The following is a 55,188-nucleotide window of genomic DNA, read 5'->3' as shown; positions in this document are numbered from 1 at the left end:
ACCGACCGAAGAATCCTGCCAATGCCAGAAACAAAAATGTTTTGATTATCGGAGGTTCAGGTTCAGGAAAAACAAGGTTCTGGCTGAAACCGAATCTTCTCCAGATGCACTCCAGCTATGTTGTCACAGACCCGAAAGGCAGCATTGTCATCGAGTGCGGCAATGCTTTGTTGAAGCATGGCTATAACATCAAGATTTTCAACACCATCAACTTTAGAAAGTCGATGCACTACAATCCATTCGCCTATATCCATTCAGAAAAAGACATTCTGAAGCTGGTGACGACATTGATTGCCAATACCAAAGGCGACGGGAAAGCCGGTGACGAGTTCTGGACGAAAGCAGAGACCCTTCTGTACTGCGCCCTGATTGGGTATATCCACTATGAAGCGCCGGTTGAGGAACAGAACTTCTCCACTCTGATTGAGTTCTTAAACGCAATGGAGGTGCGTGAGGACGATGAGGAGTTCCAGAATCCGGTTGATCTGATGTTTGAAGCTCTGGAAAAGAAAAAGCCAAATCATTTTGCAGTTCGCCAATATAAGAAGTACAAGCTGGCTGCCGGCAAGACAGCTAAGAGTATCTTGATTAGCTGTGGTGCAAGACTTGCTCCCTTCGATATTCAGGAAGTCAGGGACATTACAGCCTATGACGAATTGCAGTTAGATACCCTCGGAGACAAGAAAACAGCACTGTTCCTGATTATGTCGGACACGGATGCGACTTTTAATTTCCTGATCTCCATGATTTATACCCAGCTGTTCAACCTGCTCTGCGAAAAAGCAGATGATGTGTATGGCGGCAGACTGCCGGTTCATGTGCGCTGTCTGATTGATGAAGCGGCAAATATCGGTCAGATTCCCAATCTGGAAAAGCTGGTTGCGACCATCCGGAGCCGTGAAATCTCTGCCTGTCTCGTCCTTCAGGCACAGTCTCAGCTGAAAGCCATTTATAAGGACAACTCGGATACTATCATCGGCAACATGGATTCCCGTATTTTCCTTGGCGGTTCTGAGCCGACCACGTTGAAAGAACTGAATCAGGCACTTGGGAAAGAGACCATCGACACCTACAACACCTCAAATACCAGAGGTAACAGCCCGTCCTACGGCATGAATTATCAGAAGCTGGGGAAAGACCTTGCTACTGTGGATGAGCTGGCAGTTCTGGATGGTGGTAAGTGCATCTTGCAGCTGCGTGGTGTGAGACCGTTTCTGTCTGACAAGTACGATCTGACACAGCATCCGAACTATAAGTACACATCAGACTTCGACAAAAAGAATGAGTTCAACATCGAACAGTTTCTGAGTCGTAGATTGAAATTAAAGGCAGGTGATGAATTTGTAGTCGTCGATGCCGATTAACGAAGGAGGCTTGCATTTGGAAAATCTGAAAACGGTATCTGCTCTGGTTAAAAACATTTTGGAGCATGATACCAAGGCAAGAAATACAGACAATCATCTGTATCTGAAAGTGCTGGAACACTATTCCGGTCTGCGAGGAATCGACATTCGCTCTATGCCGGTTCCCGTGTTTTTGAAGGAACTGGACAATCACAGGTTTCCGGGATTTGAAACCGTTCGCAGAAGCAGACAGAAGGTGCAGGCGACCTACCCTGAACTTGCCCCTACGGAAAGTGTGGGCAGAAAACGCAGTAAAAATGAAATGGTCTACAAGAATTTTGCTCTGAGTGAAGTGTAACTTCGGTCAGGGCTTTTCTTTTTGCCAAGAAAGGTGGTGGTGATAGATATGATTGCAGTTGAATAGTCTCGTTGTCTCTGCCCTCCGACCGGTTCTCCGGTATTGTGGAGGGCTTTTTTCATTTCAAAATCCATTTCAAATATCAGGAGGAAACGTATATGGCATTTTTCAACAGCGCAGTAACCGTTCTTCAGACTCTCGTTATCGCTCTCGGCGCAGGTCTCGGCATCTGGGGTGCAATCAACCTGCTTGAAGGCTACGGCAACGACAACCCCGGCGCAAAGTCCCAGGGCATGAAGCAGCTCATGGCTGGTGGCGGTGTCGCTCTCATCGGTACTACCCTTGTACCTCTGCTCTCCGGTCTCTTCGGCTAATCAGCCGCTGGAAGCTCAAGAACCAATCAATCACGGGTTGGGATAGAAGCTCCCAACCCTATTTTCTATCAAGGAGGAAAAATATATGGCATTTTTCAACAGCGCAGTAACTGTTCTTCAGACCCTCGTTATCGCCCTCGGCGCAGGTCTCGGCATCTGGGGAGCCATCAACCTGCTGGAAGGCTACGGCAACGACAACCCCGGCGCAAAGTCTCAGGGCATGAAGCAGTTCATGGCTAATTAAAGGGAACAAAAAGAAAGGAAAAGCACAATCCAGACGGTATCAGCGGCAGGCTACAAGAATAAATTGTGATTTCACAAGATTGGTGTTATAATAAGAGAAAAGTTCCTGCCGGGGCAGTCGTCCCGGTGGTATGGATAGAAAGGCAGGAAAACAATATGCACATCAGCTATAAACCACTCTGGCACACACTGTTAGAGCGTGATATGAGGAAAGAGGATTTAAGGCTTGCCGCTGGTATGACAACGAATATGATTGCCAACATGAGCAAAGAGGGAAAGCACATCAGCATGGACACATTAGCCCGTATCTGTGAAACGCTGAATTGTGAGATTACCGATGTGATTGAGTTAGTACCAGACGAGCCTGCTTCCACAGGAGGTAAGAAACATGAGCGAATTGAAACCAAGAATAACGGAAAACGGAATTGATTATATCCTTGTCGGAGATTACTACATCCCGGACTTGAAACTGTCGGAAGAACGCCGCCCCATCGGAAAGTATGGACGGATGCACCGGGAATATTTAAGAGAAGTCCACCCAGCCAGATTGAACACATTGGTACTGACCGGAGAATTGTGGACATATCTTGCAGACCTGAACGAACAGGCACAGGAACGGTTAGACACTATCATGGAGCAAATGAAAGCTGCCGAGGGCGTGACCGAGGACTTGAAGCGTACCCGTCAAATGGAATGGGTGCAGCGGTGCAATAATATCCACAACCGGGCAGAAGAAATTGTTTTGCATGAGATGATTTATTCATAACGGTATGATAGAATGATTATGACAAATTGGAAGTTATGGAGGTGAAAAATGTATTTCACAGACGAAAAAGACTATATTATGCGAATGATAAAAGAAATGGTAAGAGTATTATTTTCTTTAATGTTTGGGAAAAAGTATGTTTCTGTTGAACTTGAAAAAGAAAATAAATATGAAGTATCAGGGAAAAATTTGAAAGATTTTCTTGATATGATTGATTCTGGGGAAATTAACGAAGCAGAGAATATACTTTTAGATAGCATTGATTATACAGACAGAAATGAGGTAATGGCAGCAGCTCTTTTCTACCAATACCTTAGTGAGAAGGATAGTGAGTTTTTGAAAAATAATAATTATACAAAAGAAGAAGTGATGTCTGGTTTTAAGCAATTACTTATGCAGTCAGGATATACTGATTTGCTATGTTTAGTCAAAGCTGAAGAGTAATGTAGAAAATTCCAGCTTGTCATTCTGAAAACTTAATTGAATAACCACAGCAAAAACCGCTGCTACATGGAAACCAACAAACCATGTAACAGCGGTTTTTCTTTACCGTTTTTTCCTTTGGCTGATAGGTGTGCCCATTTTCTTTGACTTTTTGAGAATCCGAATCAGCCAGCGAAATTCTTCGTCTGACAGATTTTTATAGTTGATACCGAGCTGTTTACAGTAAAGGACAACCAGCTTTTCATCCCGACTGCCCTTGAAATTTTCGACTGCTTCCAGATTTTCTTTCAGTTCATCAGCAACGGTGGTCTGGGGTGCACTCTCGCTGTCCTTTTTATGGGCTTCCCGAATATCCCGGATAATCAGGTTGAGGTCATCCCGTACCATCTGACTGAAATATTCATTATCGCTGATATGGGCGGCTTGCAGCACTTTCAAATGGGGGTCATCTTCGCCGGGGCGATACCGTTCAATGATTTCATGCCGGACGGTATCGACAAGGGCGTTGAGGTTCTGAATCTGCATGGTGGCAATCCCATCCACATAAATCTCAATGTCCGCAAGAAACTTGATAAAGTCCTTATGGGTGGCAAGTTCGCACAGCAGACGGTTGTTAATCCGACCGCTTTTCAGAAGTGCTACCATCTCATCACTCAAATGCAGCTCCCTTAATGGCGTGTTGATCTCCGCCCGGTTCTCTGTCCGGCAAAAGAGATAATCGAGGGACACCCCATAAAAATCTGCCAGCAGGATAAGGTTGCCATGATTGATTTCCTTATAGTCGTCTTTTTCATAACTGCCAAGAGCCGATTTTGAAATACCCGTTTGCTCAGCCAGTTCTTCCAGTTTTAATCCTTTGTTTAATCGTAAATCTTTTAGCCGTTCCTGTATTGTAGTAGCTCCGTTCATTGAAGCAGTTCCCCCTTTCTAACGACATTTATAACCGTTGAATTGATTATACCATATCAATTCCGCAATCGTGGAAATTTCTGATTTTTACCCCTAATTCCTACTTTGTGGACATACGGCACAGGGTACAAAAATGTTCTATGATACAGGTAGTTCATCGATGGATTATTCCAATCGAATGACCAGCCTGTGTGGGATATGCTTCCCCGGTGATGTAGTGCCATGACTTTTGGCAGGGATATGGAGGACCCCTGACCGAAACGAGCGTACCAAAGGGAGCGATACGCCGCTGTGAGATTCAGGGGAGGAACGACACCGGGGAGAACTGGCGGACTGACACCGAAATGATACCGAAACACGACAATCTGATAGGGGGATAGTCTACCCTATCGCTGATACTTCGGGAGATTTTAAGCGGCTCTATGGCTGTAATTTTGCCGAAAATCGCCCCGAAACCATACACTAAAACGGGAGGAAGCGCAATATGCCGAGAATGAGCAAAAAGAGGAAGTATGAGCTTTCCTTTTACCTCAATGACCGGGGGCGTGTCACTTACAACGAATTATGCCGGAAATGCCAGCATGGGTGCAGGCAGAGCTTCCGGGCGGTTGTGATTGACTGCCCTCATTATTTATCCAAACGAGCCAAGAAAAAGGAGGAACACACCGAATGAATTTTGAATTTATGACGATAGACACACCGTTGCCGCCCTGTATGCCCTTTCCCAGAGCGTTGACAGGATTTCCAGTCAGCAGCACCGCAAAGGTTATGTACTGCCGGATGCTGGACGCTATGCTATCCAAAGGGCAGGAGGACGAGAACGGAATTCTGTTTGTGTACTTCCCCGTCACAGCCATTGCCGCAGTCCTGTCCCGCAGCCCCATGACAGTCAAGCGTTCTTTGAATGAACTGGAAACCGCCGGACTTATCATGCGGGTGCGTCAGGGCGTTGGAGAACCAAACAGGATTTATGTGCTGATACCAGGAAAGGAGGACGCTGCCCTTGCCTGATACCTCAAAGCTGGAAAAGCTCAACCGGGAGTTGGAAAAAAGCGAAAAGAAACTGCGGAAAGCCATCAATGATGAAAAGGCATTGCAGCACCAGTTGAAACAGCTTACCCGAAAGGAACGGACGCACCGGCTCTGTACCCGTGGCGGTATGCTGGAAAGTTTTCTGCAAGAGCCAGAACGCCTGACAAATGATGATGTCATGCTGTTGTTGAAACTCATTTTTCACAGACAGGACACGCAGGAACTATTGAAAAAACTGCTGGAACGGGAGAAGCCGGAAACCCCTTAGTTTACTAAGGGCGCAATTATACACCACCCAAAGGTTGGTGCATTGCGTTCTCCGAAGGCTCCTCGCCGGAGGGCTGTAATTTTCCGCAGCCACGGTCTGCTCCAAATCAAACAGGGGACGCTACACTTCCCCTGCGCTGGCTTTCGCCAGCTACCCTTTTGTGGACTTGCCATCTGGGGACACCTTGCGTTGCAAGCTGTTCCCAGCCGACAAGTTTTACAGAATCAGTTTTCTGTCTTTTGAGAAGAAATGAAAAATGTTATACTAAAAAATGAAAATGCCTATTGACTCTCACGGAACGTCATAGATTAAAGTTACCTTATCAGGAACAGGAGGTCAGCAGCTATGAGGACAGTAAAAGAAATATCAGATTTAACAGGTATCAGCGTTCGCACGCTTCACTATTATGATGAAATCGGGTTGTTAAAGCCAACAGAAAAAAGTGATGCGGGATACCGGCTTTATGACGATAAGGCACTGGAAACATTACAACAGATTTTATTTTTCCGTGAGTTTGATATCTCCTTGAAAGAAATCAAAGCTGTTTTGGACAATCCGGCTCTTGAAAGAAATCAGATTCTACAAGTACAGCGAAAAATGTTGGTAACAAAGAAAGAACGAATGGAACGTCTGATTGCCAGCATTGATGACATTCTGAAAGGAGAGAACAAAATGGATTTTACAATTTTTACCAAAACAGAAGTAGAAGAAATGTTCCAAACCATGCTTGAGCATATGCCGGAGAATATGAGAAACATTGCAATTAAAGAATTTGGTAGCATTGAACAATGGAAAAAGCATTATATGGAAGTCGTATCTTCGGAAGAAATGCAGAAAGGCTATGCAAAGGTAGTTGAATGGTATGGTGGAAAGGACAAGTTTCTGTCTGTTGCCCGAACTCCCGTCAGCAAAGAAGTTGCAGAAAGCTATAACAAACGGATAGAAGCGATTTTGCAAAAACTGATTGCAAAACAGAATTGTGACATAGATTCTTTTGAAGTAAAAGAGCTTGTTGGAGAATATGGCTTTGTTATGAAACAGCTTGCCCAGATAAAAGAAGAAAAAGGCTTTATGATGGCACAGGCGCAGTATTACCGCAATGAACAAATCAAACCAATGATAGACGAAAAATACGGTGAAGGGGCTTCTGATTTCTTTGCACAGGCAATAGAAAACTATTATAAAGTTAAGTAATCTTGAATTTTAACTAAATACCCGCCGCCCCCAGCGGCACACCAAGCAGGAAATCTGAAAAAGGTCTCCTGCTTTTTTTATACCTAAAATCGGAAAGGAGGAACACTAAATGCCCTGTCCACACAATCAAATCTCCATCGTCCAGCGTAGCAACCGCCAGTCTGCTGTTGCCGCCGCTGCTTACCAAAGCGGCGAAAAGCTGTTCTGTGAATACGACCAGCAAGTGAAGCACTACCCAGAAAAGCGTGGTATCGTCCATAATGAAATCCTGCTCCCGGCAAATGCCCCGCCAGAGTATGCAGACCGCAATACCTTATGGAACGCCGCCGAAGCTGTTGAGAAGCAATGGAACTCCCAGCTTGCAAGGCGGTGGGTGCTTTCCATTCCCAGAGAGATACCGCCCGACCAGTACGCCGCCCTTGTCCGGGATTTCTGCAATCAGCAGTTTGTTTCCAAAGGAATGTGCGTGGATTTTGCCATCCATGACAAAGGGGACGGAAACCCTCACGCTCATGTCATGCTGACTATGCGGGCAATGGATGAACATGGGAAATGGCTTCCCAAGAGCCGCAAGGTTTATGACCTTGACGAGAACGGGGAACGGATAAAACTTCCGTCCGGCAGATGGAAAAGTCACAAGGAAGATACGGTTGACTGGAACGACCGCAAGTATTGTGAAATCTGGCGGCATGAATGGGAGATCATCCAGAACCGCTATCTGGAAGCCAACAACCGCCCGGAGCGGGTGGATCTCCGTTCTTATGAAAGACAGGGGCTTGATATTATCCCTACCGTCCATGAGGGTGCTGCTGTCCGGCAGATGGAAAAGCGAGGGATTCAGACCAACATCGGAAATCTGAACCGGGAAATCAAAGCCGCCAACAGCCTGATGAAGTCTATCCGGCAGCTTATTAAAAATCTCAAAGGCTGGATTATCGAGCTTAGTGAAAAACGAAAAGAACTGCTTGCGGAAAAAGCTGCGGAGGAAGCGGTATTTCTTCCCAATCTGTTGATGAAGTACATGGAGGTACGAAAGGCAGAACGGAGCGACTGGACACGGGCGGGACAAAACCGTGGAACTTCCAAAGACTTAAAGGCAGTCAGCGAAGCCCTGTCCTATCTTCAGAGAAAGGGACTTTCCACCGTGGAGGATTTGGAAAACTTTATAGAAACGTCCGGGAAATCTGCCGCCGACTACCGAAAGCAGATGAAGCCAAAGGAAACCCGCAGCAACGTGATTGACGCTATCCTTGCCGCCCGGACGGACTGTAAGGAATGTAAGCCCGTTTATGAGAAATACCAGAAGATATTTTTCAAGAAAACTAAGGAAAAATTCAAGCTGGAACACCCGGAGGTTGCCCGGTTTGAGAAAGCCAGTGCCTACCTTGCCAAGCACCCGGATGATAAGGACAGCACGAAAAAGGAGCTTTTGCAGGAACAGGCGAAGCTTGTGGGCGAAATCGCAGACTTGAAAGTACCGTTGACCGAGGTGCAGGAAGATTTGAAGAAGCTGCGGGACATCCGCTACTGGGTACGGAAAGCCACACCCGGCACAGAGGAAAGCAAAGAGCCGCCCAAGAAGCAGCCCCTCAAAGAAGTCTTGCAGGATAAGGCTGACGAGAAGAAAGCACAGAAAAACGCCCCGGCGCAGACGAAACACAAACAACAGGATATGGAACTTTAACAGGCACTTGCCATTTTCAGATTGAGAATGATAAGTGCCTTTTCTTTTTTACAAGGAGGAATTGATTTGAATGTATTTGAAGCTGTGAAGCAGTCCGTTACGACAAGACAGGCTGCGGAGCATTACGGAATCCGGGTAAACAGAAACGGGATGGCTTGCTGCCCGTTCCACAACGATAAGACCCCCAGCATGAAGCTGGACAAGCGTTTCCACTGCTTCGGATGTGGTGCAGATGGGGATGTGATTGATTTTGTAGCTGCCCTGTACGGGCTGGGGAAAAAGGAAACCGCCGCACAGTTGGCGAGTGACTTCGGGCTTGCCTATGAGGACTGGAAGCCACCGGGCAGGGCAAGGAAGCCCAAGCCCCGGCAGAAATCCCCGGAAGAACAGTTCCGGGAAGCAAAGGCACATTGCTTCCGTGTCCTTGCCGATTATCTACACCTCTTACGGGTATGGAAAACCGACTATGCCCCGCACTCCCCGGAGGAAGCGTTTCATCCCCGGTTCGTGGAAGCCTTGCAGAAGCAAGCCCATGTGGAATATCTGCTGGATGTGCTGCTGTTCGGGGAGACAGAGGAAAAAGCGGTTTTGATTATGGACTACGGAAAGGATGTGATACAGCTTGAACAGCGAATGGCAGAGCTTGCAGCCGCAGACGCAGCAAGAACTAAAAAACACCATGAACGCCATGCAGCCGCCCCAGAGCGTTGAGGAAGTAAAGGCAACTCTGGAAACCACCGAGAAAGGCGGCGTCCGCCAGAGCATACGGAACTGCCTGACCGTATTCCAGCGTGACCCTGTGCTTGCCGGGGCAATCGCCTACAACATCCTGACCGACCGCAAGGACATCATAAAGCCCATCGGTTTTCACAGAGAAAGCACAGCCCTGACCGATACGGACATGAAGTATCTGCTTCTCTATCTGGAGGAAACCTACGGGCTTACCAGTGAGAAAAAGATTGAAACCGCCATCGGGATTGTGGCGAATGAGAATAAGTACCACCCCATCCGGGATTTTCTGAACAGCCTTGCATGGGACGGGACTGAGCGCATCCGCTTCTGTCTGCGGCACTTTCTGGGAGCTGATGTGGACGATTACACCTATGAAGCCTTGAAGCTGTTCATGCTGGGGGCGATTACAAGGGCATTTAAGCCCGGAAGCAAGTTTGAAATCATGCTGTGTCTGGTAGGCGGTCAGGGGGCTGGCAAATCCACCTTCTTCCGGCTGCTGGCAGTCCGGGACGAGTGGTTTTCCGATGATTTGCGGAAGCTGGACGATGATAACGTGTACCGCAAGCTGCAAGGTCACTGGATAATTGAAATGTCTGATATTGTCAATATTGGTTGACACATTTATCTCAAAGATATCACTGCCTATGCAGCCAGTCCCAGAGATTCGTAGTATCTCTGGCGCTTGATCATCGGAGGAAGCCCACCGTTAGCAGAGCAGATCCTCCTGTTATTCCAGTAACTGATGAAATATCTCCAAATGAGAACCTTCAGTTCCTCTGTGGTCATAGTCTCCGTATTGTAGCGGTCATAGAGAAGCTCGCTTTTCATTCTGGCCCACATGCTTTCGCATCGGGCATTATCGTGGCACCTGCCACCAGCACTGTTCATGCTTTGAATAATACCGTATTTTGCCAGAGCCTTACGATAGGTTTCACTGGTATATTGTGTTCCTCTGTCAGAGTGTACAATAGCCCCTCGCAGATCAGGATATGCCAGATAGGCATTATCCAGGGTATGCTCGCACAAAGTTGCTTTCATGTTGCTTTCCATTGCCAGACCAAGGACACTGGAATCAAAGCAGTCAAAGATAGCTGAAACATATAATTTTCCATCTTTAGCCTTGATTTCGGTGATGTCAGTTACACATTTTTCAAGTGGCTTATCGGATTTGAAATCTCGCTTCAGAAGATCCTCTGACTTACGAGCTTCCCGATCCGCCTTGGTAATACCATTCGGCTTACGTTTTGGTCGATGACTAAGGCCTATTTCATCCATGACTCTGTAGACGGTTCGCTCACTAGGAATCTTGAGTCCTTCCGGTTTCTTAAGGAGAAGTGCCTGATACATGCGAATACGCCCATAGGTATCATTGTATTCATCCTCCGTATGGATTGCTCTTATAGCATCAGCGAGATCCTGATATTTCCAGGGCCGGTCTTTATGAGCAAGATATTTGTAGAACCCCTGGCGGCTGACACCAAGCATCCGGCAATAGAATGAGAGTTTTCCCTTAATTGCGCCGTCTTCCGTTTTTATGGCAATAAACATCATTCTTTGGTTCTTGCTGACTTCCGACGGCTGGCTGCGAAAAAAGCACTTGCTTCCTCGAGAAATTCATTTTCCTCTTTCAGACGACGGATTTCTTTATCCTGATCCTTAACGCGTTTGCGGAGCATAGCAAGTTCCTCAGCGAGGCTCATTGCACTATCTGGAGTATGTGCACCGTCGCCAATATCCAATGTGCCGGCTCTAACTGCTTTCAGCCATGTATGGATGGTTCCTTCTGGAATACCTAATTCTTTGGCTGCCTTAGCACCGCCGATTTCTCTGGCAAGTTTGACAGCCTGGACCTTATATTCGTGGTCGTATTTACGTTGGGTACGTGACATTGAGAGTTCCTCCTTATTCTCTTTATTATACATGAATTCTTTGAGAATAAGGTGTCAACTTTATTTATACAACATCAAACTCCGAAATCCATGAAATGGTTCACGCTGCGAACCTGACCCCTGACCAGCTTTCTGAGCTGCTCCGTATGTTTGCTGCGGATATGGCTCCGAAGCCTGAGACAATCAACGCTATGAACGAGGAGGAGATGCAGAATGAAGATTAAAAGACTGTGTGCCGCTTTTCTGGCGGCTGTGCTTTGCATGAGCGTGTTTTCGACAACCGCTCTCGCCTATACGGATGAGACAGCGGCTTCCAGTGCCGAAACCGTGGAAACTGCCCCTGCGGAAACCACGGAGCAGGAAACGGAAGAAGTACCGTACAGCGTATCTGTGGATGAAGATGGTACGGTGGTATTCTCCTTTAACGGCGAGGACTGGAAGTATGATACCGGGGAAACCGAGGACGATGGCATGGGTACCGGCAAGGTGGTCACGAACGGTTCCCGTCTGAATGTGCGTACCGGTGCAGGCATGGATTATGAGATCATCGATCAGCTTCGCCCCGGCGAAGAAGTAAAGGTGATCGGTGTTGATGGCGACTGGTATCAGATCACAGTTCCTGAAAAGAATGGCTATGTCCATAGCGACTATCTGGAGCTGATTGAGGAAGCCGAGCAGAACAGCGAAATGGATATGGCGCTGCTTATGATGTTCATGAGTATGTTCATGCAGAACATGGACACCGGCGCAGACATCAGTGAACCTGCCCTCACTCCCGATGGTAATCTGACACTGGTTGATGATGTCGGCTCTCCTGATAAAATCGGTAAACAGTTCATTACAGCGGTAACAAAGAACGGTAACTACTTTTATATCATCATCGACCGTGACGATGAAGGAAACGAGACGGTTCACTTCTTGAATCAGGTGGACGAAGCCGACCTTCTGATGCTGATGAGCGAGGAAGAAGCTGCCAAGTACACCGAGCCTGTGGTTGAGACCACTCCAGAACCGACCGAGACGGAACCGGAGCCTGAGGTCACAGAGACTGCGCCTGAGGAGAAGCCTAAGACCAATATGATTCCTGTGGTTCTGCTTGTTGTGGCTCTGATCGGCGGCGGTGGTTTCTTCGTCTTTAAGAAGATGCAGGGCAAGAAAAAGGAAAAAGAAGCTGCGAAGCCTGACCCTGATGCGGACTACGTTGACGATGACGAGGACTACGGCTATGTCGAGGAAGATGACGATGACGCTGACTTCATCGTAGATGATGAGGATAATGAACCTGTATAATAGCGAACAGGCATGATGCCTGGGGCAATCTTCGGATTGCCTTTACATAGCAAAGTCATAAATCTGTTACAACAAAGGATAAGATATATGATATAATCGTGTTAATATCATCAAGCGGTAATCCAAAACAAAGAAAATCAGCAATGTAAACTCTTGTTGCGGATATGTAAAGCCAATGTGGTGGTGGAATATCGTGATTTTAGATACAATGAAATCACCAAAGCAAAGGAGGATTTCATATGAAACTTTCAGATAAGATTATCGGGCTGAGAAAGTCCAATGGAATGTCTCAGGAAGATCTGGCTGAAAAGTTGGATGTTTCAAGACAGGCTATCTCTCGTTGGGAGTCGGGAACTGCAATGCCCGATGCCAATAATATTCTTCAACTTAGCAAGTCGTTTGGTGTTACAACCGACTACTTGTTGAACGATGATTATCAGAGTGACAATGATTTGCCTAAAGTGAAAGAGGTACAGAATGATAACCTTGGACAAATCATGGTTTATTTAGTGACACTTGAAGTGATGGTGTTGCTGATACAGTTTATGACGACTGTGATTCTTCAAAATGTGTTTTTTGGATTTTTGAGTTTCTTGCCTTTTGTCGCAGCAATCGGTGGCTTTGAATATGCGTATCAAAAGAAAGCATCCAGTGCCACGGAGAAAACAAAGAACTTCCGCAAAAAGTTCTATAAAATTTCTGCATGGTTGGGGCTTTATTTCCCGATTAGATTTATTGTAAGTGTTGCAGCAAGATTCTACCCTCGTCCGTATAATGTTTTAGTTTTAGAGGTTATTATTTTGGCGATATATATTGCGGCGGCAACTTGCGTTAATCTTTCAATCGACAAGAGTTATTTACCAAAAGAATAAAGGTTCAATACATAGCAGTCATGCACTACGGTGTGTGGCTGCTTATTTTTTTGAGAAAGGAGCAGATGCAAATGAAATTAGTATTGGCTGAGAAACCCTCAGTCGCTCAGAGCCTTGCAAAAGTACTGGGCGTAACCAACCGTCAGGACGGATACCTGGAGGGTAACGGTTACATCGTCAGCTGGTGTGTCGGTCATCTGGTAGAACTGGCACAGCCTGAAGCCTATGATGAACGATATGGAAAGTGGACGTATGGCGACCTGCCTATTCTTCCCGATGACTGGAAGTATGAAGTGTCCGCAGGAACCCGAAAGCAGTTCGGTATTCTAAAAAAGCTCATGGCCAGAGATGATGTTGTAAGCCTTGTGTGTGCAACGGATGCCGGTCGTGAGGGTGAATTGATCTTCCGTCTGGTCTATCATCAGTGCCACTGCAAGAAACCCTTTGAACGCCTGTGGATCTCCTCAATGGAGGATTCCGCAATCATGGAGGGCTTTGAAAATCTCAAGCCCGGAACTGAATACGATGCTTTGTATGAAGCAGCCCTGTGTCGAGAGCGAGCCGACTGGATTGTTGGTATTAACGCTACTCGACTTTTTTCGACCCTTTGTGGGCAGACCCTGAATGTTGGTCGAGTCATGACTCCCACCCTTGCAATGGCAGTCATGCGTGAAGCTGCCATTGCCGCTTTCAAACCGGAACCCTTTTACACGGTTCAGATTGATCTGGGTGGATTTACGGCAGTAAGTGAACGCTTCAAAAAGAAGTCGGATGCCGAAGCAGTCAGCAGAGATTGCTCTGCCGCTGTGGTCACAAAGGCCGAACGCAAGGAGAAAAGTGAAAAGCCGCCTGCGCTCTATGATCTGACCAGTTTGCAGAGAGATGCCAACCGTGTGCTGGGCTATACGGCACAGCAGACCTTGGATTACACCCAGAATCTCTATGAAAAGAAACTGGTCACTTATCCCCGAACCGACAGCAGATACCTGACAGACGATATGGCACACAATCTGCCAGATCTCGTAAATCTGGCTTTCCACACATTCCCCGTAGATGGTGTGGATAATGTACCCGTTTATGCAGAGCAGGTTGTGAATAACAAAAAGGTCACAGACCACCATGCCATTATCCCTACCAGAGAATTGCAAAAATGCAATCTGAATGAGCTTCCTAAGGGCGAGCTTGCAATTTTGCAGCTGATTTCCACCCGCCTTTTCGTGGCTGTGGGAGATCTACACCGATACGCAGAAACAGTCATTGAACTGGACTGCGGTGGCACAGCGTTCTCTGCCAAGGGAAAAATCATCCTGCATGACGGATGGAAAGCACTTGCCAGAAAAAGTGATTCGACAAAATCTGACGAGAAGGAACAGGCGCTTCCTTCCATTTCCGTTGGCGATGAAATAGCTGTTATCAGCACGGAGATTAAGGAGGGAAAAACCTCTCCTCCGAAGCACTACACCGAAGATACGCTCCTGCAGAGCATGGAAACTGCCGGGGCGGACGAGATGCCTGATGAGGTGGAACGCAAAGGTCTGGGAACCCCTGCAACCCGTGCCGGTATCATCGAAAAACTGGTTCGCATTGGTTTTCTGGAACGGAAAGGCGATAAGAAAACCAAGCATCTGATTCCGACCCACAAGGGAACAGCTCTGGTAACAGTCATGCCCGAACAGATTCAGTCCCCGTCTATGACAGCAGATTGGGAGGAAAAACTGTTGCTCATCGAGAAAGGCGAATACGCCAGCGAGGATTTTATGGATGAGATCAAAAATGTGATTGCCGGTTTGATTCAGAATTACGAGGTCATTCGGGACTCTGAAGTTCTGATGTCAAAGGAAAGCAATGCCGTGGGGAAATGCCCTGTCTGCGGCAGTTCGGTAGAAGAAAAGGCGAAAGCATTTTTCTGTTCCAACCGGAGCTGCAAGTTCGCCCTCTGGAAGAACAACCGCTACTTCGAGAGTATCGGCAAGAGCATGACCAGTGCCACGGCACAGAAACTGCTTGGCTCTGGGAAAATCAAGCTGAAAGGCTGTAAATCAGCTAAGACCGGAAACACCTTTGATGCCACGGTCTATATGGAGGTATTCGAGGACGGAAAGACCAGGTTTAACATGGAATTTGATAACGGAGGAAAACGCAAATGAGGAATGAGTATAACCCGGACGGCAAGGACATCCGATTTATTGACAGCCACTATAAGGACTTGTTTCGTATTCCTGACGGTGGCTGTGTCCAGATTCACTATCCCGATGAAACTGTCGTGAAACCCTGCAAATTCATCGACGAGTACCATACCCAGGTTGGCTACAATGTGTTCCACATCTGCCAGTTCGCAGAAATCATGGAGCGCAACGGTGCAACCTATATGGCAGAGCCTGAAATCATGGGTGATGAAGCAGCATGGAAAGTTGGGCGTGACAGAATCCTGGCGGTGCAGACCTGTGAGGATGGCTACGATTACACTCTGTTGGATGAGAACTACAACGAGATAGATGGCGGCCAGCTGGATAACCCGGATTTAACTATGATCGAAGCCAGAAAAGAAATTCTGGAATCCTTTGGTCTGGAACACAGGGAGCTTTGTGCCATGGTCTATGAAGATGTGATGGAACAGGCTTTTGAGGTTGGCAGGCAGGCGGTTGTGGTGAACGACCCTGTTGCAGAGCTTGCGTTCAAACTCGACCGTTTTGCCGAGAACTTCGACCCCTATGAATATATGGATCAGGTCGATGATGTGCAGGCGCATATCCAGAAAATCAAGACAGACCTTGCCGCCGGCAATACTGCACCATACCGTGAGTTTCTGGATACGGCCATTGCGGAGTCCCGTGAGGAAACTGCTGTAGAGATTGCCAAGGTGCTGAGAAGTCAGCTGGATAAGATTAGCCCGCCCAAGCGTGAGTCGGTCATGGAAAAGCTGGCACAGGCGGCAGAAAAGACTGCCCCTGCAACGCCCTCGCATAAGCACAAGGAACCGCAACGATAAGGAGGTCGCCTATGAAAATTGAAAAATGGGATGATATTCATGGAAATACCACTTCCGATGACAGAATGGTAGCGTTTCTGGAAAGTTCCACGGACTCTTACGCAATCCTTCAGCTGAAACACATTGACGAGACCGACGAGTTTCGCTTCATGCCGTATTGGCACATTCAGAAGCTGGAAAATCAGCCGACCATTGACCATTATGAGGTGGTTTACAATGGTCCGATTGAGCAGTCCGCCGGTGCTGCCGAGCAGCTGGAAGCTCTTTATACCAGGTTCAATATTGACCACCCGGAGGACTTCCGTGGTCACAGTATGTCGGTCAGCGACATCGTGGCGCTCAAGGTTGCCGGTGAAGTATCCTGTTATTACGTTGATGCCTTCGGTTTCGTGGAGCTTCAGAACTTTATGAAACCCGAAAACTATCTGAAAAATGCAGAGATGGCTATGGAGGACGATTATGGGATGTTGGATGGCATCATTAACAACGGGAAGGCTCCCGCTGCGGAAGAACGCCCTTCCGTGTTGGAACAGCTGAAAGAAATGTCGTTTTTCGATACACCCCACAAACCACCCAGAAGCCACCCGGAAAGGGATATGGAATGATGAATTTCACACAAGATGAACGGAACTTGATGATGCTATACAGCCCCGGCACAAAGTCGGGGCTGTGCGAAGCACTCATACAGATGAAGGAGCAGCTTTCCAAGGAGGAAGCCGAGCTTTGTGCCCTGGCTGATTCTGTTCTCAATAAGTTGTCCGGTATGGATGACGAGACTTTTGATAGGCTGAATCTTTATCCTGATCTTTAAGGATTGGAGGGAAATGATGAACGCAAAAGAGCGATTTTATTCCGGGTTGGCAAGAGAGACTATCGGAAAAATCACGTCGAACAAGGATAACTGGACTTCCTTTCTGGTAACGATGTCCCGAAACTATGAGTTCACTTATCCGGAACAGGTGATGATTTATGCCCAGCGCCCCAATGCCACCTTCTGCAAGCCTTATGACGAGTGGAACGACGAGAAGTACCGCAGATATGTCAGACGAGGTTCCACCGGCATCGCACTGTTTGTGACCAACAGGGATAAGCCCTATCTGCGGTATGTATTCGATGTGGCTGATACTGGTGTCCGCCGTTCATCCCCTGAACTGAAACCGTGGGAAGTCACAGAGGAAAACCGTGCGTATGTGATGGAAGCTATGGAGCGTTCCTTTGGTATTTTCGCAGATGGACTGTTGGAGGCGCAGCTGGAGGACATTGCACTGTCTCTTTCTGCGGAGTATTGGGAGGACTACAAGAAGCCGATCCTCGACATCGTTGCCAATAGCTTCCTTGAGGAGTATGATGAACTTAACATCGAAGTGGCTTTCAAGAGAGCGGTTGCAAACAGCGTATCCTATGCGATGTACTGCCGACTGGTTGAGAACCCTGACAACTACTTCGAGCATGAGGACTTCCTGAATGTCTTTGATTTTAACACCCGCCAAACGGTAAACACCCTCGGCACGGCAGTCAATGCAATCAGTTCACGGATGTTTCAGGAGATCGAGAAAGCGATTGGTGAATACGAGCAGAACAGAGCTGCTGAAAGGAGCGCAGATTATGAGCGAAATGATTTACAGACAGGCCGGGGATTACAGAATCCCGAACATCAGGCTGGAGAACGAGGAAACGAGACCTTTGGGCAAATATGGCAGGATGCGCAGAGCGTTTCTGGAGCAGAACAATCCGATGCTCCTGAACGACATGATTCTGACGGAGAGCCTGTTCCCGCACCTGTGGGAGATCGAGGAGACGGCGAAAGCCAGAGTGGAACTTTTGATGAACCAGTACCTGAAGAACAACCCGGCACCGGAGAAAGAGACGGATCAGCTGGGCTGGACAAGACACATGAGCAGCCTGAAAGCGCAGGCGGAGGAAATCGTGATGACGGAGCTTATCAACAGCTGAGTCTGAACCTGTTCCTCTCCGAACACGAACAAATCAGTTTTATCAACGAAGCAGAGAGCCGAAAGCCCTCTGCTTTTTCTTTTTCTCAGGAAGAAATCGACCACCTCCTCCTGCTTGGCAGCAATACCGATGATGCCCGGAAAATCGTTGCTCTGGAGTATATGAAGCAAAAACCTGTGGAAGAAATTGTCCCGGCTCTGAAGCGGGTTTATCACGGCGGTTTCGGTCTGAAGGAGGACAGCGGCAATATTTCCGCATGGTATGCCGGGGACGGGATTCATCTTGCCAAAGGTTCCTCTGCCATTGACAGCCCCAGGGCGCAGATCATTCCATGGGAGGATGCCGCAAAGCGGATTGGAGAGCTGCTGGAAAATGGGCAGTACGCTACCAATGTGGAATTGGTGGAAGCTCCCGGCTTTGAGCGTGAAAAGATGGCTCAGTCCATTTGGTATCTCTACCATGACCTCTCTGATGAAGCAAGGGAAATGGGCTTCTTCCCATCTTTGTCGGAAATCCGCAGCAATGGTTTTCCGGAAGAAACCGCATGGCTGGCAGAACAGCTCAATCAGCCTGAATTTGTAGCGGCAATGAAAGAGGAGTATCGTGGGTTTATGATTGCCCATGATGCCGATCATTCTCTGCTTCGTTTCCACTATCACAAGCTGGATGGCATTGAAAAGCGGTTGAATGAACTGGATGCTCCTCTCAGGGAATATCAGACTGATATGATGCAGATGCCCCTTGTCCGTCAGTTTATTACGGATGATGAGGTCAATGCAGACCTGACCCGTGGCAGCGGCTTCGCCGGTGGAAAGGGTCGTATCTATGAATACTGGCAGGAAAATCATTCTGTTAAGGACAAAGCCGAGTTTCTGAAGCATGAATATGGAACCGGCGGTCATTCCCATGCATGTTCCGGTGCAACCCACAGCGGTCAGGATCACGATGCCAAGGGCGTTCGCTACACCAAAAGCGGCTGCGATAAGGTGCAGATGTCCTGGACACAGGTGGCACAGAGAATCGACGCTCTGATGAAAAAAGGTCGCTTTCTTACCCCTGAGGAAGAAGCCGAGCGGCAGGCAATCGAAGATGCCAAAACAAATCCTCTGGAAGATGTCTATGAGCGTTTCGCTGTGGTTGATACCGAGGATGGCGAGTATGCCATCTGGGACGAACAGACCGGAACCTACTATTTAGACCATGAGGGCATTACGGAATACTTCGACGATGAGTGGCTTGCCAATGACTACCTGGAGGAAGTCCGTCAGTCTGTGGCGGCGATGGAAGCAGTACAGCCTGAAGAATCCGCAGAAAGTATTGCAGAGCCGGTTGAGGAAACACCGGTGTGGAATTATCAGGTTGGCGATACGGTCTATCTGGACGACACCGCTTTTCTTGTGGAGCAGATCACCGACCGGGAAGTGCAGCTGAGAGACCCCTCTCTACTTTATCCGATCTTCCGTGCAGAGAACCGTTCCAGATTCGAGGAAATGCTTTCTCAGGACGAGAGAAACCATGCGGTAAGGGGTGATGCCTATACCAAAGAAAACTCCGTTACAGAGGAAATTCAGGGCGAAAACAGTGCCGAAACAGCACAGCCTGAACGTCGTTATCTGGTTGCCGCTTATCATCACTTTGAAAACGGCTTTGATGATAAACTGGATTACTACACTCTGGAAGAAGCAGAAAAGGCTGCCCAGGGCTATGTAGACGGAACTATGGAGGATGACGGATTCAAGTATGACGGTGCTGCCGTTTACGATCAGCAGGAGCATAAGTGCATCCGTATCTATGGCGACTATCCTGATGAAAAGGCACACGCACAGGTCTATGGCATTGCCGAACCGGTACAGCAGGAACACTTCATTGACCACTTCTATGTAGCAGAGGACATCCAGAAGCGTGGTGCGCTGGACATTAAGGAATACAGTTCCTTTGAAGATGCCCTGAGAGCCTATCACGCCCTCCCTTCCACCCAGGCAAAGGCTCTGGGTGCAATGAATACCGGGCGACCGTTACCGGGCAGTCTTGACCTCATTCATTGCAAGGACGGTCAGGACACCATCGTTCGGGACTATACCAAGGTGGACGGCTGGCAGAATCCTGAGGTCATGGACATCATCGCTCAGATTGAGCAGTCCATTACGACCAGAGAAGTTCCACCTGTTCCTGCGGTGAACTTCCACATCACGGATGACCACATCGGTGAAGGTGGACCGAAGCAGAAGTTCGCAAGAAATATGGAAGCCATCAAGACACTGTTCCAGCTGGAGAGTGAGAACCGAAACGCTACTCCTGAAGAACAGGAAATCTTGTCGAATTATGTCGGCTGGGGCGGTCTGGCAGATGCCTTTGACCCTGATAAGGGAAATTGGGCGCAGGAGTACACCACTCTGAAAAATCTGCTGTCCGAGGACGAATATGCTGCGGCAAGAGCTTCGACGCTGAACGCCCACTATACCAGTCCCACGGTGATTCGCTCTATTTACGATGCGGTTGGACAGATGGGCTTTGAGACCGGCAACATTCTGGAACCCGCCATGGGTATCGGTAACTTCTTCGGTATGCTGCCCCCTGAGATGCAGAGTAGCCGCCTGTACGGGGTGGAGCTGGATTCCATCACCGGCAGGATTGCGCAGAGGCTCTATCCCAACGCAGAAATCAAAGTCGCCGGTTTTGAAACGACAGACCGCAGAGACTTCTACGATTTGGCTGTGGGCAATGTACCTTTCGGTAACTACAAGGTATCCGATAAGCCTTATGATAAGTTGGGATTCTCCATCCACAACTATTTCTTCGCCAAAGCTCTGGATCAGGTTCGTCCCGGCGGTGTGGTCGCTTTTGTGACAAGCCGTTATACCATGGATTCCAAGAACTCGGATGCAAGGCGGTATCTGGCACAGAGGGCGGAACTGCTTGGTGCTATTCGTCTGCCAAACGATGCCTTTAAGAAGAACGCAGGCACAGAAGTCGTGTCCGACATCATCTTCCTGCAAAAGCGTGACCATACGATCGACATCGTTCCTGATTGGGTGCATCTGAACCGCACTGAAGAAGGTCACACCATGAACAGCTACTTTGTCGATCACCCGGAAATGGTTCTGGGCGACACGGTTCTGGAAAGCACCCCTTACGGCAAGGATGATATTACCGTCCGTCCGATTCCGGGTGCGGAGCTGTCCGATCTTCTGAAAGAAGCGGTTTCCCATATCAAGGGAACCTATCAGGCAGTGGAGATTCCCGAAGCTGATAAGGGCAAAGAAGCCGAGACCATTCCTGCAACCCCGGATGTAAAGAACTTCTCCTATGCTGTGGTGGACGGTGAAGTGTACTTCCGTGAAAACTCCATCATGCGCCATGTGGAGCTGAACGAAAAAGCAAAAGACCGTGTGAAAGGCATGGTGGAATTCCGTGGTATCGTCAATGAGCTGATCGAATATCAGTTGGAGGATTACCCGGATGAGATGATTTCTCAGAAGCAGGCAGAGCTGAATGAAGCCTACGATGCCTTTACCGCAAAGAACGGTCTCATCAACAACCGTGCAAACGGGCAGGCTTTCTCTGATGATTCCTCCTATTACCTTCTGTGTTCTCTGGAAAATGTGGATGAGGACGGCAACTTAAAGAGCAAGGCGGATATGTTCACCAAGAGAACGATCAAGCCGGAACGCAGAGTTACCAGCGTGGATACCCCATCGGAAGCTCTGGCAATCTCTATTGGTGAGCGTGGTAAAGTTGATCTTCCTTTCATGGCACAGCTCCTGGGAACCCCTGAGGACTATGAAGCCATTCAAACAGAGCTGCGTGGGGTTATCTTCAAAGACCCGATGGCTCCTGATGATGTGGAAGCTGGTTGGCAGACTGCGGACGAATACCTTTCTGGTGATGTGAGAAGCAAGCTGCGTATCGCACAGATGGCGGCGAACCGTGATTCCGCTTTCAATATCAATGTGGAGGCACTGCAAAAGGCACAGCCGAAGGATTTGGATGCGTCTGAGATTGATGTCCGTCTGGGTGCCACATGGATTGATGCAGACTATATTCAGCAGTTCATGGAGGAAACCTTTGAGACCCCATACTACCTGCGCCGTTCCATTGAGGTGAAATTCTCCGAAATGACCGCAGAGTGGCGTATCAACGGAAAAAGCTCTCCCAGCTACAATGATGTGGCGGCGTATGTGACCTACGGTACAGACCGTGCCAATGCCTATCGGATTCTGGAAGAAACGCTGAACCTGAAAGATATTCGTATCTATGACACCATTGAAGATGCAGATGGCAAGCAGAAGCGTGTCCTGAATAAAAAGGAAACCACTCTGGCACAGCAGAAACAGCAGGCAATCAAGGATGCGTTTCAGGATTGGGTTTGGAAAGACCCCCGCCGCCGGGAAGCACTGGTTACGAAGTACAATGAGCTTTTTAACTCCACCAGACCCCGTGAGTATGATGGCAGCCATATCCGTTTTGGCGGTATGAACCCGGATATTACCCTCCGTGAACATCAGAGAAACGCTATCGCTCATGTGCTTTATGGTGGAAATACTCTGCTCGCACACGAAGTTGGTGCGGGCAAAACCTTTGAAATGGCAGCGTCAGCGATGGAAAGCAAACGACTTGGCCTGAGCCAGAAGTCCATGTTTGTGGTTCCGAACCACCTCACCTTGCAGTGGGCAAATGAGTTCCTCCACCTCTATCCGAGTGCCAAGCTCCTTGTTGCCACGAAGAAAGATTTTGAAACCGCAAACCGGAAGAAGTTCTGCGCCCGTATTGCCACCGGCGACTATGATGCCGTTATCATCGGTCACAGCCAGTTTGAGAAGATTCCGCTGTCTGCCGAGCGGCAGGAACGGCAGTTGCAGGAACAGATTGATGAGATCGAGGGCGCAATCGCAGAACTGAAATATCAGCGTGGCGAGAATTTTACCATCAAGCAGATGGAGAAAACCAGAAAATCTCTGGAAGCCAGACTGGATAAACTTCTTGCCGCCGACAGAAAGGATGATGTCATCACATTTGAGCAGTTAGGTGTTGATCGGCTGTTCGTGGACGAGAGCCATGCGTTCAAAAACCTGTTCCTCTACACCAAAATGAGGAATGTGGCAGGTCTCTCCACCTCCGAAGCCCAGAAATCTTCGGATATGTTTATGAAATGCCGCTATATGGACGAGATCACCGGCGGTCGTGGCGTTATCTTCGCTACCGGCACTCCGGTCAGTAACTCTATGACCGAGCTTTACACGGTCATGCGCTATCTCCAGTACGGTACGCTCCAGAAAAAGAACCTGACCCATTTCGATTCCTGGGCATCCACCTTTGGCGAGACTACGACGGCGATTGAGCTTGCACCGGAGGGAACCGGCTACCGTGCCAGAACCCGATTCGCCAAGTTCTTCAACCTTCCTGAACTAATGAATATGTTCAAGGAAGTAGCCGACATTAAGACCTCTGACCAGCTGCATCTTCCGGTTCCCGAAGCGAAATTTGAGACGGTTGTGGTGCAGCCCTCTGAGTATCAGAAGGATATGGTTGCATCCCTTTCCGAAAGAGCTGCGGATGTTCATGCCGGTATCATTGATCCGTCTGTGGATAATATGCTGAAGATTACCAGCGATGGGCGAAAGCTGGGGCTGGATCAGCGGCTGATGAACCCGCTGTTGCCGGATGACCCGAACAGCAAGCTCAATGCCTGTGTGGGAAATGTCCTCCGTATCTGGCAGGAAGGTCAGGCAGACAAGCTGACACAGTTATTGTTCTGCGACCTTTCGACACCAAAAAATGACGGCACATTCAATGTCTATGACGACATCAAAACCAAGTTGATCGCAAACGGTGTACCTGCCGAGGAAGTTGCCTTTATTCACGATGCGGATACCGAAGCAAAAAAGAAAGAACTTTTTGCAAAGGTTCGTACCGGGCAGGTGCGTGTGCTGCTTGGCAGTACGCAGAAAATGGGCGCAGGAACCAACGTACAGGACAAACTGGTGGCTGTGCATCATCTGGATGTAGGCTGGCGTCCCTCTGATATGACCCAGAGAAACGGTCGAATCATCCGTCAGGGCAACCAAAACAAAGAGGTTCAGGTCTATCAGTATGTGACCGAGGGAACCTTCGACGCATATCTGTATCAGACCCTGGAGAATAAGCAGAAATTTATCTCCCAGATCATGACCTCCAAATCTCCGGTTCGTTCCTGTGACGATGTGGATGAGCAGGCACTCTCCTATGCGGAGATCAAAGCATTATGTGCCGGTAATCCGCTCATCAAGGAAAAGATGGACTTGGATATTGATGTAGCAAGGCTGAAAGTGCTGAAAGCTGACCACCAGAGCCAGCAGTACCGCATGGAGGATAAGCTCCTGAAATACTTCCCGGCTGAGATTGAAAAGCAGACAGGCTATATTCATGGCTTTGAAGCGGACATCAAGACCGTGGACGCACATCCGCAGATCTCCGATGGATTCTGTGGTATGGAAATCATGGGCAAGTACTATGCGGAAAAAGCCGATGCCGGTGAAATCATTCTTGCCGCCTGCAAGGAGACAAAAAGTGCTGACCCAGTTCCGCTGGGCAGCTACCGGGGATTCCAGATGGAGCTTTCTTTCGACAGTTTCCGACACGAGTATGACATCGTTCTGAAAGGCTCTATGAGCCACCGTGTGCCCCTTGGCACCGATGCGAGGGGTAACATCACCCGTCTGGATAATGCCCTTGCAGGTATCCCTGAAAGGCTGGAAAGAGCCAATGAACAGCTGACCAATCTCTACAATCAGCAGGAAGCGACCAAGGGCGAACTTGGAAAACCGTTCCCTCAGGAAGCGGAACTGATGGCGAAAAGTCAGCGATTGGCAGAGCTGGATGCGGCACTCAATATGGAGGATACGGTGGAGAGCCGTGCCGAAAAGAAAAGCACAGAGCGTCCTTCTGTTCTGGCTGATCTGAAATCCAAAGCAGAGCATATCTCGTCTGCAAAACGCTCTGAAGCTCACGAGGAGGTGTTGTAATGGCAAGGCGAGACCAGGATGTTCATTTCCTTGCATCTAAAGAAGAAGTCGAGAGAATCCATCAGAAGATGAACGAACTTGGCATCCGAAGCATGGGTGCGTATCTTCGCAAGATGGCTCTGGACGGCTATTGCATCAATCTGGATTTGCAGGATGTGAAAGATCTGGTTTCGCTCCTGAGAATCTGCTCCAACAACCTGAACCAGTACGCAAAACGAGCCAATGAGACCGGCAGTATCTATGAAGCCGACATCAACGACCTGCAAGTACGTCTGGAAGAAATCTGGACGGATATGAAAGAAGTCCTTGTCCGGCTGTCCTCTATCCAGTAATCCGACAATTTGTCGGGAAGTCGCAGTTTCGGCTGCGGCTTTACATAGAGAAATACAACCGTGTTTATTTTCGTGTAATCCACAAATATAGTCTATCACAAATGCCGGAGGTTTTTTCTGTAATGACGTAAATCTTCTTCACTGACCTCTGAAATGATTCTGTCAAGTGTATTCAGTAATTGCTTTTTATCCTCTGGTAAACGCCCTCTGAGTTGAAAAGCATTAGAAGATCCCATTGCGGCAAAGTATGTTGAAATATTTAGATTTTCTACAAGAACTCGAAGCTCTCGATATTTTTCAATTTCTCCTTCTTCCTCCCAGTTTCCGCTTTGAATCTCCTGATAGAGTTCGGATTCGGGATAAATCGTCAGCATATTCGGACCAATCAGGAAGGGATGCAGTTGATTAAAAACATCTGCGGAGGCTTTAGCACCAACCTCACCTTTTCCTTTACCGGAAATGCTGGTCAGATAGAAGAATCCATATTCAATGCCAGCCTGTTCCAGTCTTTTGCATTGAGTTAAAATTTCCTGAGATGTATAACCTTTTCGCATAAATGCTAGTGCATTATCATCTCCTGTTTCCACACCGATGGTTAGCCTGTTGTAACCTGCATTTCGAAGTAGCATCAGATCATCGTCGGTTTTGTTTACAGAATCCGTAATGCGGGCAAAACAGCCGATGGAATTAACAGAAGGTAGATATTTTTTTATTAGGGCTGAGATTTCAAGCAGTTTCTCTGTTTTTAAAATAAATGGATTTGCTCCGGTTAAAAAAACACGTCGGATCGGCTCAGGGGTGTCCTTCCCTTGAAGGCGTGTTAACATCTTTGAATAGGGATTTGTTCGCAGGGTTTGTACTTCCAGTAAATCATTCTCGATGTCTTTCATGGGAGTCATCCTGAATTTGAAAGGCAGGTCACTGTACAGCGTACAGAATTTGCATTTATGGTGGGTGCAACCTGCAGTAACTTCTAAAAGTAGTGAGTCTGCTTCATATGGCGGACGCCAGATCGTTCCTGTGTAATGCATAATGATCACCTCATATTAAAAAATTTATGCGCAGGCAACGAGGCAAACCTGCACATATCTGTCTCGTTGCCATCATTATAGCAAAACACAATAAAAATAAAAGTACTGTACTTTTTTGAAGTACCTTCCATTTTGACGCAAAATAGAGTATGATGATTAGCAAGGGAGATGAAATGGATGAGAAAAACAGAATCTGCGATTAGCCGCTGTAAAACAATTTCTACTGTGCAGAAGCTATTGGGTGGAAAATATAAGATTGAGCTTCTCTGGTATATCGGAAAATGTGATGTCAGACGATTCGGACAGCTTCGTCGCCAAATCGGAGAAATTACGGAAAGCTCCCTGACTAAACAGCTCAGAGAACTGGAGAACGACGGATTCATCAATCGTCACGACTATTGTGAGGTTCCTCCAAGAGTAGAATACACTTTGACGGAACTTGGAGAGAGCTTTTTATCGGTCCTCGATTACATGAAAGCTTGGGGCGATAAGAACTTGACTGAATGAGAAAACAAAAATTGCTTGTTAATTGTTCTTGGACAAGAGAGTGGAAAATCGAATTTGTATGGATAGATATTCAGGAAAATAGCGCATTTGTGGGGATGATACGAATCGTATCACATATGTGAAAGAGCGATTCTTTCGTCATTTTACGCTTTCTGATAAGGTGAAACTGTCGAAAAGACAAACCAATATAGAAAGGACGTAAAATGATGAAAAAGAATGGAAAACAAGTTTTATTTTTTGGAGGTATATTTATTTTAGCGTTTGCAATATGGACAGCTTTGATCCAGATGGTAGACGTGCAACCACTGGGTCAGAATGGAACTAATATTGGATTTGCAACATTCAATTGCTGGTTTCATCGTTTGACAGATGTCAATATGACAATTTATACGATTACCGATTGGATGGGTCTGATTCCTTTAGTTGTATGCCTGATTTTTGCAGGTATTGGACTGGTTCAGTTAATAAAGAGAAGAAGTCTCTTCAAAGTGGATCCGGATATCATTGTTCTGGGAGTTTATTATGTTGTTGTGATACTGTCATACTTCATTTTTGAGATCATCCCAATCAATTACAGACCAATTTTAATCAATGGAATTATGGAGGCTTCTTATCCTTCTTCAACGACATTATTGGTATTGTGTGTGATGCCTACTTTGATCGAACAGATTCAACGAAGAATGTCATGTTCTACGTTGAAAACAATCATAACGATTCTGACAATCGCTTTTTCTGCATTCATGGTGATCGGCAGATTGATTTCAGGAGTACATTGGTTTACGGATATTATGGGTGGTGTATTGTTAAGTGCCGGATTATTTACTATTTATAAGGCAGTAGTTATGCTGACAATAAAAAAGTGAAATAAAAAAGGAGGTTCAGGGGATGGAATTCCATGAAAAGCTTCAGGAATTAAGAAAGAGCCGAGGTTTGACACAGGAAGAACTGGCAGAGGCATTATTTGTTTCAAGAACGGCAATTTCAAAATGGGAATCCGGAAGAGGATATCCAAGCATAGATTCATTAAAAGAAATATCCAGATATTTCTCTGTGTCCATTGATGAGTTGTTATCCGGAGAACAGTTGGTTTTGATTGCGGAAAAAGAAAACAAGTCAAATCTCAACGGTTTATGTGACTTGCTATTTGGATTTGCCGATTTGCTATCTTTAATGCTTATTTTTCTTCCGTTGTATACAAAACCGGTTGATGGATATATCTATTCAGTAAGTCTTATTGAGTATGTAGATAATGAATTTTGGATTCGTATGACATACTGGGGCCTTTTTATCGCATTGACGATTATTGGAATTGTGAATATTTTAATGGTCAATTTTAAATTTGAAAAGGGAAAAAAGGTGATTACTTTTTTGTCTGTAGGGCTTAGTATTATTACTGTTTTGTATTTGGCGATTGCGAAAGAACCATATGCAGTAACAGTGGCTTTTCTGTTGTTACTTATAAAAGGAGGGCTACTTTATAAACGAGCTACGGCAGGTCAATAGGAGTTGAGCCACACAACTTCCAGTTTGTCGAACTGAACACAAAATGAGTAGGACGCAATGGCTACGAATGGCCGGTGCGTCCTCTTTTTTTCTTGAACTACATAAGGTGGTGACATCATTGCAGTTTATCACTTCTCAATGTACAATATGGTCAAAAGAAAGGGGTTGTTCCTATGAAGATGATTTTGAAAATATTGGCACTCCCAGTGCTGTTCGTTGTAAAAGCTATTTGTATCCTCGGAAATCTGCTCACTAACATTTCCTCTTATGTAATTGGAATGTTGCTATTGGTCATTGCCGGGTGTGCGATTTACTGTATCGTACAGGCGATGTGGACATCTCTGGCTATCCTTGCCGGAATGGGACTAACGGCAATCCTTATAATCTTTCTGTTGGTATGGGCAGTTGTAAAACTTGAAACTTTGGGCAATCATATCAAAGAGTTTATTTCTTATTAAGATGGGAGAAGCTGATGGACAGAGGATTTATGGAGCATTACTTTGAGATAGCCTATAACGATGTAGCCGGAGAAATCGCCGGGGACGATGAGCAATATTTGGAACTGCAAAAAGCGGCAGATGAAGCCATTTGTGCCCTGACAAGTATCGTAGGAGAATCGAATACAGCTCTTTGCAAACAATGTGAACACGCAATTAACAGCCTGTATGCAGTTCAGCTGCATCTGGCAAAACTGGCATATCTGCGTGGTGCGGAAGATAGAGAAAAGATGCTGAGATAGCTTTATGGAAAGTCACCGAACGGTGGCTTTTCTTTTTGGAAAGGATGTGATGAGAATGGCAGCAACAAGACTGATTGCGCTCCATGTAAACAAAGGTAAAACAGTCGCTCAGTGTCTGGCTGACCGCACCGACTACTCTCAAAATGCTGCAAAAACCAATGACGGCGAATTTATCAGCTCCTATGAGTGTGATCCCAAGACTGCTGATGAAGAATTTCTTCTTTCCAAAAGGCAGTATCAGCACATCACCGGCAGACAGCAAAAGAATAACATCATTGCCTATCAGATACGCCAGTCTTTCAAGCCCGGAGAAGTAACCCCAGAAGAAGCGAATCAAGTGGGCTATGAAACGGCGATGCGCTGGACGAAAGGCAACCATGCTTTCATTGTTGCAACCCATATCGACAAAGCCCATATACACAATCACATCATTTATAATTCTACATCCATTGACTGCTCCCGGAAGTTCAACAACTTCTTCCTTTCCGGTCTGGCAATTCAAAAACTGAGTGATCGTGTTTGTGCGGAGCATGGGCTTTCTATCATCACACCGAAGCCCTATCGGGAGCGTCAGAAACGAACTATTTTTCCGAAGAAGCGTACCCAGCGTGACGAGCTTTGCGAAGCTATTGACTCGGTACTCAAAGAGAAGCCCAAGAGTTTTGAGAATTTCGTTCAGGCACTTGCCAACTTGGGATTCCAGTTTAAGGATGGAAAACAGCCTGCGTTTCGGGGAAAGGAACAGAAGCGATTTATCCGACTGCGTTCTCTGGGTGAAGGGTATAGTGAGGAAGAAATCCGTGCCGTTATCTCAGGGAAAAGCCTGCACAAGTCTAAGGGTGGTTTCCGGCATGCTCCTGAACAGAAGCAGTTCCACCTTCTCATTGATATTCAGTCGAAGATGGCGGAAGGAAAATCTGCTGGCTATGAGAAGTGGGCAAAGAAATACAACCGCAAAGAAGCTGCCAGGACAGTATGCCTTTTGAAAGAAAAAGGCGTGGACAGTTATGAGGATTTGGTCTCCCTCACGGATAAGCTGACCTCTCGCTTCTCTGAACTTTCCGATTCCATTAAGGCGGCTGAGAAACGGATGGTTGAGATTGGAGCATTGCAGACGCACATCAATAATTACTCCAAAACCAGAAAGACCTACGAAGCATACCGCAAGTCCGGTTACAGCAAAAAGTTCTTTGAAGAACATCGTGATGAGCTGATGCTCCACAAGGCGGCAAAGCAAGCCTTTGACCAGCTGGAGGGGAAAAAGATTCCTTCCCGTCAAGCTCTGCATGAGGAATTTAATCGGCTCCTGGTTGAGAAGAAACAAGCCTACGCAGAGTATCGTCAGGTGAAGAAAGAGATGCAGGAATACCTGATTGCGAAGCAGACGGTTGAGACGATCCTGAATATTGACAGGAAGAAAGAACAGAAAAAAGAAGAAAAGAAGCCCCTTCGCTAATCAAAAATGCCACGGTCTATGCTCCGGTATGGAGTGTAGATCGTGGCGGTTTTTTATTCTACAAGTTCAGCACTCTCTGCCATTTTGATAATCTCAGAATCATCAATTTTGCTTGGAGTGTATTCCAGAACATAAGTAACTTCTGGAGAATACGTCCAGCACAGAAATGCCGTGTCGTCCTTCTTATATAGAGCGCCGGACCAGTCCTGAATCATCATTTCCTCACAGCTGTCCATGCTGTCCACCGGAAAAAGAACTTTCAGAGCTTCGGTATGTAATCCGTGGATTTCTGCTGGGTCTCCTTCGTAAAAGGTGGTTTTAAGGATACGGTAGTAAATGTTATTATCAGGTTGTATTCCAGGCGAAAACGCTGGAGAGCGAAGCAGATGTAGACGAGTATGTGGAGAAGATTCGTGCCCAACTGAAAACATTGCTGAAAAATTGTGATGGTATCAAGCTGAATTAACCCGTAAGGAGACCCCGAACCATGATGGAACTTATATCTGCTTTGATTGGTGTTATTGGAGTAGTGATCGGATGGATTTTGAATGAACTGACAACCGTTATCCGAGAACGACCAAAGCTCTGCTTTCAGATGGTGGTTGCACCAGACAGTGAGCTGACAGAAAAAGAATACCGTGTCAAAACAAGCCCTTCGGAACACGGAATCGAAATCTTTAACATGGGAGAAAAGCCCTTTGTGTTGGAGAATTTTGAAATCTGTTACAAGAAAAAGTTATTAGTAGACTGCCATATGCCTGAAGAAAATCGGATTATTCTGCCCTACCACAATGCCATATATACACTATCGGAGCAGGAAGCGGATGCACTGCAATGGCATTGTCAAAAAGAAAAATTCGAGGAATGCAAAGTTATAGCGCACAGCGTTGACGGAAAAAAGGCAAAAGGAAAGCTGTCGGTTCCGTTGTTTGCAATACGTGCCAGCATAAGAACAGAGAATCATGGTTCTGTAGATTAGGAGACGATTATGGATAAAAATGCGATAAAAAAATATGCTGTCTGGGCACGGACAGAGCTAATCGCCCGTGTTTCCATGAAAGCGGAACAGTATGGCATTACCGAGGACAACATGGTAGATGCCTCTGCTGACAGTGTGAATGGCAAGGTTCTGTCCGCTGACGAGAAAAAACAGCGTCAGGCGCTTATTGCCCAGATTAAGGATAAAGGATACCGGCAGGTTATGGAGGAGGTTGCCTACACATGGTTCAACCGCTTTTCCGCCCTGCGTTTCATGGAGGTCAACGGCTACCTCCCCTCTCATGTTCGTGTGTTCACGGATGAAGAAAACCGGTTCAAGCCCCAGATTCTTGCCGAAGCGATCCATCTGGAGCTTGACGGACTGGATATGGAGAAGGTTTATGCCTTAAAGGAGGCTGAAAAGACAGACGAGCTGTACCGTTACCTTCTCATTGTTCAGTGCAATGCGTTGAATAAGATTCTGCCGGGAATATTCCAACGGATCGCAGACTATACTGAGCTGCTTCTGCCGGACAACCTGCTCCGTCAGGGCAGCGTCATTGAGCAGATGATTTCAACAATCCCGGAAGCGGACTGGAAAGATGCGGTTCAGATCATCGGCTGGCTGTACCAGTATTATAACAGCGAGAAAAAGGACGATGTGTTCGCTGCCCTGAAAAAGAATGTAAAGATCACCAAGGAGAATATCCCCGCAGCTACCCAGCTGTTCACGCCGGACTGGATCGTGCGCTATATGGTGGAAAACAGCCTTGGTCGTCTCTGGCTGGAAGGACATCCAGATACCAAAGGCCAGCTTCTTCCAACCGAGGAGGAGCAGGCAGCCTATACTGCCGGAAACCGTAACCCGGAGGATACCAAGTGGCACTACTATCTGGAGGAAGCCGAGCAGGAACCGGAAGTGCAGGACAAGCTCGCTGAAATTCGCAAAGAATATGCAGCTCTCACCCCGGAGCAGATCAAGGTCATTGATCCTTGCTGCGGTTCTGGTCACATCCTTGCCTATATGTTCGATGTGCTGATGCAGATCTATGAGAGCTACGGCTACACGACCCGTGAAGCAGTTGCCAGCATCGTAGAAAATAATTTGTATGGTCTGGACATTGATGACCGTGCGGCACAGCTGGCTTATTTTGCCGTGATGATGAAAGCACGCCAGTATGATCGTCGCTTTTTAGCCCGTAAGGATGAGAATGGCAATCCCGATGTACCTCAGCCCCATGTGTATGCTATTGTAGAAAGCAATCATCTGGATAAGTTCGCTATCGAGTATTTCTGTAATGGAGATGCCAAGCTGAAAGCAGCGATGGATACCATTATTCGAGAGCTGCACGATGCCAAGGAATACGGTTCTATTCTGACCGTAACTCCGCAGGATTGGTCTGCCCTCTTCCATCGTTTTGATGAGATCGAGGGAGATATTGATCTGTCCCGTGAAGTGGCTCTTCGAGAGCTGTTACCGTTGGTACAGGTGGCGGAAGCACTGGCGCAGAAGTATGATACTGTGGTGACAAATCCGCCGTATATGGGAATAAGTAATGGTGACGGAAAACTAAATTCTTACGTCAAAAAAAATTATCCAACAACTAAAGCCGATTTATTTGCTGTTTTTATAGAGCGATGTAATTCCATGATAGGAAAAAATAGGTTAGTTGCAATGATCACTCAGCATAGCTGGATGTTTATTTCGACATTTGAAGATATGCGCCAGAAGTGCTTGAGACATGATATTGTTAATATGGCTCATCTTGGCGCAAGAGCCTTTGAAGAAATCGGCGGAGAGGTTGTGCAGACAACATCTTTTGTACAACGAAACAGCAACTTATGGAATTATTGTGGCACATATAAAAGATTAGTTACTTTTATGTCTCAGCAAGAAAAAGAACTTTCATTCCTCGGTAGCCAGGGAAGATATATAGCAAAGCAGAATGGCTTTAATGAAATACCTGGTGTTCCTGTTGCATACTGGATTTCAAACAGAACACTTGAAGCTTTTGAAAGCAAACAATTATTAAAGGATTTCGTAACAGCCTCTGTTGGAATTCAGACGGGCGATAATGAAAGATTTCTTCACTTTTGGTGGGAAATCAAGAATTCTGACGTTATGTATAATGCGAGAAATGTTCAAGATTCATTCCAAGAAAAGAAATGGTTTCCTTATAACAAGGGTGGCGAATTTAGAAAATGGGCTGGCAATGATACGACAGTGATTGATTGGCGCAATGATGGAGAAAATATTAAGAAAAATAGTCAAATAAGTGGTCATCATTACCAGCAATATTCTGATGTACTGAAATTCAAGCCCTTAATTACATGGTCTCGAATAACAACTGGTACGCCTGCATTTAGATTAAAGGCATCAGGGTATCTATCTGACATGGCTGGATTTAGTTTATATGCAGATGAAAGTTGTCTTAAAGCCATTATAGCATTTTGCAATTCTGTAGTTGCAAAACACTATCTTGATTTTTTAGCTCCTACGCTGAATATTATGGTTGGCTCTGTTATTTCAATGCCTTTTAGTTTACCTGCTTTAAGAGTTGATTATATAAACAGAAATGTAGATTCGGCAATGCTTTGCTCGCAAGCCGAGTGGGACTCTTTTGAAAATTCTTGGAATTTCCAGAGACATCCACTTTTGCCCAAATTACCCCTTGGAAGTGAATGTGTTTTTCAGGATGCCAGCGGTAAAATGGGCAGTATCACCATGACCTCCATAGCTTTGTCTGAGGAGTTTGCCCGTTGGGAAAACGAGTGCAACGAGCGTTTCAACCAGCTGAAATCCAACGAGGAAGAACTCAACCGCATTTTCATCGACATTTACGGCTTGCAGGATGAGTTGACACCGGAGGTCGAGGACAAGGATGTAACCGTCCGCAGGGCTGATCTGGGACGGGATATTCGATCCTTCATTTCCTATGCTGTGGGCTGTATGTTCGGTCGGTATTCTCTCGATGAACCCGGTCTTGTTTATGCTGGCGGCGAGTGGTCTGCCGACAAGTACAAGACATTCCCGGCGGACAAAGACAATATCATTCCGATCTGCGATGATGAATACTTTGAGGACGATATTGTCGGGCGTTTTGTGAAATTCGTGGAAACCGTTTATGGTTCAGAAACGCTTGACGAAAACCTGAAATTTATTGCAGGTGCTTTGGGCGGCAAAGGTCAGCCGAAGGATGTCATTCGGAACTACTTCCTGAACGACTTCTACAATGACCATTGCAGGATTTATCAGAAGCGCCCGATTTATTGGCAGTTTGACAGCGGCAAAAAAAATGGCTTCAAGTGCCTGATTTATATGCACCGGTATCAACCGGATACCATTGCCCGCATCCGTACCGACTATGTGCATGAACAGCAGAGTCGTTACCGCACTGCCATTGAGGACTTAGAGCAGCGCATTGCTTCTGCGGCGACCAGCGAGCGTGTGAAGCTGAATAAGAAATTGAAAACAATTCAGGATCAGGCTTCCGAGCTACACACCTACGAAGAAAAAATTCACCATCTGGCTGACCAGATGATTCCGATTGATCTTGATGATGGCGTGAAGGTCAACTATGCCAAGTTTCAGGATGTGTTGGCAAAGATAAAATAACGAAGGAGGAGAAAACTTGTGAGTGATGAAATCCACATGACTATTTCAATTCCTACAGATGATGAAGGGTATGTCCTTTTGAAATGTGAGCACTGTGGAACATTCTTCAAGGGGACTCCTTCGGACTTGCAGGATGATGGGGTACTCCATATTTTCTGTCCCAGCTGCGGATTGACCAGTGACAGCTATATCACGGAAGATGTTCTGGAGCTTGCTATGAAGATGACAAAAAATAAAGTTAATGACATGATTTATGATATGTTCAAGGACTTGGAGCGCCATAGCAAGAATAGTATGGTTAAATTCAAAGCGGGGAAACGCCCTCGTCACGAGAGTGAAGACCCTATTCGTTCGGGAATTGAAGCATTGGAAATATGTACATTCCCGTGCTGCAAGCGTACAGCAAAAATCAAGCCATTATTAAAAATGACGGGCGCATATTGTCCGTTTTGCGGGGTGAAAAACTATGAAATTGAATAGAAATGAGCTACGAAAAATTCAGTATGATTTCAACAGCTGCTCTAATCGTCTGCTTCAAGCTGATTATGAGGATTATACGGGGGTACTTGGAAAGTTCCTGAAATACATAGAGGACACCCCGATCATCATTGATTATATCAACGGCTGTGGAAGTTGTGATTGGAACTTGGACGAAGAGGTGAAAGCGGTTCAGTCATCTTACGGACGCACAATTTTCTCAACAGGCGATACTGACGAAGAAGAAGTCCGTAATGTGTTTGCGGTTTTACGGTACTTAGTTGATAAAAACAATTCAATTTACCGTGGGATTGCGATGGGATATTCTTCTTCGTCGAGCTTTCAGGATAAGATAAAAGGGTTTAATGAGCGCTTTGTCATGGTGCTGATCCGCCATGTTGAGCGTTATCTGACAAAGATAGGTATTGATATGGGACTGGATGATAAAGTGATTTACAATGTGACGGTACAGAGTGGACAGGCAATTATCGCAACCGACAACGCCACCGTTACTGCAACAAACCAGGTAGGTGTTGACATCGGAGAACTGAAAAAATTGATTGCCGATGTACAATCAGCTGCAAATACCCTTACTTCCGAGGAGAAGGAAACCGTTTCAGAGTGCCTGGAAGTAATCGAAAGCGAAGTGGCGGCGGAGAAACCCAAAAAGGGAATGTTAAAGACAGCAATGGCTATGCCTCCAAGGTGCTTCTGATTGCACCACACAGCATTGATGGCTACTATTGGATGATTTACGCAATGTTTCAGTTGGATCATCCAGAGATGGCACGAGGAGAGCTGCGGATGGCACAGCGCAATCTCTTAGAGGAGGAATACGACGAGCTGATTGAAAGATTGAAAGTTGCCGGTTTTTCTCGGTGTTATGGCATAACACCGGCGTAACACCAATAAAAACCATCATAACACCCGATTTTTCCCATAACACCATCATAACACCGTCAAAACACCGATACGAACCGGCATAACACCGGTCATAACACCCTCGCCAGTTATGTTTTCAGGGCAAGAGCAAAATTGCCTAAGAAAATGTAACTGGCGGGGGTATTTTTTTGAATCAGAATCAGCGCAATGGCGCACCTGTTCTTGCAAGAAATTGTGAGATCGGGTGCGCTTCTTTTATTTCAGGGGATATTCCCCGCAACCGTTCTCCTCCCGGATTCTTGAGATTTTCATTTTCAAAATTTCAAGAAATCGGAGGAAACGATATGTATTACGACCAGAAAGAAAGTGGAAAAAGAATTGCCGCACTCAGAAAAGAAAAAGGGCTGACACAGGAACAGCTTGCAGAGAAATTAAACATCAGTACAAGTACCCTTGGGAAAATCGAAAGAGGTATTCAGGGATTCTCCATTGATCTGCTGATTGAAATTGGTATCTTCTTTGGTATTTCAACTGACTACATACTTATTGGCTGCGAGATTCGCAATTATGAAGCTGCAAAGGAATTGGATTCCGTTATAAATCAGTTGGTTGCTTTGAAGATGAAATTATAAAATCCGCCGTATGGCGGTGGGTATCCGCCGTGAGAGGTCATAAAAAACGAATCGTGAAAACAGTACAATTTAGACACAGCCAAAGAGAAAGGCTGCTTGTTCCTTGAAAACTGAATAGACAATCATCGAATACGTTCCTGCTGTCGGTGTGAAAGCATCAGCCACATCAGCGGTACGCCGTGACGTATCGGAAAGAGAAACAGAACGACTATTTTCTTATATTGACGCAGTAGTCTCTCATCCGGTGCCAGCGATCAATACCGGCTCGTAAATATTGGGTTGCTACCAATACGGCAATGAAAACAGTCAGGGTTAATGATACTTCTCTACGGAGCTGGCGGAGAACCCGGCAGAGGTTAGATTCCTATGGAGCTGATTCGCAATCAGCCGTTCGATGCTTCCCTGAGGGCAACCGTCCTCTTTCCCAGGGGTGCGTGGCAAATATGGGAAACATAGATTTTGGAATGACTGCCCGATTTATTTCGGGCAGTCGTTTGTTACATACCCAACGAAAGGAGGTCATGGCACATGATGAAAGAAAATTGGGTATATCGCCGTGGCGATATTTATTGCGCTGATCTGGACCCGGTAGTTGGGTCTGAACAAGGTGGTATCAGACCGGTGATTGTAATTCAGAACGATACCGGCAACAGGTATTCTCCCACGCTGATCGTGGCAACAGTCACAACGAAAATCCGTAAGAAGGAGAATATGCCGACCCATCTTTTGATTAGAAACAATCCTGCATTTAAAGAAGCATCTGTTGTGCAGCTGGAGCAAATCCGCACCATTGATAAGCGCAGAATTGATAACTACTTAGGTAAGGTTACGCCCCGTGAAATGGTAGCGATTGAGAAAGCCTTATCCGTCAGCCTTGCAATGGAACAGCTGAAAAAGCGTTCCACAAAACATAAACCGAAGAAAGAAAAGGAGTGAACATAGATGTTTGAAGAAAGAATTGCTGCTATGAATCAGCGTACCGAAGAATCCATTGTAGCCTCCACAGGCCAGTTCGATAAGAGAACATATACCGTTGATGAGATTCAGGACATCCTGGGGATCAGCAGAACAAGCGCATATAACCTCGTGAAAAAGAAAGCTTTTCATAGTGTGCGCATCGGCGGCAGCATCAGAATCTCGAAAAAGAGTTTTGATGAGTGGCTGGATCAGCAAATGTGAGATTTGTCAAGTGTGTCGTACAACCCGGCGACAAACTTCAAAATAAATCAAGAGTTCGATAAAATGTAGCCATGACAAGAAAACACATGGCTACATTTTTTACATAGGAGGTTGTGCGATGGCAGAAACAAGAAAACGAACGAGTATGTCTGTCCCTGAAATGGGCAGGATGCTTGGCCTTTGCAAAACTGAGTCTTACTGGCTCATTAAGAAAAATTACTTCAAGACCATTCTTGTCGGCAACACCATGAGGGTGATGATCGACAGTTTTGAGGAATGGTATGCTAACCAGTTCAAATACCAGAAGGTCGATGGAACCCCTCCCGGTGAGGAACTGAAGAAAACTACATATTCTGTAGAGGAGCTTGGTCAGCGCCTTGGGCTGAAAGAAGCAACTGCCTACGAACTGGTTGCCAAAGGGCATTTTGAAATTGTCGAAGCCCTGGGCAAGCGTAGAGTGACCAAGGCGAGCTTTGAAAGATGGTATGCATCCCAGAGCGATTATCGCACGGTAGAGGATCAAAAACTGGATGCAGACATTGTGGCATCCACCTACGGTCTGCCGGAAATGGCAAGAATGCTTGGGGTACATCGTCAGACCATCTACTATATTGTTGCCAATGGCGATTTTGAGCTTATCAAGGTTGGCAGATATAAGCGAGCTACCAAAGAGAGTTTTGAAAAATGGTATCAGAATCAGACCCGCTACAGATTAGTAGCGGAGGATGGACAAGAAAGGAGATGATTACATGGCATCCATCGTTAAGAGAAAAAAGAAGTATTCTGTGGTCTATACATACACCGATGAGAACGGCAATAAGCGTCAGAAATGGGAAACCTTTGACACCAATGCTGAAGCAAAGAAAAGAAAGTTGCAGGTCGAATATGAGCAGGAGTCGGGAACCTTTATTCCACCCTCTGCCAAGACCGTAAACGATCTTCTGGAAGAATATATGTCTATCTACGGCGTGAACACCTGGGCGATGTCTACTTATGAAAGCAGAAAGAGCCTGATTGCCAATTATATTCGTCCGCTTATCGGTGATATGAAACTGGAGGATGTTTCTCCGAGAATTATGGACAAGTATTACAGAGATTTGCTTACTGTAAAAGCTGTGTCTACGAAGTATGTGAAAGCTCGTAATGAGTATCTAACACCGCATACGGTCAGAGAGATTCACAAGGTTCTGCGTAATGCGTTCAATCAGGCAGTGAAGTGGGAATTGATGACCAGAAACCCCGTAGAACACGCTACGCTGCCGAAAGAAGAACATAAGACCAGAGACATCTGGACAGCGGAAGTTCTTCTGAAGGCTCTGGAAGCCTGCGACGATGATATTCTCCGTCTGGCAATCAACCTTGCTTTCTCCTGTTCTCTGCGAATGGGTGAGCTTCTGGGGCTGACCTGGGACTGTGTAGATATTTCTCCTGCGAGTATCGAACTTGGTCAGGCAAGCATCTTCGTTGAAAAGGAGTTGCAGAGAGTAAATCGTGAAGCGATGGCAGATCTGAACGGAAAGGACATTATGTTCAAGTTCCCGCCGACCTTTGCCAGTACGCATACCGCATTGGTTCTCAAAACACCTAAGACCAAAACCAGTGTCCGCAAGCTCTCCATTGAAGTGATTTCTGCGGAAACAAATGCAGAGCTGCTTACAAAGATTCCTCATGAAAGCATGGAGGACATGGCGGTTGTATATCGTTTTGTGCTTGAGAGCAATGATACCGGAAGGGCATCCATTCTGGTAACCAATGACATGATCGATCACATGGGAGTAACCCATGAGCAGCTGAAAGCGGATGCGTTGGAGAACGCACCGGAGATCAGACCGGCGGTTATCCAGGGTATGAGCGAGGTCATGAGAGAGATGATGGGACCGGAAGCATTTGAGATGTTTGGTCTTCCTGAGGAGCAGGAGGAAATGATGTATGTTGCAACGGTTCCGGATAAGAACTCTGGGGCGGGGGTGCTTGCTTATCAGGATTTTATGGATCAGGCTGCTGAGAAGCTTGGTGGAGACTTCTATATTCTCCCCTCATCGATCCATGAAATTCTGTTGGTACCTGATAACGGAGACAAGGCAGCAGATGATCTGAGAGATATGGTAAGGGAAGTCAATGCTACCCAGGTAAGTCCTGAGGAAAAGCTTACTGACAACGTGTACCATTATGATTCCAAGGAGCATATCTTTGAACTTGCGGAGAAATTTGAAGCAAGACAACAGGAAAAAGCCGAGGCCCAGATCGATGAGAAATCGGAGGAGCACGGTTCCGTATTAAAGGATCTGAAGGATAAGCAGAAGGAAGTTGCAGCAAAGCCTCCCGTAAAGGATGCGGCAGAAAAGGCAGCAAAGGCTAAGGGCGGGGAAGCCCTCTAAAACAATCATAAGGTGTCAGCTTATGGCGATTGCCATAGGTCTGGCACTTTTTTGATGGAAAGGCAAGGTAATACAATGTCAGGAGCATATATTGAGAAAAACAGAACAGGGGCGAAGCCACCGATCAGCCATCCACAGAACTGTAAAGAGGAATGTCCTTATGGGTATGATAAAGCATTTTGTTTTCCGTGTTACAAAAAGCTGATGGAAGAGATGCGAAGCAAAAGAAAGGGATAGCCATGGGATTTGATTACTTTTATGAAGATCAGTCCCAGCAGTTTGCTTTTTACCGGATACCGAAGGTTCTTTTTACTGATGCAAGGTTTCAGGGAATATCCACGGAAGGAAAGGTATTGTATGGACTGCTATTAGACCGAGTATCGCTTTCCAGGGATAATGGCTGGATTGATGAGGAAGGGCGGGTATATATCATTTTCACCCTGACTTCCATCCGGGAAGCTATGAACTGTTCCGAAAAAACAGCAATCAAATATCTTTCAGAGTTGGAAGAGTTTGGGCTGATAGAGCGCATTAAGCAGGGACTGGGAAAGCCGGCACTGATCTATGTGAAGAATTTCTTAGACCAGCAGAATTTACAGGTCAAGGCCTGTAAAGATTACAGGTCTGGTACTGTAAAAGTTACAGGTCAGGACCTGTATAATCTACAGCCTAATAATACTAATTACAATAATACTGAATATAGTGATACTTATCCTATCCTATCCGGGGATGAGGAACGGATGGGATATGAAGCTTACCTTAGGGAACAACTGGAAATATCTGTCTTAAAGAGCCGGTATCCTTATGATTCCGATATGATTGAAGGCATCCTGGAGCTTATGCTGGACATTTTGTGTTCCAGGAGAAAGATGATCCGGATAGCCGGAGATGACAAACCGGCAAATGTGGTAAAGGGAAGATTCATGAAGTTAAACATGGGACATATTGAGTATGTGATGGACTGTGTCCGGGAGAATACCACGAAAGTCCGCAGTATTAAGCAGTATCTGCTGGCTGCATTGTATAACGCACCGGCTACAATGGACGGCTATTATCGTGCGGAAGTTAATCATGATATGGCCACAGGAAAAATATAGACCAGGAGGGATTGGTTAAATTGAATGATACAGAATTTATTTTGGGCCGTTTGGAAAAGATAGCGGCAAATCTGGAAGAGATTGTCAGTATTCTGGCACCGGAGCAGTCGGCAATCTATGTGGATGCATCGCAGCAGGTGAATTTCATCGGGATGGAAGATGCAATGGCAATTCTGGACGGGTTTGGAAAGAACAGTGCTTCCGAGATGATAGGGAAGACGGATTACATTTTTGTCTATGATGCAAGAAAGAAGCTGCTCATTGACGGAGAGGCATATGTGCCGGCCGGATATCTTGTGATGAAATCGGATTATGGATTACAGGGGCTTAACGAGAGCGATATTAGTGCAGTCATGTCAGAGCTTAGAAGCAGAATCTGTACACTTGCACTCGGGCAGTACCGGATCCAAAGCTACCGGCTGGGATAGGAGGAATTATATGAATAACAAACCATGGGCTTATGTTACATCTGCATGGAGTGCGGACCGAACCAAAGCCAAAAGATCAGCAAAGAGATATTGCAGGAAACTGTATGAAGCAGGCTACACACCGATCTGTCCGCTATTGTCATTGCCGGAGGTAATTGATGTAAGCAATGCGGATGAATATAAGGATTATCTGGATATGTCAGAGGATATGCTGAGACGTTCCAGGATTCTTGTGGTTTGTGGAGCCGCTGTAAATGAAACGGTGCTTACGGATATTGCGATTGCAAATCGCTTTCACGTGGCATCATCCACCATGAGGGGAGTCCTTGGTGTGGATAAGAGCAGAAAAGAAGAGTAGATTCGTGGAAGACAGCCTTCGGGCTGTTTTTTTGATGGAAGGAAGTGAGAAAGCTGGTACATGAAGAAGTAAGCAAGGAGACTGCGGACAAGTCCATCCGCATTGCAGTCAGAGTATCCAAACCTACGCTGAAATTGTTTATGAAAGCATTAAGTACAGTGGTTGGAAAGCCAACAAAGGCAGTCGGGAAGGCAGTGGGTGAAAAAATCCATCCGACAAAAGGAAAGCAGTCAATCAAGACTCTGGTTCGTCAGGGCCAGGGAGTCTCGTCCATTCCGCTTGCCGATGAAGGGCTTAAGGATTTTCAGAAAATCGCCAAAAAGTATGGTGTTGATTTCGCAGTCGTAAAGGACAAGAAAGCGGATCCTCCGGTATATACCATATTCTTCAAAGCAAAGGATATGGATGTGATTACAAAAATCTTGCAGGATTATGCAGACAAGCAGGTGAAGAAGGGGTCAAAGGAGCGCCCAAGTGTTCTTGAGAAACTGAAGAAATTCAAGGAGATTGTGGCAGCGATTCCAAGGAAAGTGGCAGAGAAAAAGAAGGAGAAGGTGCGATGAATATGAAACAGATAAAAAAGCAGCTGATCCTGAACATTCCCTATATTGTTCTGGGACTGGCTGCTACCAATCTGGGAGAGATGTGGCGACTGGCGGTGGGTGCCAATGCGTCTGAGAAAGTACAGAGCATTGTACTTGATGGACTGATTGCAAAGGCATTTTCCAATCCGTTGCCAAGTTTATATCCAACAGACCTGCTGGTAGGCATCGCCTGTGGTGCAGCGCTCAGGCTGGCAGTGTATCTGAAAGGGAAAAACGCAAAAAAGTTCCGGCATAATGAGGAGTATGGCTCTGCCAGATGGGGAAAGCATGCAGATATCGAGCCTTTTGAGGATCCGGTGTTTGCAAACAATGTAATTCTGTCCCAGACAGAGCGGATCACCATGAGCAGCAGACCGAAAATTCCGAAATACGCCAGAAATAAGAATGTTCTGGTGGTTGGTGGTTCAGGTTCCGGTAAGACGAGGTTTTTTATCAAGCCAAATCTTTTGCAGATGCATTCATCCTACGTGGTGACTGATCCAAAGGGTGGTCTGGTCAATGAAGTAGGAAATGCCCTGTATAAGAACGGGTACCGGATGAAGGTGTTTAATACCATCAATTTTACAAAATCAATGCATTATAATCCATTTGCCTATCTCCATTCTGAGAAGGATATTCTGAAACTGGTAACAACACTGATTGCCAATACAAAAGGGGAGAGCAAAGGTGGAGATGATTTCTGGCTGAAAGCGGAGACACTGCTTTACACCGCATTGATTGGGTATATCCATTATGAGGCGCCGGAGGAGGAGCAGAACTTTTCTACCTTGCTTGAAATGATCAATGCAATGGAAGTCCGGGAGGATGATGAAGAGTTCAAAAATCCGGTGGATCTGATGTTTGAGGAATTGGCAGAGCAGAACCCGGACCATTTCGCTGTAAGGCAGTATGCAAAGTATAAGCTGGCTGCCGGAAAAACAGCCAAGTCCATTCTGGTTTCCTGTGGTGCAAGACTGGCACCCTTTGATATCAAGGAGCTCAGGGATCTGACAGCTTACGATGAACTGGAGCTGGACACTCTGGGAGATGAGAAGACAGCCCTGTTTCTGATTATGTCAGATACGGATGGCACCTTCAATTTCCTGATTTCCATGATCTATACGCAGATGTTCAATCTTCTTTGTGAGAAAGCAGATGATGTGTATGGGGGAAGATTGCCGGTACATGTGAGGTGCCTGATCGATGAGGCGGCCAATATCGGACAGATTCCGAATCTGGAAAAGCTGGTGGCAACCATCCGAAGCAGGGAAATATCGGCATGCCTGGTATTGCAGGCAAAGTCACAGCTTAAGGCAATCTATAAGGATAATGCAGATACCATCATCGGCAATATGGATTCCCAGATTTTCCTTGGCGGTACCGAGCAGACGACCTTAAAAGACCTGAATGCAATTCTTGGAAAAGAGACCATCGATATGTACAATACCGGACAGTCGAAGGGTTCCCAGGAAAGCTACAGCATGAATTATCAGAAGCTTGGCAAGGATTTGATGACAATGGATGAACTGGCAGTCATGGATGGCTCGAAATGTATCGTGCAGGTCCGTGGTGTAAGGCCATTTCTGTCCGACAAATATGATCTGACGCAGCACCCGAATTACAGGCTGACGGCAGATTATGACAAGAAGAACTATTTTGATGTGGTGAAATTCTTAAGCCACACACTGAAACTGAAAGCAGATGATGAATACGAAGTCATCGACTTAACAGAGTAATCAGCTCTTACCATCCGGCGATAAAGGCCGGAAGATAGGGGCTTTTTATTATGCCTGGAAACGGGCGATATGCGCGCATAGCCGGATGCCACTGCAGGGGATCCGGCACGTAACTGTAAACTGCCTCCCTGGTCGGGGCAAAGGAATGAATATATCACGAAAAAAATATTTTGGAGGAACTGAAACATGGCATTTTTTCAGAGCGCAGTAGGAACATTACAGACACTTGTAATCGCACTTGGAGCAGGTCTTGGAATCTGGGGTGCAATCAACCTTATGGAAGGATACGGTAACGATAACCCGGGCGCAAATGCTCATGTGCCATAAAGTAACACACAAGAATTTGATAGACAGCAGCCTACCATTCCGTACCCCAAAAGCGCCATTCTGGATTTGTATTCTATTGCATTGGCGATAAGAATTGAAGTTTTGAAAAAAATTTCTCCAATCTTAAATCCTTTTGCATAATCAGTTGTTATTATATAGTGTAAGACGTTTTATACAGGGAAGGCGGTGACACAACATCGAAGATTTTGTACTGATTAAAAAAATCCAAGCGGGCGATACGGAAGCATTTGACGTATTAGTCCGTAAATATTACGGACTAATCTATCAGTTTTGTTACCGCAGATTAAATGGAGATACAGACACCGCAGCAGATATTACACAAGACGTATTTTTGAAATTGTTAGAAAATATTCATGCTGTCCGTATGTTGGGAAAGTTTCAAAATTACTTACTAACTATCGCCGCAAATACCTGTAATAACTATTTCAAAAAGGCGAAGCCCATATACACAGACTTAAACACTTTGGATATTACAGATGATACAAGAAGTGCTTTAGAAAGAATGATAGAAAATGAAAACACAGCAGAAGTCCGTAAAGCACTCCTTTCATTGCCAGATTATCAGAAAGAAGTTATCATTTTGCGCTTTTACCACAACTTGAAAATACGGGAGATTGCAAAAATCACAAAGTCAAATATTCCCACCGTAAAATCAAGGCTAAGACAGGGATTGCAAAAAATAGAGCGATACCTTAATGATTTCAAAGGAGGCGATAATGTATGAAAAAAAATAATGATATTCAAGAATGGCTACAGCTTTATGATACACCTGCTATACCCGAAAACAAAATGAATGAATTGATTTCGGCCGGGAAAAAGTACATGGACTGTGCTGAATTTAACAATGATTCTTTGCAGAGTGTTTTACTAAGTCAATTACAGTATCTTCCTCTCTCTTTTTGGCTTGTTCAAATAGCATTGTTTGCCATAGCTATTCTACTGGTTTGTCTTTTCGGGCATTGGAATGTTTCCTTTCAATATCCTTTGATAGCACTTGTGGTCATTATTCCGTTAATCGTGTTAGTGGGAGTTCGGGAGGTTTCTAAAAGTAACATATACGATATGTGGGAAATAGAACAATCCAGCCGCTGCCAGTTGGTGAAGATTACTGCTTGTCGTATGTTAATCATTGGTTTAGCCGATTTGTTTTTGATAACATTTGTTTTAGTAATAACAAGTTTGTATTACCAACAATCCATAATCGAAGTAATTTTGTATGGTATGGTTCCATTTAATGTTTCCTGTACCTGCTATCTCTTGACAATTATGAAAAATGAAAAGGGGCAAATTTCCTACCATTTATTTGTATGTATGATTTGTATAGCAGTCATATTTTCAATTATTTTGAAACAGGATGTTCTTTTTGAAACATCAATGCTATGGGGCTGGGCTGCCTTTTATTTCTTTTCACTTGCCCTATTAGGGAAAACGGTACGGAACTATTTGAAGCATGAAAAAATGATAGGAGAATCAGCATGGAACTTACAATAAAGAATCTTTCTAAAGAGTATGGAAAAAAGAAAGCGGTACGGTGTTTCAACGCAACTTTGACGAATGGAGTGTATGGCTTATTAGGTGCGAATGGTGCAGGAAAAACCACTCTTATGCGCATGATATGTGATGTTCAAACAGAAACCAAAGGGGCTATTATGCTCAATGGAAAAAACATTCACGATTTAGGAGAACAGTATCGCAATATTTTAGGATATTTACCACAGCATTTTGGGTACTATCCAAACTTTACGGCGTATAAATTTTTGATGTATATTGCAGCAATTAAAGGACTTCCGCACCAAAAAGCTCATAAACGTTCTTTGGAGCTATTGGAAAAAGTTGGATTATCGGAACAAAAGAATGTAAAAATCAAAACTTTTTCCGGCGGGATGAAACAACGGCTGGGGATTGCGCAAGCACTTTTGAACAATCCTAAAATCTTAATTTTAGACGAGCCAACAGCAGGACTTGACCCAAAGGAACGTGTCAGATTTCGTAATCTGATTAGTACGTTGGCCGAAAACCGTATTGTAATTTTATCAACGCATATTGTCTCCGATGTTGAGTACATTGCAAAAGAAATATTGATTATGAAAAATGGAGAATTGTTGCATCAAGGTTCAGCGGAAACAATTTTGCAGCCAATTCAATCGTTTGTATGGGAATGTGACGTAACCCGGCAGGAAGTCGATAGCTTAGAAAAAAACTATGTTGTGGCAAATCTAAAACATAGTGCAGGAGCAGAGCGTTTAAGAATTATATCAGAAGTGGCACCTTGCAAAACTGCGCGGAATGTAGAGCCGACACTAGAGGATTTATATTTATACTACTTTGCGGAGGTGTCTGATAATGAATGATATGATTAAAGCAGAGCGGGGCAAGATAATTTCAAAAAAACCGACTAAAATTTTTTTTGTTATGGGAATTATCCTTATCGTAGCTTATTTTTTCCTATTCCAGTTTGGTTATACCTCTGTATTCTATAACTACGATACCGGGAAAATGGACACTGTAAGTGGATTTGCTGCGATTGAACAAAGAAAAGAAACCGCAAATATGTTTGCAGGCAAATTAACCCCGGATTTATTGACACTTATGGAGCAAAGAATAACAGAAGCACAAACAGCTACCGCTACAAAGGATGAAAATTCGGCTTTTTCTGCGCTTCATGTTTATAGGGATCAGGCAGCTATTTTGGAATACATGACAGAGCCAGACGGAGAAATGAAATCTATTGAAGAAGCCTATCCTAATCATGAATCTATTATTTTAGGATATTGTGACGGGTGGGATAAAATGCTGTCCAGTATGGGGAATGTTTTAGCTATACTTTTATGTCTGCTTGTTGTAATTACTTTATCTCCGGTTTTTTCAGAAGAATATTCCTGCCATACAGATAGCGTGATTTATGCGGCACGCTACGGAAAAACAAAACTAGTGACAGCAAAAATCATAGCTTCTTTAGAAACTGTCATAGGTATGTACATTGTTTTTATGCTGCTTAATGCTGCTCTATATATGGGAATATACGGAGTACAAGGGTGGAATGTAAATATTCAATCCTCATTACATTATGCGTCCTCTACCTATGATTTGACTTTTTTGCAAATGTTCTTAATTTCAGTAGCATTAAATATATTAGGACTTATTGCAATGACAATCATTACGCTATTTATTAGTGCAAAATTGAATGCTCCGGTTACGGCTCTCATTGCTTCATGTGTGGTATGTTTTTTGCCGGTTCTATTCGATTTTTCCGAGAGTGTACCGTTACTGCAAAAGTTACAAGAAGTTTGTCCGATTTTTATGCTTCACATGAATGGCGTATTTACTTCTGTAAAAACATATATGGGTATTCAGCAACCAGTTATTATGTTTTTGTTTAACCTATGTCTTATATGCTTGTTCTATTTTTTGATAAGGAATACGACAAAGAAACATCAAGTTATGGGATAAGTATATACTGAGAGCAAAGCCAGCCGAGCCAGTCAACGGTCAAGATGAACGGCGCGCCGCCGTTGACAGCCCCGCCCGCCTTTGCTGGTAGGCAATCAAGGGGCGACAGCAAGGAGTGCTGCCGCCCCGCACTATTATCAGAGAGGGGGAATTTCCATGACCGAAGATGAAGCCTACAAGGTGCATATCCAGTACACCTTTAACGCCTTTTGCAAGATTGTTATTCGCCATGCAGCCATAGATAAAATCTTGAAGCTGCGCCGGAGGTGGGAACGGGAAGTTTCCCTTGACTACCTGATGAATGAGAAGTTTGTCCAGTTTGCCGAGCCGGAGCAGTTTGAAGAATATCTTTTTACTGCCTGCGGCCAGACCGCCGTTCTGTACCATGCGGAACTTGCCGCCGCCCTTGCCCTTTTGCCGGAGCAGACACAGGAAGAAATCTTCCGTTACTATTTCCTGCGCCAGCCGCAGCGAGTGATCGGCGTACATATCGGCCGGACACGCAGCACAGCGGGGCGGCATATCCAGCTTGCCTTGCAGCGGCTACGGCGGCTTATGGAGGGAAAAGACTATGAGTAAACTTCTCTCCTATGAAACAATCGTCAAAGCCCATGAGGGCGACCCGGACGCAATCGACACCGTTCTTTCCCACTATGCCGGATATATCCGCTACTTTTCCAAAGTACACGGGCAGGTCAACGCCGAGGTTGAGGAATATGTGAAGCAGAAGCTAATTGCCGCGCTATTCAAGTTTCGCTTTGACCGATAAGCCCTAAAACAGAATATCAGCCGCCCACCGGCGCGGCCAGTGAAAGCAGTAAGTCTGAAAAAGATTTGCTGCTTTTTTTGTTGTCCGGCTGCATTCCCGGCCATTTTGCCCTGTTCGGATTGTAGTAGTAAGTGAAGGGGAAATTTTTCTGCCCCGGCGTTTGGCATTTTTGATTTTTGTCCGTAGTAAGAAGCAAAGAGAAAATAAGCCGTTTTGTTTGGCAAATTTCAAAACGCGGTGGTGTAGGGAGTGAAAGGGAAAATTCTCTGCCCCGCCAGTTGCCAAAACCCTGTTGCCCGGATTACAGAAGCAAAAGAAATTTTGAAAAATCCACGACCAGCGGGTAGCTGGCGGCCTTTGAAATGTATCTTTAGCGGAAAGGAAAAAAGACCGCCCACAGCGGGCCGCAAGCCCTGTTCTGTCCGTTCTATGTACGGAAAAACCCGACAGGGGCAGTCTGCGGCAGTCTTAGAGCAAGTTTCTACCACGGTGCCAAAATCCGCAATTCTGCGGTTTTGCCCCTCGCGGGAAACTTGTTGGGGAGTGCCTTCCCCAAACCCTGCTATGGCGGCTTGCGCCGCAAAAATATTTCCGTCCGGCAGGCCGTTTTTTTGCGAGAACTGCCCCGGAAATACCTAACAGACCAGCCTATTTTTTGTGATAAGTGAAAGGAGGTTTACAGCCCATGCCGAAGCGATACAACACACCTCACCGCAGCCGCGTTGTGAAAACCCGGCTGTCCGAAGATGAATACGCCGACTTCACAGCGCGGCTTGCGCCCTATGGTATCAGCCAGTCCGAATTTCTCCGGCAGGCGATACGGCGCACCGCCATACGCCCTATTATCCATGTGTCAGCGGTCAATGACGAACTGCTTTCCGCTGTCGGGAAACTCACAGCCGAGTACGGCAGGATTGGCGGCAACCTCAACCAGATTGCCCGGTATCTGAACGAGTACGGCGCACCCTATAACGCGCTGTCCGGCGAGGTACGCGCCGCCATAGCCGACCTTGCCGCCCTCAAGTATGAAGTCCTCAGGAAAGTAGGTGACGCAGTTGGCAACACTCAAGCATATCAACTCTAAAAACGCCGACTACGGAGCCGCCGAACAATACCTGCTGTTTGAGCATGACGAGTTTACCATGAAGCCCGTCCTTGATGAAACCGGCAGGCTTATCCCCCGCGAGGACTACCGGCTGTCCACGCTGAACTGCGGCGGGGAGGATTTTGCCGTTGCCTGTATGCGGGCAAATCTCCGCTATGAGAAAAACCAGCGGCGGGAAGATGTGAAAAGCCACCACTATATCATCAGCTTTGACCCACGGGACGGCCCGGACAACGGCCTGACCGTAGACCGGGCGCAGGCGTTAGGAGAGCAATTCTGTAAAGAGCATTTCCCCGGCCATCAAGCCCTTGTATGTACCCACCCGGACGGCCATAACCACAGCGGCAATATTCATGTGCATATCGTTATCAATTCGCTGCGGATAGAGGAAGTCCCGTTCCTGCCCTACATGGACAGGCCAGCCGACACGAAAGCCGGTTGCAAGCACCGCTGTACTGACGCGGCCTTGCGCTACTTCAAATCCGAAGTCATGGAGATGTGCCACCGGGAGGGGCTTTACCAAATCGACCTCTTGAACGGCAGCAAGAACCGCGTCACAGACCGGGAGTATTGGGCGCAGAAAAAGGGACAGGCCGCGCTGGACAAGCAGAACGCCCCCATGATTGCAGGCGGTATCACGCCCCGGCAGACCAAGTTTGAAACGAACAAGGAGAAGCTGCGGCAGACCATACGCGCCGCGCTGTCTGCGGCGACCTCATTCGAGGACTTTTCCTCTCTGCTGCTGCGGGAGGGCGTGGCCGTCAAGGAGAGCCGGGGGCGGCTATCCTATCTCACGCCGGACAGGACAAAGCCCATTACTGCCCGCAAGCTGGGTGACGATTTTGACCGCACCGCTGTCCTTGCCGTTTTGGAGCAGAACGCCCAGAGGGGCGTAACAGTTCATTCCGTCCCCCAGCCGCAGACCCATGCCGCCGGAGCCGCAGAAAAGACCGAAGCCCTGTCTATCAAAGACCAACTACGGGCAGACAGAGCCGCCAAGACCGCCCCGAAAGAGGACGGTGTGCAGCGGCTTGTGGACATTGAGCAGAAAATGGCCGAGGGCAAAGGCCGGGGCTATGAACGCTGGGCGGCCATGCACAACCTCAAACAGATGGCCGCGACGCTGAATGTGTATCAGGAATACGGCTTCACTTCCCCGGAGCAGTTAGAAGCTGCCGTTGATACCGCCTATCAGGAAATGCGCCAGACCAGCGGCGAACTGAAAACGCTGGAAACGAAGCTGCAAGGGAAAAAGGAGTTGCAGCAACAGGTACTTGCCTACGCCAAGACCAAGCCTGCCCGCGACGGGCTGAAAGCGCAGAAATCCCCCAAAGCCCGCGAAGCATACCGGCAGGCGCATGAGAGCGACTTTATCATAGCCGACGCAGCCGCCCGGTATTTCAAGGCGCATGGCATTACCAAGCTGCCCGCCCGGAAAGCGTTGCAGGACGAGATCGAGCAGCTTGTCTCCAAGAAATCCGGCCTTTATAACACCTACCACGAACAGAAGCAGCGGTATGCGGAGTTGCAGACGGTCAAGCGGAACATCGACCAGATTTTGCGCCGGGAGGAACCCCGCCGCAGAAAGGAGCAGAGCCATGAGCGATAAGCTGCCGAGAATGGACTACCGCCAGCACCGGCGGGCGCGGCGGCTGGTGCATGAGTGCTGTAACTACGACGAGGGAAACTGCCTGCTGTTGGACGACGGGGAGCCTTGCGTGTGCGCCCAGAGCATTTCCCTTTCCCTCATGTGCCGCTGGTTCCGTGTGGCTGTCCTGCCACTTGACGGGGAACTGGCCGCAGCCCTCTTGTACCGGGGGAGCCGGAAACGGTGTGCCGCCTGCGGGGCAGCATTTGTCCCCAAATCCAACCGGGGGAAATACTGCCCCGACTGCGCCGCCAGAGTACGCCGCCGCAAAGAAGCCGAGCGACAGCGCAAACGCTACCACCTTTCTACGCATTTAGGGGCTGTCAAACCCTTGTAAATCAAGGCTTTTTTGCCCGCCCTCAACGGGGGCTTGATACATTTATCCTTTTCCCCCGGAAACGGCGTTCTAAATGCGTACAAACGCCCTAAATCCACCCAAAGGAGGAACCATGTCAGACAACCGAAAATACTACTACCTCAAGCTGAAAGAGAATTACTTTGACGAGGATGCTATCGTGCTGCTGGAAAGTATGCAGGACGGTATCCTCTATTCCAACATTCTCTTGAAACTGTACCTGAAATCGCTGAAAAACGGCGGGAAGTTGCAGCTTGATGAAAATATTCCCTACACCGCGCAGATGATTGCCACCATTACCCGCCAGCAAGTTGGCACCGTAGAGCGAGCCTTGCAGATTTTTATGAAGCTGGGGCTTGTGGAGCCGTTACAGAACGGCGCGTTGTATATGAGCAACATTGAACTGCTTATCGGCCAATCCTCTACCGAGGGGGAGCGGAAACGGCGGGCAAGGCTGGCTTTGCAGGAGCAGAAAGCCTTGCCAAAGGCCGGGGCGGACAAATGTCCACCATATCAAGCGGACATTTGTCCACCAGAGATAGAGATAGAGAAAGAGATAGAGATAGAAAAAGAGAGAGAGCGAGAGTTAGATACGGGACAGCCTGCCCGCGCCGCCTATGGCCGATATGAAAATGTCTTTCTTTCGCAATCAGAACTGGACGGGCTGAAAGCAGACCTGCCCGACAAATGGAACTATTACATTGACCGGCTATCCTGCCATATCGCGTCCAGCGGCAAGCGATACCGCAGCCATGCCGCCACAATCTACAAATGGGCGCAGGAGGACGCAGCCAGGAAATCCCCGAAAAAGGGCATACCAGACTACTCATGCAAGGAGGGCGAGAGTTTATGAAGAACGAAATCAACGCTGTTTTGGAGAATATGACGGCTGCCACCCCGGAGCCGGAGGACTACACCGGCGAGGATGGTTTACTGTACTGCGGCAAGTGCCATAAGCCGAAAGAAGCCTATTTTGCGCCGGATAAGGCCGCTATCTTTGGCCGTGACCGCCACCCGGCAGAGTGCGACTGCCAGAGAGCCGCCCGCGAGGAACGGGAGGCCGCCGAGAAGCGGCGCAGGCACCTTGACACCGTGGAAGAACTGAAACGCCGGGGCTTTACCGACCCCACCATGCGGGACTGGACTTTTGAGAACGACAACGGCAGGAACCCGCAGGCCGGGATTGCCCGCCGGTATGTGGAACACTGGGAGGATATGCGAACCGACAATATCGGCTGCCTGTTCTGGGGCGGCGTGGGAACCGGGAAAAGCTACCTTGCGGGCTGTATCGCAAACGCCCTAATGGAGAAAGAAATCCCCGTCCACATGACAAACTTTGCCCTTATCCTCAACGACCTTGCCGCCAGCTTTGAGAACCGCAACGAGTACATTTCCCACCTTTGCCGCTATCCGCTGCTTATCCTTGACGACTTCGGCATGGAGCGCGGGACAGAATACGGGCTGGAACAGGTTTTCAATGTGATTGACAGCCGTTACCGCAGCGGCAAGCCGCTGATCGTCACGACCAACCTCACGCTGGACGACCTGCGAAACCCGGAGGACACCGCCCATTCCCGGATTTATGACCGGCTGCTTTCCATGTGCGTCCCGGTACGCTTTACCGGCGACAACTTCCGGCAGGAAGCTGCGCAGCGGAAAATGGAGAGCATGAAGAAACTGATTACCGACTGAAAGGAGTATTGCCTATGGCAGATAACAAGCAGCACGACCACCGCACCACCCGCCGCCCCGACTGCGTGACGGAAATTCGCATGGGCAACTCCGTCCTTGTCGTGTCCGGCTATTTCAAGAAAGACACCACAACCACCGCCGCCGATAAAATGGCGCGGGTACTGGAAGCGGAAGCCGCTACCATACACAAATCCCCCTTTACCGCCTAAGCGGAGCATGGAAAAGCGGTCACGCCGGGGAGCATGACCGCTGGAACGATAGCCGGATTTGAGATTATTTCTGCTTTCTTTTTCTGCTTCCAATTATTGATACTGCAAACACAAGACAGGCAATGAGCAGATAGAAAATCCAATCCTTTGTAAATATCGCCGCTATCAGTAAAACGATTGCGATAACAATAGAAATAGCTAATAAAACACTTCTTTTCATAAGTGCTACTCCTTCAAACAAGCCGAGATTTTGTAATAAAACAAGTATAGCATACGAATTTGAATTTTTCTACCACCATATTTACAACGAGAAGCCGTGAAATAAAAATCGTCATTTTTTATAGGCTATAAAGAAGCA

General features: G+C 46.7%; 62 protein-coding genes and 4 pseudogenes (1 of these 66 running past the window's edge). 59 read left to right on the top strand and 7 right to left on the bottom strand.

Annotated features, from left to right (window positions below):
* The 7 genes from ACTNBR_RS03415 to ACTNBR_RS03385 all read left to right on the top strand — a co-directional run.
* Positions 1–1,364 carry the 3' portion of a VirD4-like conjugal transfer protein, CD1115 family gene (locus ACTNBR_RS03415; RefSeq protein WP_441016418.1) on the top strand. It extends 388 nt beyond the left edge of the window, so 1,364 of the gene's 1,752 nt are visible here — the last part of the coding sequence; its start codon lies beyond the left edge, outside the window; it ends in the stop codon at positions 1,362–1,364.
* A gap of 16 nt (positions 1,365–1,380) precedes the next feature.
* Positions 1,381–1,701, top strand: coding sequence for a hypothetical protein (locus ACTNBR_RS03410; RefSeq protein ID WP_418470174.1), 321 nt, complete (start codon positions 1,381–1,383; stop codon positions 1,699–1,701).
* Between the two features lie 158 nt (positions 1,702–1,859).
* The gene (locus ACTNBR_RS03405) at positions 1,860–2,075 is read left to right on the top strand and encodes a Maff2 family mobile element protein (RefSeq protein ID WP_002576404.1); all 216 of its coding nucleotides are present in this window, start codon (positions 1,860–1,862) and stop codon (positions 2,073–2,075) included.
* An 85-nt stretch (positions 2,076–2,160) separates the two neighbouring features.
* Entirely contained in the window at positions 2,161–2,319 is a 159-nt protein-coding gene (locus ACTNBR_RS03400; RefSeq protein WP_005929973.1) for a Maff2 family mobile element protein, read from the top strand.
* Between the two features lie 155 nt (positions 2,320–2,474).
* Entirely contained in the window at positions 2,475–2,747 is a 273-nt protein-coding gene (locus ACTNBR_RS03395) for a helix-turn-helix domain-containing protein (RefSeq protein ID WP_040341765.1), read from the top strand.
* Positions 2,707–3,084 (top strand): TnpV protein, encoded by a 378-nt coding sequence (locus tag ACTNBR_RS03390; RefSeq protein WP_040341768.1) that lies wholly within the window; start codon positions 2,707–2,709, stop codon positions 3,082–3,084. Before ACTNBR_RS03395 ends, ACTNBR_RS03390 begins: the two co-directional genes overlap by 41 nt.
* Before the next feature lie 48 nt (positions 3,085–3,132).
* On the top strand, positions 3,133–3,528 hold the full coding sequence (locus tag ACTNBR_RS03385; protein WP_004614494.1) for a DUF6483 family protein: 396 nt from the start codon (positions 3,133–3,135) through the stop codon (positions 3,526–3,528).
* Between the two features lie 102 nt (positions 3,529–3,630).
* On the opposite strand, the gene ACTNBR_RS03380 is transcribed toward ACTNBR_RS03385, so the two are convergent.
* Complete coding sequence (locus ACTNBR_RS03380; protein WP_294427338.1) at positions 3,631–4,437, bottom strand: helix-turn-helix transcriptional regulator; 807 nt, start codon at positions 4,435–4,437, stop codon at positions 3,631–3,633.
* A gap of 484 nt (positions 4,438–4,921) precedes the next feature.
* Between ACTNBR_RS03380 and ACTNBR_RS03375 the strand changes: the two genes are divergently transcribed.
* The 7 genes and pseudogenes from ACTNBR_RS03375 to ACTNBR_RS03345 all read left to right on the top strand — a co-directional run.
* Positions 4,922–5,110: a hypothetical protein gene (locus tag ACTNBR_RS03375; protein ID WP_119194675.1), complete on the top strand. Its 189-nt coding sequence runs from the start codon at positions 4,922–4,924 to the stop codon at positions 5,108–5,110.
* Positions 5,107–5,448: a DeoR family transcriptional regulator gene (locus ACTNBR_RS03370; protein ID WP_155201707.1), complete on the top strand. Its 342-nt coding sequence runs from the start codon at positions 5,107–5,109 to the stop codon at positions 5,446–5,448. The genes ACTNBR_RS03375 and ACTNBR_RS03370 overlap by 4 nt, the downstream gene beginning before the upstream one ends.
* Positions 5,441–5,737 carry a DUF3847 domain-containing protein gene (locus ACTNBR_RS03365; RefSeq protein ID WP_118524194.1) on the top strand — a complete coding sequence of 99 codons (297 nt, stop codon included), beginning with the start codon at positions 5,441–5,443 and terminating at the stop codon, positions 5,735–5,737. Before ACTNBR_RS03370 ends, ACTNBR_RS03365 begins: the two co-directional genes overlap by 8 nt.
* 345 nt (positions 5,738–6,082) lie before the next feature.
* Positions 6,083–6,931, top strand: a complete 849-nt coding sequence (locus ACTNBR_RS03360) for a MerR family transcriptional regulator (protein WP_054325003.1) — start codon at positions 6,083–6,085, stop codon at positions 6,929–6,931.
* Between the two features lie 109 nt (positions 6,932–7,040).
* Positions 7,041–8,615, top strand: a complete 1,575-nt coding sequence (gene mobQ, locus ACTNBR_RS03355; RefSeq protein WP_025544159.1) for a MobQ family relaxase — start codon at positions 7,041–7,043, stop codon at positions 8,613–8,615.
* A 66-nt stretch (positions 8,616–8,681) separates the two neighbouring features.
* Positions 8,682–9,326, top strand: a complete 645-nt coding sequence (locus tag ACTNBR_RS03350) for a CHC2 zinc finger domain-containing protein (protein WP_441016415.1) — start codon at positions 8,682–8,684, stop codon at positions 9,324–9,326.
* Positions 9,295–9,951: pseudogene (locus ACTNBR_RS03345) on the top strand (VapE domain-containing protein); the annotation flags it as partial. The gene ACTNBR_RS03350 and the pseudogene ACTNBR_RS03345, both read left to right, overlap by 32 nt.
* Positions 9,952–9,989: 38 nt before the next feature.
* On the opposite strand, the gene ACTNBR_RS03340 reads toward ACTNBR_RS03345, so the two are convergent.
* Complete coding sequence (locus ACTNBR_RS03340; RefSeq protein ID WP_441016412.1) at positions 9,990–10,898, bottom strand: IS3 family transposase; 909 nt, start codon at positions 10,896–10,898, stop codon at positions 9,990–9,992.
* A complete protein-coding gene (locus ACTNBR_RS03335) occupies positions 10,895–11,236 on the bottom strand; it encodes a transposase (protein ID WP_278826224.1) in 342 nt (113 codons plus the stop codon). The genes ACTNBR_RS03340 and ACTNBR_RS03335 overlap by 4 nt, the downstream gene beginning before the upstream one ends.
* Before the next feature lie 95 nt (positions 11,237–11,331).
* Between ACTNBR_RS03335 and ACTNBR_RS03330 the strand changes: the two genes are divergently transcribed.
* The 7 genes from ACTNBR_RS03330 (at position 11,332) to ACTNBR_RS03300 (ending at position 17,198) form a co-directional block, all read left to right on the top strand.
* Positions 11,332–11,460, top strand: a complete 129-nt coding sequence (locus ACTNBR_RS03330) for a DUF4315 family protein (protein WP_441016409.1) — start codon at positions 11,332–11,334, stop codon at positions 11,458–11,460.
* Entirely contained in the window at positions 11,450–12,526 is a 1,077-nt protein-coding gene (locus ACTNBR_RS03325; RefSeq protein WP_441016406.1) for a CD1107 family mobile element protein, read from the top strand. The genes ACTNBR_RS03330 and ACTNBR_RS03325 overlap by 11 nt, the downstream gene beginning before the upstream one ends.
* Positions 12,527–12,765: 239 nt before the next feature.
* Positions 12,766–13,398: a helix-turn-helix domain-containing protein gene (locus ACTNBR_RS03320; RefSeq protein WP_441016403.1), complete on the top strand. Its 633-nt coding sequence runs from the start codon at positions 12,766–12,768 to the stop codon at positions 13,396–13,398.
* 71 nt (positions 13,399–13,469) lie between these two features.
* Positions 13,470–15,545 carry a DNA topoisomerase 3 gene (locus ACTNBR_RS03315; RefSeq protein WP_441016400.1) on the top strand — a complete coding sequence of 692 codons (2,076 nt, stop codon included), beginning with the start codon at positions 13,470–13,472 and terminating at the stop codon, positions 15,543–15,545.
* Positions 15,542–16,387, top strand: a complete 846-nt coding sequence (locus tag ACTNBR_RS03310; protein ID WP_441016397.1) for an LPD16 domain-containing protein — start codon at positions 15,542–15,544, stop codon at positions 16,385–16,387. The genes ACTNBR_RS03315 and ACTNBR_RS03310 overlap by 4 nt, the downstream gene beginning before the upstream one ends.
* 11 nt (positions 16,388–16,398) lie before the next feature.
* Positions 16,399–16,992: a YodL domain-containing protein gene (locus ACTNBR_RS03305; RefSeq protein ID WP_441016394.1), complete on the top strand. Its 594-nt coding sequence runs from the start codon at positions 16,399–16,401 to the stop codon at positions 16,990–16,992.
* Positions 16,989–17,198, top strand: a complete 210-nt coding sequence (locus ACTNBR_RS03300) for a transposon-transfer assisting family protein (RefSeq protein WP_441016391.1) — start codon at positions 16,989–16,991, stop codon at positions 17,196–17,198. The genes ACTNBR_RS03305 and ACTNBR_RS03300 overlap by 4 nt, the downstream gene beginning before the upstream one ends.
* A gap of 328 nt (positions 17,199–17,526) precedes the next feature.
* Here the strand turns inward: ACTNBR_RS03300 and ACTNBR_RS03295 are convergent, their stop codons facing one another.
* The gene (locus ACTNBR_RS03295; RefSeq protein ID WP_441016388.1) at positions 17,527–17,877 is read right to left on the bottom strand and encodes a hypothetical protein; all 351 of its coding nucleotides are present in this window, start codon (positions 17,875–17,877) and stop codon (positions 17,527–17,529) included.
* 28 nt (positions 17,878–17,905) lie between these two features.
* Here ACTNBR_RS03295 and ACTNBR_RS03290 point away from each other — a divergent pair, with 28 nt between their 5' ends.
* The 3 genes from ACTNBR_RS03290 (at position 17,906) to ACTNBR_RS03280 (ending at position 25,673) form a co-directional block, all read left to right on the top strand.
* Positions 17,906–18,340: a TnpV protein gene (locus tag ACTNBR_RS03290; RefSeq protein WP_441016385.1), complete on the top strand. Its 435-nt coding sequence runs from the start codon at positions 17,906–17,908 to the stop codon at positions 18,338–18,340.
* Positions 18,341–18,501: 161 nt separating this feature from the next.
* The gene (locus ACTNBR_RS03285; RefSeq protein WP_441016477.1) at positions 18,502–25,341 is read left to right on the top strand and encodes a DEAD/DEAH box helicase family protein; all 6,840 of its coding nucleotides are present in this window, start codon (positions 18,502–18,504) and stop codon (positions 25,339–25,341) included.
* Positions 25,341–25,673: a plasmid mobilization protein gene (locus ACTNBR_RS03280; RefSeq protein WP_441016382.1), complete on the top strand. Its 333-nt coding sequence runs from the start codon at positions 25,341–25,343 to the stop codon at positions 25,671–25,673. The genes ACTNBR_RS03285 and ACTNBR_RS03280 overlap by 1 nt, the downstream gene beginning before the upstream one ends.
* A 95-nt stretch (positions 25,674–25,768) precedes the next feature.
* Here ACTNBR_RS03280 and ACTNBR_RS03275 read toward each other — a convergent pair whose 3' ends face one another.
* Entirely contained in the window at positions 25,769–26,704 is a 936-nt protein-coding gene (locus tag ACTNBR_RS03275; RefSeq protein WP_441016379.1) for a radical SAM protein, read from the bottom strand.
* 177 nt (positions 26,705–26,881) lie between these two features.
* Between ACTNBR_RS03275 and ACTNBR_RS03270 the strand changes: the two genes are divergently transcribed.
* The 6 genes from ACTNBR_RS03270 (at position 26,882) to ACTNBR_RS03245 (ending at position 30,909) form a co-directional block, all read left to right on the top strand.
* The gene (locus tag ACTNBR_RS03270; RefSeq protein WP_441016376.1) at positions 26,882–27,211 is read left to right on the top strand and encodes a winged helix-turn-helix transcriptional regulator; all 330 of its coding nucleotides are present in this window, start codon (positions 26,882–26,884) and stop codon (positions 27,209–27,211) included.
* Between the two features lie 203 nt (positions 27,212–27,414).
* A complete protein-coding gene (locus ACTNBR_RS03265; RefSeq protein WP_441042669.1) occupies positions 27,415–28,074 on the top strand; it encodes a phosphatase PAP2 family protein in 660 nt (219 codons plus the stop codon).
* Between the two features lie 22 nt (positions 28,075–28,096).
* Entirely contained in the window at positions 28,097–28,714 is a 618-nt protein-coding gene (locus ACTNBR_RS03260) for a helix-turn-helix domain-containing protein (RefSeq protein WP_441016370.1), read from the top strand.
* Between the two features lie 173 nt (positions 28,715–28,887).
* Positions 28,888–29,172, top strand: coding sequence for a hypothetical protein (locus ACTNBR_RS03255; protein ID WP_441016367.1), 285 nt, complete (start codon positions 28,888–28,890; stop codon positions 29,170–29,172).
* 14 nt (positions 29,173–29,186) lie between these two features.
* Entirely contained in the window at positions 29,187–29,453 is a 267-nt protein-coding gene (locus ACTNBR_RS03250) for a hypothetical protein (protein WP_441016364.1), read from the top strand.
* Between the two features lie 55 nt (positions 29,454–29,508).
* Positions 29,509–30,909, top strand: coding sequence for a relaxase/mobilization nuclease domain-containing protein (locus ACTNBR_RS03245; RefSeq protein ID WP_441016361.1), 1,401 nt, complete (start codon positions 29,509–29,511; stop codon positions 30,907–30,909).
* Between the two features lie 53 nt (positions 30,910–30,962).
* On the opposite strand, the gene ACTNBR_RS03240 is transcribed toward ACTNBR_RS03245, so the two are convergent.
* A complete protein-coding gene (locus ACTNBR_RS03240; protein WP_441016358.1) occupies positions 30,963–31,145 on the bottom strand; it encodes a DUF4367 domain-containing protein in 183 nt (60 codons plus the stop codon).
* 251 nt (positions 31,146–31,396) lie between these two features.
* On the opposite strand from ACTNBR_RS03240, the gene ACTNBR_RS03235 reads away from it, so the two are divergent.
* The 29 genes and pseudogenes from ACTNBR_RS03235 to ACTNBR_RS03095 all read left to right on the top strand — a co-directional run bounded on the left by ACTNBR_RS03235 (position 31,397) and on the right by ACTNBR_RS03095 (position 54,830).
* Positions 31,397–31,888: a hypothetical protein gene (locus ACTNBR_RS03235; protein ID WP_173904656.1), complete on the top strand. Its 492-nt coding sequence runs from the start codon at positions 31,397–31,399 to the stop codon at positions 31,886–31,888.
* Positions 31,889–31,897: 9 nt separating this feature from the next.
* Positions 31,898–35,503: a BREX-1 system adenine-specific DNA-methyltransferase PglX gene (gene pglX / locus ACTNBR_RS03230; protein WP_441016355.1), complete on the top strand. Its 3,606-nt coding sequence runs from the start codon at positions 31,898–31,900 to the stop codon at positions 35,501–35,503.
* An 18-nt stretch (positions 35,504–35,521) separates the two neighbouring features.
* A complete protein-coding gene (locus ACTNBR_RS03225) occupies positions 35,522–35,983 on the top strand; it encodes a TFIIB-type zinc ribbon-containing protein (RefSeq protein ID WP_173904666.1) in 462 nt (153 codons plus the stop codon).
* A complete protein-coding gene (locus ACTNBR_RS03220; RefSeq protein WP_441042668.1) occupies positions 35,970–36,695 on the top strand; it encodes a hypothetical protein in 726 nt (241 codons plus the stop codon). The genes ACTNBR_RS03225 and ACTNBR_RS03220 overlap by 14 nt, the downstream gene beginning before the upstream one ends.
* Positions 36,696–37,050: 355 nt before the next feature.
* Complete coding sequence (locus ACTNBR_RS03215) at positions 37,051–37,494, top strand: helix-turn-helix domain-containing protein (RefSeq protein WP_441016349.1); 444 nt, start codon at positions 37,051–37,053, stop codon at positions 37,492–37,494.
* A gap of 531 nt (positions 37,495–38,025) precedes the next feature.
* Positions 38,026–38,430, top strand: coding sequence for a type II toxin-antitoxin system PemK/MazF family toxin (locus ACTNBR_RS03210; RefSeq protein WP_441016474.1), 405 nt, complete (start codon positions 38,026–38,028; stop codon positions 38,428–38,430).
* Positions 38,431–38,436: 6 nt separating this feature from the next.
* A complete protein-coding gene (locus ACTNBR_RS03205) occupies positions 38,437–38,673 on the top strand; it encodes a helix-turn-helix domain-containing protein (protein ID WP_022512287.1) in 237 nt (78 codons plus the stop codon).
* 118 nt (positions 38,674–38,791) lie between these two features.
* The gene (locus ACTNBR_RS03200; RefSeq protein WP_022512286.1) at positions 38,792–39,418 is read left to right on the top strand and encodes a helix-turn-helix domain-containing protein; all 627 of its coding nucleotides are present in this window, start codon (positions 38,792–38,794) and stop codon (positions 39,416–39,418) included.
* A 4-nt stretch (positions 39,419–39,422) separates the two neighbouring features.
* Positions 39,423–40,790 (top strand): annotated as a pseudogene (locus tag ACTNBR_RS03195) (DUF5688 family protein); the annotation flags it as partial.
* 336 nt (positions 40,791–41,126) lie between these two features.
* Positions 41,127–41,288 (top strand): hypothetical protein, encoded by a 162-nt coding sequence (locus tag ACTNBR_RS03190; protein ID WP_441042667.1) that lies wholly within the window; start codon positions 41,127–41,129, stop codon positions 41,286–41,288.
* A gap of 2 nt (positions 41,289–41,290) precedes the next feature.
* A complete protein-coding gene (locus ACTNBR_RS03185) occupies positions 41,291–42,148 on the top strand; it encodes a DUF6017 domain-containing protein (RefSeq protein ID WP_441016343.1) in 858 nt (285 codons plus the stop codon).
* A 20-nt stretch (positions 42,149–42,168) separates the two neighbouring features.
* Positions 42,169–42,576: a hypothetical protein gene (locus ACTNBR_RS03180; protein ID WP_441016340.1), complete on the top strand. Its 408-nt coding sequence runs from the start codon at positions 42,169–42,171 to the stop codon at positions 42,574–42,576.
* Between the two features lie 10 nt (positions 42,577–42,586).
* Positions 42,587–42,934 (top strand): DUF7768 domain-containing protein, encoded by a 348-nt coding sequence (locus tag ACTNBR_RS03175; RefSeq protein WP_127067693.1) that lies wholly within the window; start codon positions 42,587–42,589, stop codon positions 42,932–42,934.
* A gap of 44 nt (positions 42,935–42,978) precedes the next feature.
* Positions 42,979–43,497 carry a PcfB family protein gene (locus ACTNBR_RS03170; protein WP_441016337.1) on the top strand — a complete coding sequence of 173 codons (519 nt, stop codon included), beginning with the start codon at positions 42,979–42,981 and terminating at the stop codon, positions 43,495–43,497.
* The gene (locus ACTNBR_RS03165; RefSeq protein ID WP_441016334.1) at positions 43,494–45,254 is read left to right on the top strand and encodes a VirD4-like conjugal transfer protein, CD1115 family; all 1,761 of its coding nucleotides are present in this window, start codon (positions 43,494–43,496) and stop codon (positions 45,252–45,254) included. Before ACTNBR_RS03170 ends, ACTNBR_RS03165 begins: the two co-directional genes overlap by 4 nt.
* Before the next feature lie 186 nt (positions 45,255–45,440).
* Positions 45,441–45,581 (top strand): Maff2 family mobile element protein, encoded by a 141-nt coding sequence (locus ACTNBR_RS03160; RefSeq protein WP_441016331.1) that lies wholly within the window; start codon positions 45,441–45,443, stop codon positions 45,579–45,581.
* Between the two features lie 196 nt (positions 45,582–45,777).
* The gene (locus ACTNBR_RS03155) at positions 45,778–46,326 is read left to right on the top strand and encodes an RNA polymerase sigma factor (protein ID WP_441016471.1); all 549 of its coding nucleotides are present in this window, start codon (positions 45,778–45,780) and stop codon (positions 46,324–46,326) included.
* Positions 46,323–47,093, top strand: a complete 771-nt coding sequence (locus ACTNBR_RS03150) for a hypothetical protein (RefSeq protein ID WP_441016328.1) — start codon at positions 46,323–46,325, stop codon at positions 47,091–47,093. The genes ACTNBR_RS03155 and ACTNBR_RS03150 overlap by 4 nt, the downstream gene beginning before the upstream one ends.
* A complete protein-coding gene (locus ACTNBR_RS03145) occupies positions 47,078–47,953 on the top strand; it encodes an ABC transporter ATP-binding protein (RefSeq protein WP_407879140.1) in 876 nt (291 codons plus the stop codon). Before ACTNBR_RS03150 ends, ACTNBR_RS03145 begins: the two co-directional genes overlap by 16 nt.
* Positions 47,946–49,052, top strand: a complete 1,107-nt coding sequence (locus ACTNBR_RS03140; protein ID WP_441016325.1) for an ABC transporter permease — start codon at positions 47,946–47,948, stop codon at positions 49,050–49,052. Before ACTNBR_RS03145 ends, ACTNBR_RS03140 begins: the two co-directional genes overlap by 8 nt.
* Positions 49,053–49,208: 156 nt before the next feature.
* Entirely contained in the window at positions 49,209–49,631 is a 423-nt protein-coding gene (locus ACTNBR_RS03135) for a sigma-70 family RNA polymerase sigma factor (protein ID WP_441016322.1), read from the top strand.
* The gene (locus ACTNBR_RS03130; RefSeq protein WP_249279599.1) at positions 49,624–49,821 is read left to right on the top strand and encodes a helix-turn-helix domain-containing protein; all 198 of its coding nucleotides are present in this window, start codon (positions 49,624–49,626) and stop codon (positions 49,819–49,821) included. The genes ACTNBR_RS03135 and ACTNBR_RS03130 overlap by 8 nt, the downstream gene beginning before the upstream one ends.
* Positions 49,822–50,506: 685 nt before the next feature.
* Entirely contained in the window at positions 50,507–50,905 is a 399-nt protein-coding gene (locus ACTNBR_RS03125; protein ID WP_441016316.1) for a plasmid mobilization protein, read from the top strand.
* Positions 50,877–51,816 (top strand): annotated as a pseudogene (locus ACTNBR_RS03120) (relaxase/mobilization nuclease domain-containing protein); the annotation flags it as partial. The gene ACTNBR_RS03125 and the pseudogene ACTNBR_RS03120, both read left to right, overlap by 29 nt.
* 71 nt (positions 51,817–51,887) lie before the next feature.
* A pseudogene (locus tag ACTNBR_RS03115) lies at positions 51,888–52,535 on the top strand (relaxase/mobilization nuclease domain-containing protein); the annotation flags it as partial.
* Complete coding sequence (locus tag ACTNBR_RS03110; RefSeq protein ID WP_441016313.1) at positions 52,525–52,911, top strand: cysteine-rich VLP domain-containing protein; 387 nt, start codon at positions 52,525–52,527, stop codon at positions 52,909–52,911. The pseudogene ACTNBR_RS03115 and the gene ACTNBR_RS03110, both read left to right, overlap by 11 nt.
* 112 nt (positions 52,912–53,023) lie before the next feature.
* A complete protein-coding gene (locus ACTNBR_RS03105) occupies positions 53,024–53,782 on the top strand; it encodes a phage replisome organizer N-terminal domain-containing protein (protein WP_087284433.1) in 759 nt (252 codons plus the stop codon).
* Entirely contained in the window at positions 53,779–54,621 is an 843-nt protein-coding gene (locus tag ACTNBR_RS03100) for an ATP-binding protein (RefSeq protein ID WP_441016310.1), read from the top strand. Before ACTNBR_RS03105 ends, ACTNBR_RS03100 begins: the two co-directional genes overlap by 4 nt.
* Positions 54,622–54,635: 14 nt before the next feature.
* Entirely contained in the window at positions 54,636–54,830 is a 195-nt protein-coding gene (locus ACTNBR_RS03095) for a transposon-encoded TnpW family protein (protein WP_441016307.1), read from the top strand.
* A gap of 64 nt (positions 54,831–54,894) precedes the next feature.
* On the opposite strand, the gene ACTNBR_RS03090 is transcribed toward ACTNBR_RS03095, so the two are convergent.
* Complete coding sequence (locus tag ACTNBR_RS03090; protein WP_441016304.1) at positions 54,895–55,050, bottom strand: hypothetical protein; 156 nt, start codon at positions 55,048–55,050, stop codon at positions 54,895–54,897.
* Positions 55,051–55,188: the final 138 nt, after the last annotated feature.

It is taken from the genome of Bariatricus sp. HCP28S3_F11 (assembly GCF_052065395.1).
Classification (GTDB): Bacteria; Bacillota; Clostridia; order Lachnospirales; family Lachnospiraceae; genus Allocoprococcus.
Note: the sequence above shows the minus strand (reverse complement) of the source record. Positions and strands in the feature narration are given on the sequence as shown.

Excerpts from the sequence above, each read along its gene's own strand:
- ACTNBR_RS03220 (WP_441042668.1), top strand. The coding sequence starts at position 35,970 with ATGAAATTGAATAGAAATGAGCTACGAAAAATTCAGTATGATTTCAAC.
- ACTNBR_RS03125 (WP_441016316.1), top strand. The coding sequence starts at position 50,507 with ATGCCGAAGCGATACAACACACCTCACCGCAGCCGCGTTGTGAAAACC.
- ACTNBR_RS03255 (WP_441016367.1), top strand. The coding sequence starts at position 28,888 with ATGAAGATGATTTTGAAAATATTGGCACTCCCAGTGCTGTTCGTTGTA.
- ACTNBR_RS03380 (WP_294427338.1), bottom strand. The coding sequence starts at position 4,437 with ATGAACGGAGCTACTACAATACAGGAACGGCTAAAAGATTTACGATTA.
- ACTNBR_RS03305 (WP_441016394.1), top strand. The coding sequence starts at position 16,399 with ATGAAAATTGAAAAATGGGATGATATTCATGGAAATACCACTTCCGAT.
- ACTNBR_RS03395 (WP_040341765.1), top strand. The coding sequence starts at position 2,475 with ATGCACATCAGCTATAAACCACTCTGGCACACACTGTTAGAGCGTGAT.
- ACTNBR_RS03130 (WP_249279599.1), top strand. The coding sequence starts at position 49,624 with ATGAGTAAACTTCTCTCCTATGAAACAATCGTCAAAGCCCATGAGGGC.
- ACTNBR_RS03285 (WP_441016477.1), top strand. The coding sequence starts at position 18,502 with ATGAAGCAAAAACCTGTGGAAGAAATTGTCCCGGCTCTGAAGCGGGTT.
- ACTNBR_RS03390 (WP_040341768.1), top strand. The coding sequence starts at position 2,707 with ATGAGCGAATTGAAACCAAGAATAACGGAAAACGGAATTGATTATATC.
- ACTNBR_RS03095 (WP_441016307.1), top strand. The coding sequence starts at position 54,636 with ATGGCAGATAACAAGCAGCACGACCACCGCACCACCCGCCGCCCCGAC.
- ACTNBR_RS03160 (WP_441016331.1), top strand. The coding sequence starts at position 45,441 with ATGGCATTTTTTCAGAGCGCAGTAGGAACATTACAGACACTTGTAATC.
- ACTNBR_RS03205 (WP_022512287.1), top strand. The coding sequence starts at position 38,437 with ATGTTTGAAGAAAGAATTGCTGCTATGAATCAGCGTACCGAAGAATCC.
- ACTNBR_RS03090 (WP_441016304.1), bottom strand. The coding sequence starts at position 55,050 with ATGAAAAGAAGTGTTTTATTAGCTATTTCTATTGTTATCGCAATCGTT.
- ACTNBR_RS03250 (WP_441016364.1), top strand. The coding sequence starts at position 29,187 with ATGGACAGAGGATTTATGGAGCATTACTTTGAGATAGCCTATAACGAT.
- ACTNBR_RS03320 (WP_441016403.1), top strand. The coding sequence starts at position 12,766 with ATGAAACTTTCAGATAAGATTATCGGGCTGAGAAAGTCCAATGGAATG.
- ACTNBR_RS03260 (WP_441016370.1), top strand. The coding sequence starts at position 28,097 with ATGGAATTCCATGAAAAGCTTCAGGAATTAAGAAAGAGCCGAGGTTTG.
- ACTNBR_RS03110 (WP_441016313.1), top strand. The coding sequence starts at position 52,525 with ATGAGCGATAAGCTGCCGAGAATGGACTACCGCCAGCACCGGCGGGCG.
- ACTNBR_RS03315 (WP_441016400.1), top strand. The coding sequence starts at position 13,470 with ATGAAATTAGTATTGGCTGAGAAACCCTCAGTCGCTCAGAGCCTTGCA.
- ACTNBR_RS03325 (WP_441016406.1), top strand. The coding sequence starts at position 11,450 with ATGAAGATTAAAAGACTGTGTGCCGCTTTTCTGGCGGCTGTGCTTTGC.
- ACTNBR_RS03175 (WP_127067693.1), top strand. The coding sequence starts at position 42,587 with ATGAATAACAAACCATGGGCTTATGTTACATCTGCATGGAGTGCGGAC.
- ACTNBR_RS03335 (WP_278826224.1), bottom strand. The coding sequence starts at position 11,236 with ATGTCACGTACCCAACGTAAATACGACCACGAATATAAGGTCCAGGCT.
- ACTNBR_RS03375 (WP_119194675.1), top strand. The coding sequence starts at position 4,922 with ATGCCGAGAATGAGCAAAAAGAGGAAGTATGAGCTTTCCTTTTACCTC.
- ACTNBR_RS03280 (WP_441016382.1), top strand. The coding sequence starts at position 25,341 with ATGGCAAGGCGAGACCAGGATGTTCATTTCCTTGCATCTAAAGAAGAA.
- pglX (WP_441016355.1), top strand. The coding sequence starts at position 31,898 with ATGGATAAAAATGCGATAAAAAAATATGCTGTCTGGGCACGGACAGAG.
- ACTNBR_RS03210 (WP_441016474.1), top strand. The coding sequence starts at position 38,026 with ATGAAAGAAAATTGGGTATATCGCCGTGGCGATATTTATTGCGCTGAT.
- ACTNBR_RS03140 (WP_441016325.1), top strand. The coding sequence starts at position 47,946 with ATGAATGATATGATTAAAGCAGAGCGGGGCAAGATAATTTCAAAAAAA.
- ACTNBR_RS03245 (WP_441016361.1), top strand. The coding sequence starts at position 29,509 with ATGGCAGCAACAAGACTGATTGCGCTCCATGTAAACAAAGGTAAAACA.
- ACTNBR_RS03275 (WP_441016379.1), bottom strand. The coding sequence starts at position 26,704 with ATGCATTACACAGGAACGATCTGGCGTCCGCCATATGAAGCAGACTCA.
- ACTNBR_RS03400 (WP_005929973.1), top strand. The coding sequence starts at position 2,161 with ATGGCATTTTTCAACAGCGCAGTAACTGTTCTTCAGACCCTCGTTATC.
- ACTNBR_RS03105 (WP_087284433.1), top strand. The coding sequence starts at position 53,024 with ATGTCAGACAACCGAAAATACTACTACCTCAAGCTGAAAGAGAATTAC.
- ACTNBR_RS03290 (WP_441016385.1), top strand. The coding sequence starts at position 17,906 with ATGCAATCAGTTCACGGATGTTTCAGGAGATCGAGAAAGCGATTGGTG.
- ACTNBR_RS03190 (WP_441042667.1), top strand. The coding sequence starts at position 41,127 with ATGTCAGGAGCATATATTGAGAAAAACAGAACAGGGGCGAAGCCACCG.
- ACTNBR_RS03265 (WP_441042669.1), top strand. The coding sequence starts at position 27,415 with ATGATGAAAAAGAATGGAAAACAAGTTTTATTTTTTGGAGGTATATTT.
- ACTNBR_RS03240 (WP_441016358.1), bottom strand. The coding sequence starts at position 31,145 with ATGGACAGCTGTGAGGAAATGATGATTCAGGACTGGTCCGGCGCTCTA.
- ACTNBR_RS03270 (WP_441016376.1), top strand. The coding sequence starts at position 26,882 with ATGAGAAAAACAGAATCTGCGATTAGCCGCTGTAAAACAATTTCTACT.
- mobQ (WP_025544159.1), top strand. The coding sequence starts at position 7,041 with ATGCCCTGTCCACACAATCAAATCTCCATCGTCCAGCGTAGCAACCGC.
- ACTNBR_RS03145 (WP_407879140.1), top strand. The coding sequence starts at position 47,078 with ATGGAACTTACAATAAAGAATCTTTCTAAAGAGTATGGAAAAAAGAAA.
- ACTNBR_RS03310 (WP_441016397.1), top strand. The coding sequence starts at position 15,542 with ATGAGGAATGAGTATAACCCGGACGGCAAGGACATCCGATTTATTGAC.
- ACTNBR_RS03300 (WP_441016391.1), top strand. The coding sequence starts at position 16,989 with ATGATGAATTTCACACAAGATGAACGGAACTTGATGATGCTATACAGC.
- ACTNBR_RS03385 (WP_004614494.1), top strand. The coding sequence starts at position 3,133 with ATGTATTTCACAGACGAAAAAGACTATATTATGCGAATGATAAAAGAA.
- ACTNBR_RS03235 (WP_173904656.1), top strand. The coding sequence starts at position 31,397 with ATGATGGAACTTATATCTGCTTTGATTGGTGTTATTGGAGTAGTGATC.
- ACTNBR_RS03200 (WP_022512286.1), top strand. The coding sequence starts at position 38,792 with ATGGCAGAAACAAGAAAACGAACGAGTATGTCTGTCCCTGAAATGGGC.
- ACTNBR_RS03135 (WP_441016322.1), top strand. The coding sequence starts at position 49,209 with ATGACCGAAGATGAAGCCTACAAGGTGCATATCCAGTACACCTTTAAC.
- ACTNBR_RS03165 (WP_441016334.1), top strand. The coding sequence starts at position 43,494 with ATGAATATGAAACAGATAAAAAAGCAGCTGATCCTGAACATTCCCTAT.
- ACTNBR_RS03330 (WP_441016409.1), top strand. The coding sequence starts at position 11,332 with ATGGTTCACGCTGCGAACCTGACCCCTGACCAGCTTTCTGAGCTGCTC.
- ACTNBR_RS03370 (WP_155201707.1), top strand. The coding sequence starts at position 5,107 with ATGAATTTTGAATTTATGACGATAGACACACCGTTGCCGCCCTGTATG.
- ACTNBR_RS03150 (WP_441016328.1), top strand. The coding sequence starts at position 46,323 with ATGAAAAAAAATAATGATATTCAAGAATGGCTACAGCTTTATGATACA.
- ACTNBR_RS03100 (WP_441016310.1), top strand. The coding sequence starts at position 53,779 with ATGAAGAACGAAATCAACGCTGTTTTGGAGAATATGACGGCTGCCACC.
- ACTNBR_RS03185 (WP_441016343.1), top strand. The coding sequence starts at position 41,291 with ATGGGATTTGATTACTTTTATGAAGATCAGTCCCAGCAGTTTGCTTTT.
- ACTNBR_RS03360 (WP_054325003.1), top strand. The coding sequence starts at position 6,083 with ATGAGGACAGTAAAAGAAATATCAGATTTAACAGGTATCAGCGTTCGC.
- ACTNBR_RS03405 (WP_002576404.1), top strand. The coding sequence starts at position 1,860 with ATGGCATTTTTCAACAGCGCAGTAACCGTTCTTCAGACTCTCGTTATC.
- ACTNBR_RS03340 (WP_441016412.1), bottom strand. The coding sequence starts at position 10,898 with ATGATGTTTATTGCCATAAAAACGGAAGACGGCGCAATTAAGGGAAAA.